Here is a 41283-nt window from a genome sequence, read left to right as displayed (position 1 = left end):
TCTTGCTCTCTGAAACAAAAAAAGGAAAATGACGAACAGCAAACTCATATACATCGAAGACGATCAGATCTTAGGGAATTTGATTACACAAGCCTTGGTCGACTATGGATTTGAAATCGATTTCAGGACAACATTAAACGGGCTTCAAGAGAGTTTGGCTTCCATGCTGCCGGATTTACTGATATTGGATATTGAGGTAAACAATCAAAGTTGCCTCGACATTCTTCCCGCTATCCGCTCACAATATCCGCAACTACCGATCATCATAGCTTCCTCACATACGAACGGAGCCAAGATCATCCGCAGTTATGACGCCGGAGCCAACCATTACATTAAAAAGCCGTATGACGTTACGGAATTGGTATTTCAGATTCAAAACCTATTGCAACAGTCCGAAAAACAGCTGCCTGCGATATGGAAAATCGGCACTTATCAGGTAGACACACGCAAACAACTGCTCGAAGAAATATGGGGAAACGATTCGAGTGAAGAAAGCCTGAACAATATTATCTCGCAACTCCGCAAAAATTCCGGTCAAACGAACACATTCATATCAGTACACACCCGGTATTGGATACCAATTGGATTTCTGACAGGCCCAATTAAACTCGCTCCGAATATAGATACTACTAATTCCCCAAATTTGCAACGTAGTTTACCGAATGCTTACGAATGATCACTCATAGAGATTTTACAGGATGCACTCAATCTCCTACAGAACAATACACAAAATTAAAACGCCCACCTGGAGCCACATCGCCATTTACATAGAAATCCATAATATTACCTTCATCTTGCATATTGTCACTCCACTTAAATTCCAAATTAACTGACGAAGAAAGCCCAAGTACGGATTTAGGAATAGCCATTTCAAGCACATTCCCATTAACAATAAATTGTCCTTTTCCAACCTGTTTCCATTTCCATTTCCCTTGCTCGCTTTTCTCTACCACAACCTGCTTCCCTTTTGGAGATGTATGATTGATAATAAAGTCATAACCATTCCAGCCTGTGGATTTATCACGATCGGTATCAATCAACAGAACCATCCAATTAGGGTTCTGTGGTGAAGTTAAGTCGGACGCGGTCTCTACATAAAAATAGATTTTCTCATCATCATGTGTAACCTTAGCTCCTACTATATCGTTACGCCCACTGTTATTTGTATAATAAGTATTGTATCGACCTGCACAATTACGAGATAGTGTATTACCCCGATAAGAAGTATAATAAGGCTTCACATCATCCCAACTACCCAGCCTTCCCAAGTGGATTGTTTTAGGCTCTGAGGCTATTTCTGGCTTATCCATCCCCTTAAATCTACGAACATTATCCACTAATTGCAAATAATAAACGTCACCCTTGTCGCCCCATCCTTTATTGGGCTCAATATCTCGGCTGCAGTTCCAATTGTATTGGTCAACAAAAGAGAAAGGATCACCAGTCCAATTATCTTTAGGTAACCACATACCAGCAATATATTCATTCCATCCAGTCACGAATATCAATTCAGGATCCATACCTATAGCACGATCCCATTGCTCTTGAAAATTCCATCCGTACAGATAGCCTTCCACTCGTGGATCAAAACCTTTTTGAACTGTAAAGTTACGCCCATACGCATTGGGTAAATTGAATGCACTACAGTGTCCCTTACTCACAGGATTAGCATTTTGAGCAACACCTACCGTTACCTGTTCATATCCTCCATTAGCTAAAGGGACATAACCATGTTGTGGATACATCTCTAACCACCCCCATTGATCGTTACGCTTAGGACCATCAACATAGTCAGGTTGACCTGGACGGAATGTAAAGAATTGTGCAATTTCACGATCCACCGGATCATTTGTCAGATTATCAGGATAGGCCATAATACACGGTTTTCCTTTCCAAACAAACCACAAATCCTGATAACGTCCAGGTTTATAGACATCCCTGTAAAGTTGGCGTAACGAAACTAACGAATGCGGCAGTGGACCAAAAGGCAACATAAATCCAATCTTTGGGACCTTAACCCCATCTTTACTCGCTTGACTCCAAGTTTTCATCAAAGCCTCATAAGAATCTTGCCAAGTTAAACTTCCATTTGTACAATCAAAAAAGACAACATCAATCCCTGCATCAGCCAACATCTCAGCATGTTTTCGTAACACCCAGGTATCGGTCGTACGATAATACCCAAATAAAGGTTCTTCCCAATAGAAAAAACCAGGTTTTTTATTACCCCAAGCTGGATGATCATATGAAGCCATAGCCTCTGGATATTTACGTACAATTTCCGATATGTTTTTAACAGTGTAGGTTGTATCATCCACTCCTTGGTGCCAAGTCCAGTAAAACATAGCTACATACTTATCTTTCTTTTTTTCCCCAACATCTTGATATTCGCACACCTTACGTCCTAACGCATCTGTTGCTGACCATGTATCACTATTAACTTTTATCAACTGAGCAAAAGCCGTTATATTCCCTACAATCAATAAATATATAAGCCAATAATATTTCATATTCATTCTTTATTTTTTCCAAATACAACGATAATTAAATCTGCGATTAGGTGCAGTATCTCCGTCTGTACATAAAGAAATTGGATCTTTCAACTCTTTCGGATTATCTGCCCATTTGAAATCAAAAACAAAAGCATCCTCTAGTAACCCCAAGTCTTTTCGACTCACAGCTAGCTCTAAGCAATTTCCTTTTGCTTTATAAGCAAGTACATTTTTCTTAACCCATTCGTTCTTCGTATTATCATACCACTTAATTTGTGTTGACGTATTATCCACTACCGATTGATTAATCAAATAATCATAACCATACCATCCCGTAGAATAGTTATTATCCGCGTCAATTAGTAGTAACATCCAGTTCGGATCAGTTGAAGATGTTATCGGATTTGCGGTTTGAACATAGAAATAAACATTCTCCTTATCTACTGCAACTTTAGACAAAACAATATCATTTCTCCCTGAATTGTTTATATAATGATTTCCTCCATATCCTTTATAATCACGATGCGTAATATCACCTTTCGTATCACGATATTCAATCTTTATCTTCTTCCACTTATCAAATTGACCATCAATAGACATCTTCTGATATCCACGATTTTCCGGAATAGGGCGAACCCCTTTGTAACGACGAATATTTTGTGCCATTTGCATATAGTAATTATCTGTATATCCTCCTTTCATCGGTTGAATGGTTCGATTAAACTCGGCATTATACTGATCTACAAAATAAAAAGGATTCTTACGGCCCAAAAAATCAGTGGGACCAGGAGATTCAGATCCTGGGGCCTTGCCCGATTTATATTTTCCTGCAGACCACTCATTCCAATCATTCAAATAGAGAAATTGCGGATCCTCTTTTAAAGCCTCATCCCAGCGATCCTGGAAATAAATACCATAGGCTGTCGGATCATCAACAACCTTTCCCAACCAAGGTACATAGGTTGGCTCCGGCATATCTCGATCATTCAACTTTGGCTCCTTTTTATCACGCGTCCACGATTTTCCAACAATCGAGATCGGATGTTGTGCAGGTGTCACTGCCGCTTGTTCCTTTTCTCCTTTATAAGTAGCAATCAACGATGATGGATCCATATTACAAACACGTTCATCACACAAATCATAACCAAAGCTCCAATTTCCTTCTGTTCCAACAAAACGTTCTCCACCCCATTCATAATATCCCCACCACATGTTCCGCAGTGTAAAAAAAGTTTTTACCTCCTTAGTATAATCACTATAAAACTCACTAGTATAATCAGGATCTTTATAATGAGGATGAGAGGCATCAGTCAAAGCCTTAGGATCATAATGAGGATTTGGATTCTTCACACCACCTCCATTCGCATCAAGAGTTGGTTTTGCGTTATAAAGTAATAACGGTTTATCATCCCAATAAAACCACAGATCTTTGTATTTATTTTCCTTATATACTTTATCATACAAATCCTGAACAACCGTAATTACCGGTCCATTGAATGCCCAAAAACAGAATTTCGGCACTTTATTTCCTTCTGCTTTCATTTTTAACATCGTAGTAAACAATGTTTCCCATTCTGCCCAATATCGAACAGCATTGGTCACATCCATAACCAAAACGTCAACTCCAGCATCTGCCAACATAGACATATCTTTGCGAATGACATATTCATCCCTGCTTAAAAAATACCCCAGTTCTGGTTCACCCCAATGATAAGAACCTTCTGTCCATAACGGATGATTAGCATCTAAACGAGCTTCCGGAGCTTCTTCCAATATCTTCATCACATCTGCTCGATAAGGAGCTTTCAACGTTGCCAAATTATCAGAATGCCAAGTGATATAGAAAATACCTACCGTTCTTTTCTTATCATCCTTGACCGGCCCCACCTTTTCAATACCAGGCATCGTTCGCCCCAAAGCATCCGTTGCTACCCACGTATCAGAATAGAGATCCCAATTAGAATCTGTCTCTTGTTGAACAGATTCATTAGTATGGAGTACACCTACACATCCCGATAAAGCAAATCCTCCCACTATGCTTAACAATAGATTCTTCATGATTTCGTAATTATAAGTTTAACAATAAAAATAATATCCATTTTATTTTATCACAATGGTATACTCTCCAGATAAAAAACAATAGAGATTACTCTTTTCTCTTTTTTCAACTAATGGAAATGTTTCCTTACTAAAATCTATACCATTAATTTCAACTTGTCGCCCATTCGGTAAAGCGACTAATCCCGATGTATTCGCAGGAAGTTCTATTTTCCAAATAAACTGATCATTTTTCCAAAACCAATCACTAACAGTCTTACCATATCCCGAATATACGGAAGCAGAAGCCCATTCCAAATAAGAGGCCATTGTAGGCTCTAATCGAACGACTTTAAATCCTGCCCCCGATTCGTCAACTCGAATACCTGCTATATCTTCATAAAACCACGTATCATACCCTCCCTGCATAGGATGGTTCAATGAAGAACGATTCTGCAGACAAAATTCTTTACTCTGTTTATTTATTGGGAGAACCTCCCACAATGTTGTTGCTTCAGCATCAGTCCACATATATGCAAAACTATTTTCACCAGTTTTTGTAAATAGCTCCCACGCTTTTTTTCCATTTCCATAACGAGATAAAGCTTCTCCTATACGTCCTAAACCAAAAATACCTATATGAAGAAAATTATCATATTTCTCCTCCATATTCTTTGCTATCGCTTTAGAAACGGCCCCTTCATCCCCCTTTGGAACCAAGCCAAAATCAAGAGCCATTGCATCTGCCGTCTGGCTGCCAAATGTTTTGTTTTTCATATCATAAAATTCAGCGACAAAAGCAGTATATATACTTTTCTTTAGAGAGTTAAAATAATATACATCCTCTGTTTTTTTTAAAAGATTTGCGACTTTTTCCATAATAGAAACATCAAAATAATGGAAAGCGGTGGAACTAAGTGCTATTGAACAATCAATAGTTTCATTTCCTCCTGGAGGACACCAGTCTCCCAATCCATAAGGAACAATATGTTTTCTCGGAAGTGTATCGTTCATTGACAGTTGTTCCACATGTTCGACCCATTGTTTCATTTCATCATAATAAATTCGTAAAGGTTCATCATCTCCATAAAACAGATAGGTAAACCAAGGTAATTGCACCACAGCTGTTCCCCAATCAGGTGAAGCAACCCCGCAGAGACGCTTTCCTGGAGATATCATATAAGGAATACCTGATTTCTTTTCTGCAAAATAAAAAGCCGTATTATACAATTTCTGATACAAAGTTTTCTTTTCATAATTTGATGAAGTTGAATGAACATCCTGTAGATACTTATTCCAGAAATTATTTAAATCAAAATTATAACTTTCAAAAGGTGCTACTGTATGCGCATCTCCCAACCATCCACACCGTTCTCTATGGGGACAATCTGTTGGTAATCCATGCGTATTACTCAACATCGTCCGAATTGCCAGTTCATGCAATGTGTTAATCTGCTTATTTGAACACTCGAATTCACCTCTTTGTTGTACGTTAGAATGCACAACAATTGTTTTAACACAATCCAAATTTGGTTCTGACTTCAAGCCTGAGAGCTCTAAATAACGATAACCATGATAAGAAAAACGAGGGTTCCAAGTTTCTACACCATCCCCGGCACAAATATATTCATCGGTCTGTATAACTCCCGTTGCAAAAACACCTGTCGTGCTAAAATCAATAGACCCATCTTCATTCAAAATTTCTCCCATCCTCATTTTTAAATGAGTACCTTTCGGTAGGTTCACTTCTATTCGAGGTACACCTGCAACATTAACACCAAAATCAAAAACCCAATTACCTGCTGGATCTTTCCACTTCTTTATTGCCCTTAGTTCTTTTATCAGACGAATAGGCTCAACAAGTTGAGGACGCAATTCACATGGGATTGTCCCTGTCGCTACCACTACTTGTTTCCACTTATCTGCCATAAATCCAACATTCGACCAACCCAATTTCTCCTTTGTAGCATCATAAACCTCACCTGCATAAATATTACTCTTCAATAACGCGCTCGGAGCCCACTGCCAAGATTCGTCAGAAACGACCCTTTCAATGGTCCCGTCCGTATAAACTAATTCCAATTGAAGCCGGAAAAGAGGATTTCCATATTTCATCACATTTTCACCCCAAACTTGACCTTGACCATACCATCCTTCTCCTAACAGTACACCCAAACAATTATAGCCACGTATCAGCTGAGATGTGATATCAAAACTTGAGTATAAGGCATATTTGTCATAGTTCGTTTGAGCAGGATCTAAAACTCGGCTTTGATCTACCAAAGCCCCATTCAAATAGAGATCTCCGCAACCTAATCCACAAAAATAAACAATAGCACTTTCAACTTCTCGTCCATCGTCTTCTACTTTGAACTCTTTTCGAAAGTAAGGCATCGAACTATTCTCTTTCCACTCAGAAGTAATCCACAAACCCTTCCACTCTTCAGAACGAATACCTAATACAAATGAGGCAGGTTTACTCCATGCTGTTACTTTACTATTAGCATCCCAAATACGCACACGCCACCAATATTTGAAACTCTTTTCCAACTCTGAAATAATGGGACGAATAAATTGTTGCTGTTCCGATTCAACCCTACCAGAAGACCAAATACAATCCCCTGTTTCTAATGCCTTTAAAGAGGATGCAATCTCTATCTCCCATGCAGATTGAATAAACCCATGTTCTTCTGAAACTATTTGCCAGCTAAAGATTGGTTCGTCAATTCCTATTGGATCAACCAATCCACGACATTTTAGCCCTACAACTTGAGCTGCAGTGTCATCTTCTCTACCCAAACAGCCCCCCCACAAAAAAACTCCTATTAGCAAATAAAGTACATATATTGAAATTTTCTTTTGCATAACAAACAATATTGTACAATTAAAGACTACTATAATAAAGACATAACAAATAAGGGTGTTACAAAAACAAAACAGGAATTGTATACACCCTCATCGTTATTCTATAAAAAGATTACTTAAACCGAATATTTCTGATATTTATTGTAACATTAGGCTCTGTTCCAAAATCACAACGCATGTAGTCACCAGGATTACCCCAATTTACAGTGCCCATACCAGCTGCATAATCATACTCAAAAGTTTTCCACTCCTCAGAAGCAGGCAAATTAACAGTAGATGAATTAGCTTCTGCTGGACCAGAAGAAGTCGTACACCAAAATATTTGCAACTTAATTTCCTTATTAGATTTATATCTAAAAACCATTGTTGAACCTGCTTTACTTGCAACCAATCCATTAGAATTAATATATGGATCTCCTCCGTTCGTTACAATCGTATATTCATACAAATTATCCGGATTAGAGGATGTGATTGTCATCTGATTCATACTCGGTTGGAATGTTACGTATTCCACTTCTGGATAAACAATATCATCTGGATTTATTGTCGGAGTCACCATAAAAACTTTCTCTTCTGATTTACCACCATCATGATGATTTTCAGCAGAAACCGTCAACTTCGTTTCTTTCAACAAGCCAGTTACAAAATAAACTCCTGTTCTGGTAGCATCAATAGTAACAATCTGTTTTTTCTCATTTTTATCCACATAAGAAACAATCAGATTAACCCCAACAGAAGTCTCATTAGTCCATGATAACTTAGCACCTTCATCTGCCGGTTCTGCCGTAACAGTATTAACTACATAATCCTTTGCCGCTTCAATTCCAAGTGGAGATCCTTTGATAATAACAGGAGATGAAGACGAACCAGAATACCCAAAAGAAGTTAATATAAATTCATGTTCATTTACATCCGTAAATCCTCCAACAATAACTGACACTTTATTACTATCGTCAACACTATACTTACTTACTTTTTTATTTACCTTTTCTCCTTCTGAATTCATATAGGTGATTAATGTATAATAATAATCAGAATTTTCCGGATTAGTCCAATTCAAAGTTACAGAACCTATAAATGGTATACACTCAACATTACTAACAGGGTCTATACCTCCCATTACTTCTTCATTATCATCACACCCATTTATAATGAGAAACGGAACAAAGATTAAAAATAAAATATATTTTTTCATTTTACCGTATTTTTAATTATTAAACCATATTACCATCCCGGATTTTGCCAATCAGCACCCGTATGTTTTAACATCTTGGCCACTTCACTTTGTTTGATTGGATAGAGCAAATATTTATCCGTATTTGTTCCTCGAGAAGCAAGTTTAATCCGATTATAAGTGAAAGAGCCGTCAGCTTCTTTCACTATTTTCATCCCTGTTACAAAATCATCCGTTTCAGTTAAGATCTTCCAGCGCCGTACATCAAAGAAACGATGTTCTTCAAACGCCAACTCAACACGGCGTTCATTTCTATAACGCTTTTCAAAAATTTCTTTTGACATACCAGCAGATAATTCCGGCATACCTACACGTACTCTAATCTTATTAATAGCGTCCCTGGCAGACAAAGACTCTGCACCGACTTTTGATACAACAGGAATATCTGGCCCAACAGCCTGATAAGCTGCTTCTGCAAAGTTTAAATAGAGTTCTGCCAAACGATAAATACGCATCAAACCGTCAGCATCCTGACCAATACCTGATTTGTAATTATTAAACTTACGCATATAATATCCTGTTCGTGTAAAACGAATATCTGTTACATTATCTGAAATACCACAATTACCTCCAACAAATGTTTCAACCTTATCACCATTAGGATTATCCAAATAACGAATGGATCCATTATAATAAATGGAGGCATAAAAACGAGGATCTCGGTTCTTATATGGTTCTTTAGGATCATAAGAAGATTCTTTATTAATGATTGGATGCAAATGATCAGAATCAGAATATCCTAAAATAGGCTGAGTTCCATCTATCATTTCATAACTATCTACTAATTCCTGAGAAGGACCAGCCCCCGCTTTTTCCATACCAGGAGTAATAGGTGTTCCTGCAAACTTCCACACATTAGTACGCCACGTTGTTGTTTCAAAAATTGTCTCCTTGTCCCAAGAACGACTGGGATCTGAACGCGTAATAAAATAATAAGCATAGGCGTTCTGTGCAACAGTGGAATCTGGAGCTTGATCATATAAAGCAAACCCATGCTGTAAACACATATCTAAAGCCTCTTTCGTTATTTCAGTCACTTTTTCCCAGGTATATTTACTCGTTCCATTATTATTCCATAATGGACTTGCTGCATATAATGCTGTTTGTGACTTAATAGCACAAGCTACAGCTCTTGTCAATTTACCTCTTTCATTATCACTAATATTCCAACGGAATCCAATAGACTTTCCTTCTGATTCTTCCGTACTCAATGCTGCATCACATTCTGAGATAATAAAATCAGCACACTCCTCAAAACTAGCACGCTTATCTTTAGAAAAATCATGATTAGTCTCATAAGGTGTATCAATCAAAGGAACACCTCCATAACGTTTTATCAATTGCAAATAATAAAATGCACGTGCTACACGCACCTGAGCAATCCAGCCATTTTTCTCAATTTCATCAAATTCATAAGTAGCTATTTCCGGATCTCTAATGCATTCCAAGAATGTATTACAACGCCTAATACCTTGAAAATAATGAGACCAAGGATCTATATAACTAGCTGTTAATGGGTTATATTCTGCTGTCGTATAACCTTTATACCATTTTGATACAGGACCATCTTGATTATCACTTGCATCATGTGCTTCATCACAAAATGAAGCTAATGGAGTATTGGTACTTTCATACGTAAATCCAACTTGAGGAATAAATCCTAAACAATTTGTGTAATAGGCAGACGTACGCTCATATCGATTAAAAATCTCATTCAATGAAACACGTCCATCCGAAGGTATATCTAAATCAGCACAAGAGGAACAACAAAAACCAAAAACAGCAAATTTCAATATATTAATTAGATTCTTCATAATATCACAATTTAAAATGTTAAGCTTACCCCAATATTATAGACTCTATAGGGTTGGAAAGTACCCATATTACCAACTTCCGGATCAATGAATTTAGAACGCATATTATCAATTGTAAACAAATTTTGTCCACTCAAAGAAAAACGGATCCTCTCAGTAAATACCTTACGACAAATATTCACAGGCAATGTATAAGCAATCTCTGCATTTTTCAAACGCAAATACGAGGCATCCATAATAAAGAAACTATTCGGCTGATGATTAGTTGACTTTCTCAAAGATAATGCAGGATACTTAATCTCCTCACCATTATTCCAACGTTCAGGAGTCCAAGCCTGTAAATGTAAATCCGTAAATACACCTTGATATTCTGACTCATATGCACCTACACCTGAAATACATCTAGAGAATTTACCAGTTCCTTGGAATAGAAAATTCACTTCAAAGCCTTTATACTTGAAACCTCCCGAGAAATTATAAAAATGCTGAGGAATAGTGGTATTCAATATCGGAGCTTTATCTTTTTCATCTATAATTTTATCATTATTCAAATCCTTATAGATAAAATCACCCACTCGTGGTGTTCCAAAAGCGTAAGACAAACTACTTTGTTCTAGTTCTTCCTCGAAGTTAAACATACCATTTCCATTACTGTAATCAATCAAATACCCCCACTGTTGATTTACACTATATCCCTCAGTACGATACGGATAAGCATATTCATCAGAAAATGGTGATTCATTCACATTTAGTACTTTATTCTTATTATAACTAAATGAGCCTGCCAAATAAAATGACCAGTCTTTATTTAATTGCTTATTATACATAACTTGTACCTCAAAACCTTTATTTTCCATCTTTCCAGAATTAGTCTTTGGATAATTGGATAATGCAGTGCCTTGATATTCAGGAACCAGACCAGCACTACTTACTAGCATATTATCACACAAAGACTTGTACCAGTCAAAAGAAACTGTTAATTCATTGAAAAGGCCTAAATCAACACCATAATTCTGTTTCTTCATCTTTTCAGCGACTAAATCAGGATTTCCTTTTAACCCCTCATTACCATTAATATCTATATAGTCTAGATACAGGAATCGCTCTCCCCCTAATTGATCATTGGCTGTTAAACCGTAAGAAGCTCTTAACTTTAAATTACTCAACCAGGATAAATTACTCATAAAAGGTTCACTTGAAACAACCCATGCAGCAGAAATAGCAGGTGTAGCCACATAGCGATTATCTGGATGGAATTGTTCAGATCCTGAATATCCCAAATCAGCTTTTACAAAATAACGTTTTTTATAACCGTATGTAGCAGATAAACCCAAATTTTCGCGTTTATAAGGTAAGATTTGAGATCCTGATGCATTTTCTTTTTCCTGTTGTAAATAGAAAATATATCCCAATGCATCAATACTATGATCTCCAAACTGACGACTGTAGTTCACATTTGCAAACAGATTTAAGTTATAATAAAAACTGGAACTCTTTCCATATGCAAGTGGAGTATTACTATCTGATCCTAACAAAGAAAAATCCAACTTGGAGAAATCTTTTGAACGAACATAGCGCTCAAAATTTTGTGTTGTAGTCGTTTGATTCACTGAATTAGTTTGATAAGCCATCACTCCGCTCAGAGAAAGTCCTTTCGTCAAGAAACTTAAGTCTAAGACCAAACCTGCTTGTGCATTAATATTTGCAACTAAAGCTTGAATATAGCCCGAACGATTCAACATTCCATATACAGGTGTTTTTTCATTATCATGTGTAATCACCTGATTTCCATTAAGAATACCTTCTCCAAATGGAGTAACCGGTCCATACATCGTGGGTGGCAGATTAAAAATATGATTATAAATAGTTTCATTTCCATATCCTGTCGTTTTTTCTGTTTTAATATTACCTGATAAACGCATAAATCCACTTAAATAATCATTAATCTTCACATCAATATTTGAACGGAAATTAAACCAATTATTCTTAGGAGTTGGATCGTATTTTGCATTTGGCTCATTAGCCGTTTTAAACGGTAACTGCTGATGCATGTAATTGACATTAGAAAAATAACGAACTCGTTCATTACCACCCTTAACATTTACACCAACTCTAGACATAAATGTTAAAGGACGAATAAACATATCATACCAATTATTATTGGGATATAGAGCATCATTGCCAATTTGAAATTTATCCAAATCATCTGCAGAGAACTGAGAATTATACCCTAATCCATCATTAAAACCAGCTTGATTTCTCATTCGAGCATAATCATAGGAATTAATAAACGACGGGGTTTTCGTCATTTGTTGGAAAGATTGGTCAAAATTTACATCAACAGTAGTCTTTCCAATATGCCCCCGCTTCGTCTTAATAGAAATAACACCATTTGCACCCTGAATACCATATAAGGCCGTAGTTGCTGCATCCTTAAGAACCGTAATTGATTCAATTTCTTTCGGAGTAATATAAGTATAATTGGTATTTGGACAAATGATTCCATCCACAATAATCAATGGTTCACGTCCATTAATAGTAGATAATCCCCGTATCAACATAGTTACTCCTGTAGAAGAAGAACTCAGCGCACCTCGTGACAATTCTGAATTGGTCTCGATAGTAGTCAAACCAGCAAACCGACCTGCAAATGTTTTGGTCAAATTAGCCTCTGGTGATTTATCCAAGTCTAATCCTGTCACTTGAGAAACTGCACCTGTTACAGATCTTTTGGGTAAAGATATATATCCCAAATCCACTAATTCATCTGCTTTAGAAGCATCAAAAGTTAACTGAATAGATTTTAATTCTGTTTTATTATCCACAGAAACTATTTTATCTGAATAACCAATATAAGAAACTGTAATATATTGACTACCGTCCTTTAAGTTAAATTCATAAGTTCCATCAACTTTTGTCAAATACTCACATTTTCCTTTTTCAGATTTCAAAAGAGCTCCTGATATGGGTTTTCCAAACTCATCTACAACCATACCTTTCAATTGTATAGAAGAATCTACATTTTGCGCTGAACTCAATAAACCTGGTGAGATCAAGCTAGCACAAACAGCTAACATGGATATTTTATATTTTATGTAGCTCATAATTGTATGCTTTATTAATTAGACTAAATATTACCATCCTGGATTCTGCCATGTTTCACCAGTTGTTGATTCCAAACGAGAAACTTCATCCAAAGGTAAAGGCAACAATAAATCTCTGTTCTGATATCCACCACGTGGATTTGATGAAATATTATAACGCTGATAATTGAAAGAACCATCATTCAGTTTCGTTATTCTCATTCCAGTAAACCACTGACACGTTTCGTTCAAATTACCATCAGGTTTTTGCCAACGACGCAAATCAAAATAACGAACTTCCTCCCAAGCTAGCTCTACACGACGTTCATTATGAACGCGCAAGATCATCTCTTCCTTAGAAAGCCCAATAGGAAGAGCCGGCATTTTCACACGAGCTCTGACTTCATCTACAGCAGCTTTGGCTTCTGCCAAATGTCCAGACTCTGCTGCAGCTTCTGCGTAATTCAAAAGAATTTCTCCAAATCGGAAAAACTTCCAATTTGAATTATTGATTGGATTAGTATTTGAGGCTTGAGGAGTAACCAACTTCCGGTGATAATACCCCGTACGGCTTGATGCTCGATTAGATGGATCAAGACTAATGCTATGACGTCCTCCTTCAAAAGTCTCGACTGTAAATACTTGACCATTATTCCATATCAGAGAATCACCATTGCAAAGAACGGTTGCCATTAAACGAGGATCCCGATTTTTATACGGATTACGGGGATCATACATTTTATTATTGAGATTATAATTCGGCTGTAAATGTTTTTCATCCAAATATGGTTTAGCCAAATCCAATATAGGTTGACCATCCACCGTTTCAAAAGCATCAACCAACTCTTGCGTCGGACATGTTCCACATTTGAATGTTCCGTCCATATTACTACCAATATAGCCAACATGCCACACAAAAACGCTTCCTGCACGATGCTGCCAAATTGTTTCTTTATCACGAGGTTCAGCTGAATAATCAGCATTCTGACAAGCTAACTGATGAAATGCAGCTGCGTCATACGTTCCAAAAGTAGACGGGTTTGTACATTTAGTAAAAAGTTCATACCCATTTTTCTTCAACTCATCAACAGCCTGTTTATTCACTTGATATGCTTCTTCCCAATGATCTTCCCCTTCATTAAATAAAGGACTGGCTGCAAACAACATCATTTTTGATTTAATAGCCCAAGCGAGAGCTTTTGTTGCACGCATAGCCTCATCATCAGTTGTAATTCGCCAAGGTAATTCATTACATGAAATAGCAGCCTCACAGTCTGATGCTATAAATTTTACCACATCATAAACCTTTTCACGACGCAATGTCGAAAAATCAGCATCAAATTCTATAGTTTTATCTACAATAGGCAGTTTTCCAAACCATTTGATTAATTCGGAATAAAAATAGGCACGCAAAACATGTGCTTCGGCTTTAAAACGTGCTCGTTCAGTTTCACTATGTACTGCTGCATTATCAATATTCTCCAAAAACTGATTACACAAACGTATTTGTTGCCAATACCTACTCCAATAAGCATTATTGGAAGAACCATGACCATCATGCATATCACGTATCGGATGACCAGAAGCTGAAGCATTTCCACTATATGCACCTTGAATAGCTGTTCCTTGTACTTCCTCTGAAGACCATCCATCATCACTACAAGCAGTAATTAAGGGATCAAAGAAATAGTAAACATATCCTTTCTGAGGTATACTGTTATAACAAGCATTCAATAATGCCCCCACTTTGTCTGGATCAGCATACACTTCCTCCATACTAAGTGTCCCGTCAGGAGCTACATCCAAAACATCCGAGCATGAGGTAAATGAGCCTAACGCTACAACTGAAGATATAAATAAATATGATAGTTTCATACAGTTATTCTTTTAATAATTAGAATGTAACATTAATTCCAAAGTTCACCATTTTAGTAATTGGATAGTTGAGATCAGAGCCCTGCTCTGGGTCAATCACATCTGTTTTCATAGCTTTCCATGTCAACAAGTTATTACCATTAACATAAATACGGGTACTATTAATACCTACCTTCTTCAAAAGACCTTTAGGCAATGTATACCCTAATTCTATGTTTTTTAAACGCAAAAAAGAACGATCCATAATAAAGAAGTCATTCGGTTTTTGACTAGTTCCTGGAGCTGACCCCAATGCAGGATACAGAATTTCTTCCCCGTTGGCAAAGCGTTCTGGTGTCCAAGCTTGCAAATGATAATCACTAAAAAAACCGACATTAGCAAATTCCGTTGCACCCCAACCTGCATACAAACGAGAAGCCTTTGCTATACCCGAGAATAAAAATGAAAAATCAAAATTTTTCCAATTCACGGAACCTGAAAATCCATATGTAATACGAGGAATATCACTATATTTAATAGGAGCTGAGTCTTTTTCATCAATTATTCCATCTTCATTCAAATCCACATACAAGAAATCCCCCATGCGAGGGGTTCCTCCTACCTGATAAGTTGCTAACGCTTTATCTAACTCCTCTTGAGTATTAATATATCCATTGCCATTACTATAGTCTATTCGATATCCAAAGTTCTGACCAATACTATATCCCGTACTTCTATAACGATAAACATAATCAGCTGGTTTCTGTGCCTCGTCCATGAAACGCTGTGTATTCTTATTATAAGCAAAATTACCCTTCACTGTAAAAGACCAATCCTTATCAATTCGCTTATTATAAGTTGCTTCAAATTCAAAGCCATGGTTATCAATACGTCCCATGTTTACTTTAGGCAAATTACCTAAAGCTACACCTTGAATTTCGGGAACTGTACCACGAGATATCAATACATCTTCTCTTTTTCCCTAAAATAATCAACAGTTAACGATAATTCTCTGAATAACTGAACATCAATTCCGTAATTCTGTTTGTATGCTATTTCCCATCCCAAATTAGGATTACCCAGCTTACCTTGATTGATTGCTTGTCCACGACCTAGTGAAGGAATAACCCCTCCTCCAGTTGATATATTACTTATATACAAAAAACGAGTAGCTCCTAATTTATCATTACCAACTTTTCCATAAGATGCACGTAACTTTAAATTAGTAATGAAATCATTGTCCTTCAGAAATGCTTCGTTGCTGGCCACCCATCCAGCAGAAAAAGCAGGAAAGAAACCAAATCGTTTTCCCTTGGCAAACTGCTCGGATCCATTATACCCAACATTAACTTCAGCCAAATAACGTGAATCATAACTGTATGTAGCACGAGCTGATATTCCTAACATATTGTAAGGGAGATCTGCTGCATATTGTTGCCAATTATCACGTTGAATTAACGCCATACCTGTTACATCATGTAAACCAAATTGCCTAGCATAATTCAACGAATACTGCATATTTAAATAGTAATTGGTTTGTTGGCTTTTAGTAAGAGAAATTGCATCATTCGTATTCATACGGACTTTTGATACATAAGACTTTTCCTCAGAAGTTCTTGCAACAGTTACTCCATATGTATCATATTCACGAAAACCTTGCAAGGTAGTCATAGCTTTTGTGTCAAAAGAGATCATCAATTTTGTACTTAACCCTTTTGTTATAAAGTCCAGTCCCCAATCTGCAATAATAGAAGAATTTAAATTTGTTCTAGTTGCTTGCTGATAGCCTCTTCTACTTAATTCTCCATATGTATTTCGGTCTATACCTGCTTGATTTATAACTTGACCGGCAGGAACATTCGTCCCATCTGCCAATGTTTGTCCTGCAACCGTTAATGGACCTGGATCTGTTGGAGGTGTTGCCCAAATATAAGCTCGCATATTCGTAACCAACTCATCAACACTATTGTTAAACAACTTTGCTGTTTGAGGAGTATTCACCTTTTCCAAATAAGACGCAATATTCAATGAAAGCTTAAAATTAGACGCAACCTTATAATCCAAGTTCGTCCGGAAATTATATCTATTTGATTTATAACTTGGATCATATCCTAAATCCTTTTCAGACTCCGTTCGAAACTGTCCCCCTTGCCCCATATAGGCAACATTCATAAAGTAACTTAACTTCTTAGTTCCTCCACTTAAGTTCACATTCACACGTGTCTGAGGAGCCCACTTCTTGAAAAATTCATTATAAACATCCCTGTCAGGATAATAAACACGATCTTTTCCCGATCTATACATCTCAATCATATAATCGGTAAAAGGAAGATCACTTTCTGCATATCCATCATTTCTGAAGGCTTGATTTCTTAATTCAGCGAACTCCCAAGAATGAATACGATCGGCTTCAGCAGTAAATCGTTGTAAACTATAATCAGCAGAAATACTTAACTCTGATTTACCTTCTTCTCCACGTCGAGTCGTAATCATTATTACACCATTGGCACCACGTACACCAAAAACGGCTGTTGCTGAAGCGTCCTTCAAAATAGAAACAGATGCAATCTCGTTAGGATCCATTGTTGATATATTATCACGCGGTACACCATCTATTAATATTAAAGGATTCGACCCATTTACCGTACCAGCTCCACGCAAATATAAAGTAACATCATCACCACCAGGACGTCCCGAAGTCTGCATAGCTGTCAAACCGGGCATACGTCCAGCCAACGCTGTTGATAAATTTGCAGCTGAACTCTGTTTTAATTCTTTTGTTTGAATGGCAGCAACAGCACCCGTTACTGATACTTTCTTCTGTGATCCATAACCTACAACTACAACTTCTTCTAGGGTCTTAGAGTCTTCTTCCATAACTATGGATATATTCTTCTTATTTCCGACTTTGACTGTCTGCGTAACATATCCAATATAAGAAACATGCAATACAGATTGAGGAGTTACTTTAATAGAAAATTTGCCATCAATGTCTGTAATCGTACCATTTGTGGCATTTTCCATAATATTTACACCAACTAAAGGGAAACCTTGGATATCTAATACAACTCCCGTTAGCTGTACAGTTTGCTGATGTACTCTAGTCTTTTCCTGTATAGTGAAAGTATCACTAGAATAAATATGCATAGGAGCCATCAACAATAAGGAAATCATGACTAATGATTTTCCTCCTACAGTTTTAAATCTGACTATTTTCATAAATATTAGCTTCGTTAAATAGAACAAGCTTAAGGACAAAGTTATTATACTTTCAAATGAATAAAAATAGACTCCAGTTATACCCTTAAAAAGGGTATAACCTTCTAAGGAACTTACAACCATTTATTTCTCACATAAATAAATTGAATCACAAATTTCAATAATTGCCTCAAATTAATACCATTAACATCTCTAAATTAGACATTATTATTAAGTAGAATAGGAGATCTACATAGTATCAATAATTCAACAACAAATCTAAAGAATCCCACTCTCAATTTTAATCGACTGAACAAATTGATCAAATCGATTATAATTGGGTTCTTACTGGTTACATTTGTTCTTTTCTTCATGATATATGATATTAATTCGATATTGACAAAGTAACCTATTATCCATTTATAACTTATTTTAAATTTGATTTTTTATGTTTCAAAATTGACAACACTTTAGTAATTTTATACTCAAACATAAGCATTCGGTAAACTACGTTGTAAATTTGGAGAATTAGTTCCGAATCAGTGCTATTCGTAGTCGATTCGAAATTAATAGTATCTATATTCGGAACAAGCCCAATTGAATTTTACCCAATTACGAGAGAGAAACTCTGTCATATCCTTTTCGTCTCTTTCGTAATATGGGACTTTTCTTAAAAAGATAAGTGTTCTGTAGCCAGTTTTCAAACTCAAGAATCATCGGAAAAGCTTCGCTGATACGTTTTTCCTTGCGTTCTTCTGCCGTGAGTCCGGTTTCATCGGCATCAGAATTTACTAATATAATGTATCGCCTGTGTGGCCAGAACCCTGTTCTCCTCCAAGGCATCCACGCATCTTCTTCTGATGTGTGCCTAGCAGCCGACCAGGGTGATTCCTTTAATCTGCTCAAACTTCCATATCGGATTTTCTTATCACTTTGTGACGGACGGTTTTCAGGATATATGCTTTTGCCGAAACGCGTTCCAAATGGGAACTTTCTTCCTTCCCGATTTCAATGAAATCATTCTTTAGCCTGCTTCTGCGTCAGTTGTCACTTCTGGATAAAGATTGATAACTTCTACTAGCAAAGAGGATATACCAAGGGAGTTGTGGACCAACTTCTCCTTAACTTTTATGTTTTTGGTGATTTCTTCCTCGTTCTTGCGAACTTCTTCCTCTATCCGGAATATTTCCATGGAAGACATTTCTTCCTTTAAGAACAAAAGAAGCTGATTAGGACCAAGTGGAAAACTCTTTTCATTTATCCGACCTAAGACCTTCTTTCTAAGCCAATACAAGGATTGCTCCAAAGAAGCAACCCTGTTAATGAGCATCGCTTTATCATGGCGAAGTATCTCAATCTCTTCCAATAAGGCTTTTCTGTTCTTCCATAAGCATCTGTATCTCTTTATTTCACATTGTAAATATACAAAATACAATGATATACAGAAGCTTTCAGGCTAAAAAGTCAGTACTATTTTCGAAGTTTTTGAAGGCTCTCAAGTCACGGACTTCATGAAACTTTTGCGCATAGCGGTTGGGCAGTTATACAACAGATAGCGCATACTGTCATTAAGGCTGAACATAGCTGCATGCTTGGATGATTGAAAACTGTTCCTTTTCGTTTATCTCATCGCAGATACGTATGACACATCCGGCTAGTGTGCGTATTTCTATCTCCTTCAACCCCACTGGTGAGTCCGTAGTGATGCTTCCGACCGCTTGTACTGGCAAATAAGGAAACCAGAACAAACGAACCACCGTGTGGAAGTTCGAAAAACTCATCCCGGGCCGTTTTACCTGATGATTGTTCTGCGGCATAACGAGACTTGCTGTCATAAAATAGCCATGAAGGAATGTTTAGTTACTTCAGTCTAGACTTAATAAGTCATTTTATGCTCTTTGCTGTAGTTCATTATCTCTGCTACTTCTTCTCATGTCATCATAAATCTTATTTTTGGCACAAAAATAATGACGGAAGTTTGATGAAAAAATACGTGATCCACCGAATGCTTACGGACAATCCAGTTCCTATACATTAAAATATATACAGATCCGACCCGTCTAGAACGTTGCTTACGAAATCTATTGGAAAATGCACTGAAATACTCGGACGACGATGTTAAAATCACGGTCGTTTTATCTGAACATGACAATCATCTTTCTATCGCCATCCAGGACACCGGTTGGGGAATACCGCAAAAAGCACAGAAAAAACTGGGTAAACAGTTCTATCGTGTTCAAATCGAGGGGAAAAAAGTTCATCCCGACCATGGTCTGGGACTTTGCAGTGTGAAACAGTTAGTAAAAGAAATGGACGGATCGGTTACGTTCCGGAGTACGGAAGGATTCGGTTCCATTTTTATTATAACTTTACCTTGAAAGCTCCAGCACCACTATTTTTCGGGTAGATACAAAAAACCTTATCTGAGTTTTTTCTATTTCAAATAAGATTCCGGGGATCATCAGCATGAAGGTTGACTTCATCGTCATGATGACCGTCTTTATAGCGACAAAGTCCTTTTTATCAGAAAAATACGAAAATTTACAGCAATCCATAAAGAATGTAAAACATTATTGAATAAACAATATTATACAATAAGTATATCCCGATTCTGAACTTTTGTTACGGAATGCCCAATTCACAAGTGCCTCTTTTTCCTATAAAAGGCATTTACAATTGAGCATTCCGAACATTCATCAAAAATCAATCTATTCCATAAGCATTGATTTCAGCCAACGACGAATTACTTGCACGATAACTATCAGTAATTTTTATCTTAAAATAGCGTCCCTTTGTCGGTGTGACGCTGAAGATTTGCTCTTCGAGTACCTTCTGCGCTTCAAATGCACCGACTGCTGTCCAGTTGAGCTTATCTGAACTGACAAAAAATTCACCACCCTTCACATCCCGGTAGCTATCATGCTGCCTTTCAGTCAAGCTGATGTTGGTCAAAGTTGTTTCCTTCTTCATATCCACAACGATTTCATGCGGAAGTGGAATCGATCCGCCACTCCATTGTGAATGCCAGAAAGTCGATAATTGCCCATCCAGCAAACATGTCGCCACACCGTTTCCGACACCTTCTCCGGTCCGTTCTTCCGTATTGGCTTGTATACTCCAGCCCGCACGATCCAACTTGATTCCGACAACCCGAACTACCAACGGGTAGACGGCGTTTTCAGCAATATTGAACAGCGAAACATTATCCAAACGAATAGGTAACATATATTCTCCCGGAGTCAATCCGTTGCCGTTGAGCGTCACCGCCAAATCGGTCGTGCTCGTCCCCGTAGGCAAGGTGACAACATCTTCGAATGAATAGTTCCCTTCCGGAAACAGCTTATAAGCTGTGCCGTTCTCTGCGTTATAAGCTGTAACATATCCGGGATCTACGACAAACTGACATTCTACATCCCAATTGTTGTCCGTATCCAAACCGAAACCGACTTCAACTGACTCCGTGTTGAATCCATATGTGTAAGACAATGGCTGAATGTCGGTATCCGTGAACCCCATAGCCGGGGTCAACACATCTGTTATCCGGATAAACAATTCACTTTTATCGGCATTGACCGAGTCCTTCTCGCTCGTCAGGTAAAGCGGAAGCACATAAGTCGCTTCCGGATTCGCCTCCATCGCCGCACCGATCAAATCTGTCGACAACGAAAGCGTAACGACTTTACTACGTTCCTCCGACGCAAAATCCAATCGATCGGTGTCCATCGAATAAGAACCTGAAGGGATTATCCGATAGTCCGTGCCATAAAGTACATCGACTTCCTCTTGCGAGTGAACGGCTATTTCCCCGCTTGCCGTCAATGACGGATCACTACCCCCCTTATAAACGGAGAAAGCATAAGTATTAAGCTCTCCCGTATTGTAAAGAGTGAGCTCCTGCGTACCGGATTTATTAATATAAAGCACTTTGTGATATTCTTCCGGCACTAAGTTTTCCAATTCATATTTCGACTCGTCACAAGCTGTCAACAAAAGAACAGCCAGACATGCAATTCCTATATAATTCACTTTCATACAATTCGTTTTTTAGATTAATAACCAGGAGCTTGCACCAACTGAGGATCACTGTACAATTCACTATTCTTGATCGGAACCAAATACTGTCTGACGTTCCATTGGATCGGCTGGTCGATTGGCACGATTTGATTGAACTCCTCAAATGAAGGATTGACAGTCATTCCATTCAGCCCTTTAAATTCGGAGGGCTGCATTACTTGGTCGGCAATACGCCAGCGACGGACGTCATAATATCGGTGACCTTCGGCATGCAGTTCGATTGCCCGTTCATTACGGACCCATTCCATCAGTGACATGGTCGAAAGATCAGCTGTAGTCAACTTACGTACACCGGCCCGTTCCCGAATAACATTCAGATTCTCTAACGCTTCATCTGTACGATCTAATGCTGCATAACATTCAGCCAAATTCAAATACAATTCCGCCATACGAATCAGAATGATCCGGAACTTGTCACCTGAAGTGGATCCGGAAGACAGATATACCCCGTTCGGCACGATGAATTTCTTATTCAAGAAACCGGTACCTGTTGCATTACGCGTATTAGAAAGTGAATAACCATTCGTATTGGAATTCTTCAAGTTCAGCCATAATGGGTTATTGTTGTTGATTAACGGCATATACTCACAACCGTCATAGGCAATCCACGCATAGTAACGCGGTTCACGACCAACATTAAACTTGACAATATCATTCTTAATTTCCTCGCTATCCAATTGATCTTTCGACAACTCCGGACTGGAAGCTCCCTCATAGTAACGTGTCAGCCACTCGCTTTGCAAATAGAAATCCGGATCTTTAGCAGGAGGAAGACCGTTTTCCGTATAGAAACGGTTTACAGCCGCCCAAGTAGGTGCAGTCCCATGATAGCCTCCGGCCCACGAACCGTCACTCTTTTTGACAAGTCGGTTCGGAAGCCGCGATTTCGAACGACCGCAACCAACATCATTCGCATCATTACCATCACCATACTGAGGATTGATAGCCCAAATAATTTCCTTATTACTAAACCCTTCATGCGCCGTAATCATATACTGGAGCATTCGAACTTGCTTTTTGAACAATTCATTTTCCTCCGTATCCTCTTCTTTCCCCGGAATGAATGGAAGCGGTACTTTATCAATAGCAGCCTTTGCTTCAGAAGCTTCAAGATCGAACAATTTATATCCGGCAGCTTCAGCAGCTGTTAACGCCTCCTTACAAGCCGTCAGAGCACGTTCCCACTTGGCAGGATCATATTTATTGCTAACCAACTCCATTCCATAGCCCGGTGTCTCATAATTTGTGTTCCGCCAGTTCGGATAAACAAATGAACCGTTCCAAAGAGGAGAAGCAGCATAGAGCAGCACACGAGCTTTCAAACTTTTGCAGATAGTGGCATCTGCACGGCTTAAATTTTCAGTTGTCTGTGTTGCCGGTAAAACTTCGGCTGCCGCATCTAATTTTCCGACAATCCAATCTACACAATAATCAAAATGCGAACGCCCCGGAATTTCGGACGGAAGGATGTTTTGATCTACCTTTGTTTCGATGATAGGACAAGGCCCATAGTTTTGCAATACTTTGAAATGATAATATGCTTCGAGAAACCAGCATTCGGCACGATATTGTGCCTTCTCCTCCTCTGTCACACCTGCCGGGTTCAAACGATCCAACTGTTCCAAAAAGTAGTGGACATATCCGATGTAGTTATATAAATTCTCCCAGTCACCGATATCATCGGCCGCCGAAACAGTTCCGTACAACATTTTCTGCATATTCCAGTCCCAGTCTTTCGGCTCGACATATTCATCGGTGGCCAACGAAGCATCTCCATCACCTTCTCGCCAGAAGGTATATCGCGAAGTACCTGAGTAAGCGGTAAAAAGGAAACCTAAAGTTGCTGCCTCGTCCTTCATTGTGTCATCAAAATCCGGCTGTGCCGGTGGTATGACATCCAAATAGCTGCAAGAAGGGAATGCCAGCAGACCGGCCGACAAGGCTATCTTGATATATTGTCTGATATTTTTTGTTAGTTTCATCTCGTTATTCTATTAGTTAATTAAACATTAGAAAGTAAATTGCACCCCCAGGTTAAAAGTCCGCTGCAACGGATAAGCGTTCCAAGCCAATTCCGGATCCCACAACTTGAAGGGACTGAATACGGCCAAGTTATCACCGCTGAAATAAACGCGGCACATCGGGAAGGTATAACCCAATTCCAACGTTTTGAAACGAAGGAAATTGCCGTTACGCATCCAATAAGAACTCGGTTGGATATTACCCGCGATGTCAGCATTTGAAGTTCCTAAACGCGGGTAGAGTGCATTCGGATTAGGATTGTCGACCGACCAATGGCTCTCGGCAATCCACGACATCAAATTGCGTGGTAAAGATTCCGACGGACCACCATCGCCACCGGAAGCCAAAAATGGAGCAAAGCCGGAGTTGATCATAATTTTACGTTTGGCCGAACCATTGAAGAAGACTCCGAAGTCGAATTTCTTCCAACGAACGTTCAACCCTAACCCATATTGGATACGCGGCATATCCCCGTAAGGCGAAAGCATTACCTTATCCTCGGATGTGATCGCACCATCACCATCGATATCGCGATATTTAATATCACCAGGCATCGGCTTCGAACCTAACTGTGTTTGATCAGGCCAATTATTTATCTCTTCTTGACTGCTGAAAAGCCCTTCTGCCACATAACCGGTCAATCGATTCAACGGTTTGTTAGTTTCCGTTTGCCATACATAGGGATAATTCGGTTCGTCAGAAAACTTGTATTCGTTTCGATTATAGGTGAAGTTACCACGGAAGTCGACTTGCCAGTCTTTTCCAAATTGTTTTTTCCAATTGACACTGACTTCGAAACCGGTATTCAACACTTCGCCGATATTGCTCCAAGGCGTACTGCCCCAATAACCGAGTAGCTTTCCGAAGCTGGCACGTTTCATCAAGATACGGTCGCGGTAGTCACGGAAATAATCGAATGTAATGTTCACTTGGTTAAAAAGCGAAGCGTCAAGTCCGATATCCAACTTTTTCACATGTTCCCATCCTGCATTTTGTACGGCAAGAATATTGAAACCATGCCCCTGACGATTTAACCATTGCCCGGGAAGTCCCGAATGCCAAGAGGCACCGCTCCCAATAGCTACTTGATTTTGGTAAAGAAAATGTTGTGCACCACTGTTGAACTGGTCACTACCAACCAAACCGTATGATCCCCTAATCTTGAAATAATCCACATAATCGGCGATCGGCTCCCAAAACTGCTCCCCGCTTAATACCCAACCGAGAGATGCGGCCGGGAAGAACTCAAAACGATCCTCCTTTGCCAACCGTTCGGAACCATTGTAACCGAAATTGAACTCTACCAAGTAGCGGTTGTCATAATCATAAGTGGCTCGTCCTGAATAACCCTGGTTACGATTGGGCAAGACTCCATTACGATACTCTCTCATCATATACATGAACATGGCAGTCATATTATGCTTGCCAAACGAACGTTTCCAATCCAAACGGGCATCCAAATAGAATGTTTGATCGGCCTCTTTAGTGATGTCAGACTGGCTGATATAATCCGTACCAGTTTGCAAAAGTCGCAAAGCATAGGTATCATTTTCGGGATCGTAACTATCGGGCTGTACCTGATAGTAATAAGGAGATAGCGAACGGGTATAATAAGAGTTTGACCAATTTTTAAAGTTCACTAAAACCTTTGCGCTTAAACCTTTTGTGACAAATCCCAAGTCTTGCGAGATATCCAAAGAGGTATTCAGCGTATTGAAGTTGTCTTCCCTGAACGATCCCATCATGTATTGGTAAGGGTTTTCTCCGTAAGCCCCTGCTTTAATTTCGGCATTACCATAATAAATATGATCTTCTTCGCCAGGGAAATAAGCGGGGAAAGAGACAGGATTGGCATACATCACCTTTTTGTAGATATCAGTAGTCTTATTATTCGGTCCCTTTTGGCTACCGATTTGCGCCATCATACGAAGATTGACAGTCGTCGTATTCGTCAACTTATAACTGATGTTATTTTGAAAATTGTACTCCCAATGGTTAATGTTCGGATTGAAAGCTGAATTGTCCGCAGCATTGAGCAAACCTGTATCATGGTTTGCCTGCAAACTCATATAATAAGTAACACGCGACGCACCACCCGATACGTTCACATTAGCACGTTGATTATAATTTCCACTACGGAAAATCATGTCATACCAATCTACATTCGGATAGACATACGGATTGATACCACTTTCTGTCGCCGCAATGATCTCATCCGAATAACGTGGTGTAATTACTGTCGCGCTACGCGCCTGCTGCGCCTCGTTATAGGTGCGCATGAATGTCGGTCCATCAGCAAACTCCGGTGTATTCATCGGCTGGAAATAAGAAGCCTCGACCGACACGTTGACCGTTGCTTTTGTATTTTCCTTCCCATGTTTGGTTGTAACAAGCATGACGCCATTCGCACCACGGTTACCATAGATTGCCGTCGCCGAAGCATCCTTCAAAACCGAAAAACTTTCGATACTTTCTGCCGGAATACGGTTCAAGTCCCCAGACGATATTTCCACGCCATCCAACAAAATCAATGGAGTTGCCACACCACCAAACGTATTGATGCCACGGATATAGAACGCAGAAGTAGAACCCGGCTCACCACTGCTGTTCGTAGAAATGACACCAGCCAGTTTACCAGCCAGTGAGCTGGTCAATGAAGATGTCGGAGCTTTCAGCTGTATACCTTCTGTAGCTGTAATCGCGCCGGTAATAGATACTTTCTTCTGAGTACCGGCACCAACAACAACGACTTCGTCCAAAACTTCATTATTCCCCTCCATCTTAACGTTCAAGACGCCTAAATCACCCACTTCGATCGTTTGTGTCTTATAACCGATATAAGAGATTTCGATTTCATCTTTACCTGTTACTTCAATGGAAAACTTTCCGTCAAGATCAGTCACTGTACCTTGAGTAGTACCTTTAATGATAACATTTACACCGATCAGTGTTTCACCGGTAGAGGCATCCGTAACAGTACCGACTAACGTACGTTTAACAGGCGACTTACTTTGTTGGATTTCAGGGACGGGCAATCTATCTCCCGCATCAGCAACGGCATCCGGAGGACAAGCCCCCAACAAACCAGTACAAAGCAATAAAGCAATTGCAGGTCTCCGCTTTTTTCTAATTGAGATTAAATTCATAAGTTAACATTTTTATTTTATAATAAAAAATAGCCTAAAGATCCTAAAACACAAAGACTTATAATTTTACACGATTATACATTCTTTATATTTACATTAAGTTCTGCAAGAACTGCGGTGATTTGGAGTGATTATTTAATATATAAGTTGTAGAATCTTGGTTATATCTGTATGATACAAAGAATCTAATATACTTTTTATCGAATTGATTAAATTATTGTGTGTTTTTTTATAGAAAGTTGTGGATATTTGCCTATATTTGAGCCGCAGTTCTTGCAGGACTATGATAAAACCTACACCATATTGGCACCAAAACTTTTGAAAAACCTAAGGCAACCACATCATCGTTCGTTGCAAACGAACAGTTCCCCATCATTGTTCATGGAAATCAATATATTCCCCCTTAATTTCTTCATAAAAGAAATGATCATATTTTTCAGCCATAGTACTAAGCAAGAAGGAGTTTTTCATCCAATTCCTATTTATAGAATTGCGTAACGGGACATCGGGATAAGATGAATGAAAAAATACTTCATCTTGATTGCTTTTTATCATGGAATAAAAGGTAGAACAAACTCTAACAGGTATTAGATAATAAAAAGTCATTCATGTATCACAAAACAGCTTGTTTCTTCTTTCTTCAACTTCCCTCCTTCCACTCAGCAGAAAGAGCCTGTAAAAAAACTTCATCATTGACAGGGTTTAAAAGGTAAGGAAAAGAGATGGCATACCCGATCCATCATCATACCATACAAAAGGATTTTACCTAATTTTTGATTTTTCAAATAAACCTTTTTGTATGATAGCAGTCATATAAATCGTTTTGTAAAATGTAAAAGACAGATTTGGAAGATGATGACAAAAAAGATGAGCTTACTTTTAACCGGTATGCTTTTGTGTTTGGCTCCGGATATAAAAGGTAATGAAACGGACGGAAGGATTAAAGGTATTGTAATGGACGGCGAATTAGGGGGACCACTCGAATTTGTAACCGTCCAGGTTAAAGCAAAAGGTTCGGACAAAATATTGCAGGGAGCCGTTACCGGAAGTGACGGAAATTACAGTATCGGAGGACTGAAGAAGGGGGAATATATAGTTACTTATTCCTATATCGGCTACGCGGAAATTTCTAAAAATATAACAATCAGCAACAATTCTCAAACTCTTAATCTTGGAGAACTCACCCTGGAAGAAGATGCCAACCAATTGGGAGAAGTAGAAATCGTAGCAAAAAAGCCCCAAATGAGATTCGAGCTCGATAGAAAAGTTTTCGACGCAACACAAGATATCGCATCCGAAGGGGGATCGGCCAGTGATTTGCTTGCCAATATCCCATCCGTGGAAGTCGATAACGAAGGATCTGTTTCATTGCGTGGAAATTCCAGCGTAACAGTCTGGATCAACGGAAAAGCATCGGGACTGACAGCAGACAACCAGGCGGACATACTGGAAATGATGCCGGCAGAAGATATCAAACAAGTGGAAGTCATTACCAATCCCTCTGCCAAATACAGCCCGGAGGGAACAGCCGGGATTATCAACATTATTTTAAAGGATGACCGGAAACCCGGTTACTACGGCAGCGTAAAAGCCGGAGCCGATACGGACGGAGGTTATCAGGCAAGTGGAAACATCAACTACAGCAGTAGCAAAGTAGACGCGTACGCCAATCTGAGCTATCGGAACCGGGAAATGAAAGGCGGTGGAATCACAAGTCGTGAAAATACAGCCAACAATAGTTTTCTCGACCAGACCAACAACTCCAAACGACAACACAACAACTGGTTCGGACGTATCGGGGCAACCTGGCACATTACCAAAAGCGACGACCTAGCATTCAACATGACCGGCATGACCGGAGGGGGCGACAACAACGAATCGATCCATTACATTTCGACAGACAAGCAAAAGAATACGGTTTACACCAGCGACCGTACAACAGACGGAAACTCGGACATGAAAATGTATAACCTGGAATTGAATTACTTACACAAATTCTCGGAAAACAGCAATATAGACTTAACCGTCAGCAATAACCAATGGAGAAACGACGGACTAAGCATTTACGAACAATCAACCCGATATACGGACACTGACTTAACCGACAAACAGGAATATCAAACTCAGGAAAACAACATCAAAAACAAAAGCTGGGAAGTTCAGGCCGACTACACAAACAAAATATCCGACGCGAGCCGGATCGAGGCAGGTTATAAAGGGACATTCCAAAGAGAATCCAGCCCTGTGGATACCTATACCGGAACAACCGCTACCGACATCGAACAGGACCAGGCACTTTACAACCGCTTTCTATATAACCAGGATGTGCATGCCTTGTACATGACGTATGGAGGCAAGTGGAACAATCTGAGCTACCAAGCCGGCCTACGTGGAGAATATTGGCGTGTGGATACCCGCTCGCTGGACTTCGACCAGGAATTTAACGGCAAGCCGTCGGAAACTTTCGAGAAAGACTATTTCAAGTTGTTTCCAAGTGCCTTTATCTCCTATGCCCTCCCTAAAAACAATGAAATACAAGTAAACTATACCCGTCGCCTGCGTCGTCCTTGGGGTGGACAGCTAAATTCATTCCGCAATATTTCCGATGCCTCCAACATTTCTTTCGGTAACCCGGAACTGACACCTGAATATTCCCATTCTTTCGAATTGAATTATATCAAGACCTGGGAATCCGGCCATACCCTATCATTATCCGGCTACTATCGCTCGACAGATGACGTGATCCAGCGCATTCGTTTCTTGAACACGGCAGACAATGTAATGTACACGACCAGTGAAAACGTAGCCCGCCAGCAAAACAGCGGTCTGGAAATCGTTGGAAAAAACAATTTATTCAGCATCCTTAGCCTGACAACGGCCGTAAACCTCTACTACTCCAAATTAGACGGTTTCAGCTATCTGCCCGAAGGAGCGGAAGCTCCTGTCATTGGAGAGGAGGATGAAAGCTTCAACTGGAACGTACGCATGATTGCCAATGTCAGTCTTCCTTGGGGTGTTTCCCTACAGGGCACAGGCAACTATAATTCCAAGCGCTTGATGGCACAAGGATACCGCGAACCGAACTACTCAGTCGATCTTGGATTGCGCAAATCTTTCTTAAAAGACAAGTTGACGTTAAGTATCAATGCACGCGACTTGCTGGACTCCCGCAGATTCCGCACCATTACATCCGGAGACGGTTTCTGGCAGGATTCCGAGAACTGGCGTGGTGGCAGAAGAGTTGGTTTTACCCTGACCTACAACTTCGGCAATATGAACAAGAAAAAAGACAAAAGCAGGAGCGAGGAACCGGACATGTATGAAATGGACTAAATAAAAAAGAAGGGATAAACCTTTGCCGCACTTATCCCTTCTTACCTACATCCTCTTATCTTTCAAAACAGGCATCGAAGGCATGTGCCGACGGCAGGAAATCCACCTGTTTGACAAAAGCGCAAGACTCGCGTGCTCCATGTTCACGATCCATGCCGCTATCTTCCCACTCCACCGAGAGCGGACCTTGATAGCCGATATCGTTCAAAGCACGGATAATTTCTTCAAACCGGATCTTTCCACGTCCTAAGCTACGGAAATTCCAGAAGCGGCGGGCATCGCCAAAAGTTGAATGGCCGCCGAACACGCCGATCTGTTTCGGAGTATCGCTCCAATACACATCTTTCATGTGGACATGGAAAATACGATCCGGGAACTGGTTAATGAAGTCTACATAATCCACTCCCTGATACCCCAAATGGCTCGGATCGTAATTAAAACCGAAAGCCGGATGATAATCGATCGCTTCAAGAGCCTTACGGGCAGAATAAGTATCGAACGCGATCTCGGTCGGATGTACTTCGAGAGCGAAACGGACACCTAACTTTTGATATTCGTCTAAAATCGGAATAAAACGTCGGGCAAAATCAGCATACCCTTCATTCACCATCTCGTCGGTAACGGGAGGAAAGGAGTAGAGCCATTGCCAGATCGAACTTCCCGTAAAACCGACTACGGTGTCGACTCCCAGCATTCTAGCGGCATGGGCTGCCTGAATCATATTTTCGACCGCCCGCAGGTGCACTCCATCAGGATCGCCATCGCCCCAGATATAATCAGGCAATACGGATTTATGCCGTTGATCGATATTATCACATATCGCCTGGCCGACCAGATGATTCGAAATACAAAACAGTTGCAAACCGTACTTATCGAGTGTCACCTTGATATTCCGATAATATTCCGGATCTGTCTGCCGAACATCCAAATGAGATGGTAATCCCAATTCAACACCGTCAAAACCAAATGATTTTGCTTTTTCACAAATAACATCCAGCGGTAAGTCTCCCCACTGCAATGTACATAATGTTACAGGACGTGCCATGTTTTTCGTTCTTTTTAAGGTTAATACATTGTGTCTGTTCGACAAATATAAAATATCTTTTTAAATTCATCTACAAATATTTTTCATTTCTGATTATTTATCTTTCCTTTGTAACATTATAAACAACTAAAAAACTTAACTATGAGAAAGAAAGTGTTTTTTGCACTTGGCTGCGTACTCTACTTGACAGGTTGCGACAGTTCTTCACTCGAAAAAGTCATCCCGCAAACAAAGTTTTTCCCCATTCAATTCAGCATTCAGATGGAAAAAGAGATAGTGTCTTTTCCCACCCGCAGCATACCGAATAACGTGATTCCGGAACCGACGGTTTCGAAAGCTGGAGAGAGCGACGCCGAATTGAACGAAATATGTTCCACCATCGAATATGTGGTATTCAAAAACGAAGATACTCCTGCATTAATCAAGCACAAGCAGTTCACTTACGATCCCACCGATCTGGATGCGGATTTCAGTTGCATATATGATAGTTTGCCACAAGGCGACTACAAATTCTACTTTTTAGCCCACAATTCAAAAAACGCTGTATTATCCGGTTCAACTTTTTCTTTCGACAGCATCTCGGATACATTCTACGAAATGATATCCCTAAACATCGATGTTGCAGAAATCACCAACAAAGATGTCTCTCTTCAACGTATCGTCAGCCGTATTGAGTTCATGGCGACCGATTCGGTTTCCGACATACTGAAACAGTTCGATATGGAGATCGACGGAATATCCAATCAGCTGGACATCGCCACCGGTCAGGGGATAAAAACCCCGGATAAGCAAATCCTCTCCTATACATTCAAGAATAATGAGATCGGAGAAGTAAACAAAGTACATTCTTTTTATACTTTCATACCTCCCACCGACAATAAAATAGCCGTCCGCCTTTCGGCCATCGCCAAAAACGACGAACCGATCCGGGAACGGCAAATCGACAATATCATTCCGGAAAAAAACAAAATCATCCGTTATAAAGGCCGCCTCTACAGCCGTTCCGAATCCGACGACACATTCCAGATCAGCATCTACAACAATGGGAAATGGGAAGAGACAACCGATATTGAATTGCCTGATTACGAATAAAATTTGTATAAACACGTGCTTTCCATCAACAATACGGCCGCACAAACATTCCTCTATATCGTTTTAATTCATATCTTTGTCATTGAATGATTAATATTTGGAATCATGATTAAGAAGAATATACTCGGTTTATTATTTCTGCTGTCCGCACTCTGTCTGTTCAACAGTTGTGAGGATGATCCGTATTATGATGATTACGGCTGGGCGACCGATGCATTATGCAATAATACCTGGGTTGATTTTTATACCAATAACAAAGGGTACGAATGCGAACAACGGCTCGACTTCTATAACGATCATACGGGAGAAGATTTTACAATTATCTATTATCCCAACGGTATGACTGACGAATTGAAAACAAGTTTTTATTGGGACTGGAAAGACGAATATTTCGATTCTTTCTATGTCGAATATGCAAACGGGACTGATTATTACGAGGATGTTCGAATAGGTAACGAATATTTAAAGTGTTTCCTAAACGGAGACCGGGTGACCTTCGAGGCATTCCACTGGTAATAAAAAAGGCAATCGTAACGATTGCCTTTTTTATTGTAGCTCCGCCGAGAATCGAACTCGGATCTAAAGTTTAGGAAACTTCTATTCTATCCGTTGAACTACAGAGCCATTTTTATAATAAGTGCGGCAAAAGTATAACCTTTTCCGCAAACTGGCAAGTATTTAAAGGAGCAATATGCTAATCGAACAGACTTTGCATGACGGATAAGGACTTTATTTCGGGAAAATCCGGCAAATGCAGGCGATAATATTCAAGAATACGGTTTATGACACTCACACGATCCTGCCGGGAAAAAGAATACAACGACATATTCTCGAAGCTGATCTTCAGCAACCGGGCCAAAACCACACTCTCCTGCCGGTTCAGATAATGGCGATGCATCGGTATACGATCGACAAACACGCCATTCAGCATATCGAAGCAAGAACCTGCCACATATGATTCGACGTTCGGATATATCCCCAGATAATGCAAGAGTCGCAGCAAAAAGACCAGATGAAAATTCGCCACCCCCTTATCCGAAAGCTCTAACAATTGTATCGACTCGAACAAATACTCGAAAAGGCGCGAATCCGGCTCCGTCTCCTTCACCACGCGGAAAAGGATCTCGGAAAGGAAAAGCGCAAGTATATTTTTCACCGGATTACAAAACACGTCCGTCAACGGATAGCAGAGTTTCGTTTCACGGATACGATGCAAATCCCGCTTATTCAGATGCTCAACCTCCATCTCCACTACCGAAAGAGGCATGAACAACGCTTTCGAGACAGAAGATTTCTTTCCACGGGAACGGGCAACCAGATAAGAAGCACGTCCAAAAGCCTCCGTGTACATATATATAATGGAGTACTTATCATTATATGGAATGGAATGCAGGACAATCCCACGCGTTTTACACAACATATCACTGAAATTTGGAAAACAAAGTTACAACATTTTCCTTCTCAGCCTTGTTTTATTGAATAACAAACTACTAAATTATAAAGAACATATAAACATGCAAGAACTCACGCTCACAACCCCATCACTGCTATTTTCAGCAGTTTCACTTATCCTATTGGCCTATACAAACCGTTTTATTTCGTATGCGAGCCTCGTACGCACATTGAAAGAAAAGCATCAACAGACACACGACCCGAAAGACATCGCCCAGATAGCCAATCTTAGGAAACGGTTATACCTGACACGCTCCATGCAGATATTAGGTCTGCTAAGCCTACTCTTTTGCGTGGTCTCGATGTTCTTCATCTATATCTCATGGCAAATCATAGCCGCCTGGATATTTGGAATAGGATTGCTTCTATTGGCAGCTTCGCTATGCGTATGTATCTGGGAAATAAATATTTCCGTCAATGCTTTAGAGATACACCTACAGGATATGAGTTCCAAATAGATGTTAAATACGACTAACCCAAAACTTTTTTCTTTCAAATATTTTGTCAATTTAAAGAGAACATCTATCTTTGCACTCGCAATCGGGAAATCAACAATCCCAGAGAGCTAAAAGTAAAAACTTTGACATGATGGCCCGTTCGTCTATCGGTTAGGACGCAAGATTTTCATTCTTGAAAGGGGGGTTCGATTCCCCCACGGGCTACAATAAACAGGATTAAAGAATAAATAAAGAGAATAGCTAAGAAATGGCAAATCACAAGTCATCAATTAAGAGAATCAGACAGACCAACGCAAAGCGTCTGCATAATAGATATTATGCTAAGACTGCAAGAAATGCAATGAGAGTTTTGCGTGCTACTGAAGATAAGAACGAAGCTCAGGTTCTGTTCCCGAAGGTGTGCTCTATGTTGGATAAGCTTGCTAAAAAACACATTATTCACAAGAATAAGGCAGGCAACTTGAAATCCAAATTAGCGAAGCACGTCAACGCACTTGCAAAATAAGGTATTATACTTTATATAGTATAAAGCCGGACTGGTTAGCCCGGCTTTTTTAAACCTGATGGCCCGTTCGTCTATCGGTTAGGACGCAAGATTTTCATTCTTGAAAGGGGGGTTCGATTCCCCCACGGGCTACCTTTTTTAAAGAGACAAAGTTTGACTTTGTCTCTTTTTTTGTTATACACCTCCGTTTGACTATTTTCACACTCCCTATACCTTCTAAGTTAATTATTTTCACTATATTTGTTAGCTTTTTTAGACAGACAGATAATTACAGATTTTAAACGATAAAGACTCATGAGTGAAGAAATTAAGAATACTTCCACAGAGTACTCTGCGGATAGTATTCAGGTACTTGAAGGGTTAGAGGCAGTGCGTAAGAGACCGTCCATGTATATTGGCGATACCAGCGAGAAAGGTCTCCACCATTTAGTATACGAAGTTGTTGACAACTCTATTGACGAAGCACTGGCCGGATTTTGTACCCAAGTTGACGTAGTGATAAACGAAGATAACTCCATCTCTGTTACAGACGATGGTCGTGGTATTCCGGTAGATATTCATGAGAAAGAAGGCGTGTCAGCGCTTGAAGTCGTATTGACCGTGCTCCATGCAGGAGGTAAATTCGACAAAGGCTCTTACAAGGTTTCAGGAGGTTTGCACGGCGTAGGTGTATCCTGTGTAAACGCACTTTCCACTTACCTGAGAGCAGAAGTCCGCCGCGATGGAAAAGTCCACATGCAGGAATTCTCCTGTGGTAAGCCACTTCATTCTATCGAAGTGATCGGCGAGACAGATGTGACCGGTACAACCATCATGTTCAAACCGGACGGAAGCATCTTCTCCGTGACCGAGTATAAGTACGAGATTTTAGCTGCACGTCTGCGCGAGCTGGCATTCCTGAATGCAGGCATCACACTTAGCCTGACAGATAAACGCGTCGTAAAGGAAGACGGCAGCTATAAATCTGAAATATTCCGTTCGGAAGAAGGGTTGAAAGAATTCGTTCGCTACATCGACCGCTCCAAAGAGCAACTGATCCCGGATGTGATCCACATCGTTACGGAAAAGCAGGGTATTCCGGTTGAAGTCGCCATGACTTACAACACTTCATTCAACGAAAGCGTATTTTCGTATGTAAACGATATCAACACCATAGAAGGAGGTACTCACCTGGCCGGTTTCCGCCGCGGTTTGACCCGCACACTAAAAAAATATGCCGACGACTCCAAGCTGCTTGAAAAAGCAAAGGTTGAAATCTCCGGCGACGACTTCCGCGAAGGGCTGACAGCGGTCATCTCTATTAAAGTGGCAGAGCCACAGTTCGAAGGGCAGACCAAGACGAAGTTGGGAAACAACGAAGTAACCGGTGCCGTAGACCAGGCTATCGGCGAAGCATTGGGCTACTACCTGGAAGAACATCCTAAGGAAGCCAAGATAATCGTCGACAAAGTGATCCTTGCAGCCCAAGCACGCCAGGCAGCCCGCAAAGCTCGCGAACTGGTACAGCGCAAATCACCGATGACAGGCGGCGGTCTTCCCGGTAAACTGGCCGACTGTTCTTCAAAGGACGCCGCACTTTGCGAGCTGTTCCTCGTCGAAGGAGACTCTGCAGGCGGTACAGCCAAGCAGGGACGCGACCGTAACTTCCAGGCCATCCTGCCGCTCCGCGGTAAGATCCTGAACGTCGAAAAGGCGATGGACCACAAGGTATTCGAAAGCGAAGAAATCCAGAATATCTTCCGCGCAATGGGTGTCACCATCGGTACCGAAGAAGATCCGAAAGAATTAAACCTGAGCAAACTGCGCTACCACAAAGTGATTATCATGACCGATGCCGATGTGGACGGAAGCCACATTGCCACCCTGATTCTTACTTTCTTCTTCCGCCGTATGCGTGCGCTGATCGAAAACGGATATGTCTATCTGGCCACTCCTCCTCTCTACCTGTGCAAGAAAGGCAAAGTGGAAGAATATTGCTGGACTGACCAACAACGTCAAGCATTCATCGACAAATATGGCGGCGGTAACGAAAACCAGATCCACACACAGCGATACAAAGGTTTGGGAGAAATGAACGACCACCAGTTGTGGGATACGACCATGAACCCGGAAAACCGTACGCTGAAACAGATCACGATCGACAGTGCTGCCGAAGCTGACCAGATATTCGCCATGCTGATGGGTGAAGATGTCGGCCCGCGCCGCGAATTCATCGAAGAAAATGCAACGTACGCAAACATCGATGCGTAAAGATTTATGATTTATAATTTATGATTTATGCACCGATAATAAATCATAAATTATAAATCATAATTCAGAAATTATAAATCATAAATCATAAATACATGAAGCTCCGTCGTCCGAATTTAGAGGCCATCTACAGGGAAGTAGATCATTATATTCCCAAAAAAGAAAATCTTCAACCTCCCCGTATAGGAATATCCGCCAATCGGAAAGACGGACTTTCCTGCATAGCAGAAACCTATGTACAGGCGGTACTGAAAGCTGGAGGTGCTCCGGTTCTGATCCCGGTCATTACGGATATCGAAGCGTTGACGGCAATAGTGAACGGGTTGGACGGGCTGGTCATGAGCGGTGGTGGCGATATCAACCCGCTTTACATGCAGGAAGAACCAATTCCCGCCTTGCAGGATGTAGATACCTACCGGGATGAATACGACCTGATACTGCTCCGCTTGGCGACCAACCGCCAGTTGCCGGTCATGGGAATATGCCGTGGCCACCAGATACTAAACGTCGCATTTGGCGGCAGCATATACCAGGATATCCATACCCAACACAATCAAAAGCTACTGAAACACAGCCAGACGCTTCCCCGCGAACAGGTTTCCCATTCCATCACACTGAACGAAGGCCCCTCTAAGCTCCGCACCATGCTGGACGATAAAAAAGAACTTTTGGTCAACTCTTTTCATCACCAGGCAATCAAAGAGCCGGCTCCCGAATTTATCACTACGGCGACAGCTCCCGACGGGATCAACGAAGCGATGGAACATCCGGAAAAAGAAATATTCAGTGTCCAGTGGCACCCCGAAGCGATGGCTGCCAATGACGATGAACAGATGTTGAAACTTTTCAGGCATCATGTCGAATCGTCCCGCCTGTTCAAAAAAGCCAAATACATCCACCACAGGAACGTGACGCTCGACTCCCATACCGACACTCCGATGATCTTTCCGGGTGAATTCAACATCGGGTTGAAAGAAGGCGGTAAGGTAAACCTCCCTTTCATGGAAGAGGGGCTGATTGACGCGACGATCATGGTAGCCTATATTCCGCAGGGACCGAGAGACGACGCTTCACTACTGAAAGCGACGGACTTCGCCATGAACCGCCTGCAGGAAATACACCGGCAAATGGAGTTGAACCGTACACGCATGTGCATCGCCTACACGCCACAGGAAGTCCACGTACTGAAAGCCGCCGGAAAGAAAGCGATCATGTTAGGCGTGGAAAACGGATATGCGATAGGCAAGGACATCGAGAATATCACCCGTTTCCGGAAAATGGGAGTTTCCTATATCACTCTCTGCCACAACGGGAGCAACGACATATGCGACTCAGCAAGAGGAGACGCGGAATGGAACGGCCTCAGTCCTTTCGGGAAAGAAGTCGTCCGCAAAATGAATGAGACAGGGGTATTGGTCGATATCTCGCATGCCGCCGAAAGTACCTTTTATGACGCACTTGAAACAAGCACCTACCCGATCATCGCCTCCCATTCTTCTGCCCGCGCGCTTTGCAACCATCCGCGCAACCTGACGGACGAACAACTGAAGGCGCTCGCCGAACAGGGAGGTGTCGCACAGATATGCCTCTACAAAGGATTCATCAACGAAGATGCCGAAAAAGCGTCTCTGAGCGATGCGATCCGTCATATCGACCACATCGTGGACCTGATCGGGATCAACCATGTGGGGATAGGTTCCGACTTTGACGGTGACGGCGAACTGATCGGCTGCCGGGCAAGCAATGAACTGATAAACATCACAATGCGTCTTCTAAAAGAAGGATATACAGAAAATGATATTGCTAAAATATGGGGAGGTAATCTGTTGCGCGTGATGAACAAAGCGCAATCCGCTCCCGATAACTCCTTATAAACGACAAGATATGACTAAACTGATTTTATTATTATTCTCCATGACCCTGTTCGCATGCGGTCAGAAAGGAACCAGCGAGACAACAGTTCCCGTAACGGAAGTGAAGAAAGCTCCAGCAACAACCGTCCCATTGTTTGATGCGGACAGTGCTTATGCTTATGTCGAAAAACAAGTATCATTCGGTTATCGCGTCCCGAACACGCCAGCTCATAAGGCTTGTGGCGACTACCTAGCATCCGAGCTGAAACGTTTCGGAGCACAAGTATACGAACAGGAAGCTACACTTACAGCTTACGACGGAACCCCATTGGAATCACGTAACATCATCGGTTCCTTCAATCCCGATAAAGACAAACGCATCCTGCTTTTCGCCCATTGGGACACGCGTCCTTATTCAGACCACGATCCCGACCCTGCCAACCATAAGAAACCGTTGGATGGGGCTGATGACGGTGCAAGCGGTGTAGGCGCCTTGTTGGAAATCGCCCGACAAATGGGAATGAAGGCTCCCGAAACAGGGGTAGACATCATCTTCTTTGATGCCGAAGACTACGGGACCCCCGAATTTGCTAAAGACAGGTACAACGACACGAGCGACACCTGGTGCCTCGGCAGTCGCTTCTGGGGGAAGAACCCGCACAAACCGGGCTACAAAGCCGAATTCGGTATTCTACTCGACATGGTCGGCGCCAAAGATGCGGTCTTCTATAAAGAATATATTTCGATGAAATATGCCGCCCGTTATGTGGATGAAGTATGGGAAGCGGCCCGTAACTTAGGATACGGCAAATATTTCATCAACGCAAACGGCGGAGGCGTGACAGACGACCATGAAGCAGTCATCGAAGAAACCGGTATTCCTTGCCTGGATATCATCAACTATGATCCGAACTCGGACAAAGGTTTCCGTGACCATTGGCATACGCAGAACGACAACATGAGCAATATAGACAAAAACGTACTGAAAGCCGTCGGCCAGACAGTACTCGAAGTTGTATATAACAGATAAAAGATAGAAAAGAAATGACAATCAATGAACTTCAAAACAACGTCATCGAAGAGTTTGCAGACTTCGACGACTGGATGGACAAGTATGCGTTACTGATAGACTTGGGTAACTCGCTTCCCCCTTTGGAGGAAAAGTATAAAACGGAAAGCAACCTGATCGAAGGTTGCCAGAGCCGTGTTTGGCTGCAGGCGGATTACGTAGATGGCAAGATCCTGTTCAAAGGCGAGAGCGATGCGGTAATCGTCAAAGGGATCGTCTCTTTGCTGATCAGCATCCTGTCCGACCACACCCCGCAAGAAATACTGGATGCCGATCTTTACTTCATTGAAAAGATCGGCTTGAAAGAGCACCTCAGCCCTACCCGCTCGAACGGCCTGGTGGCAATGGTCAAGCAGATGCGCATGTACGCGCTGGCATTCCGTACTAAGGAACAGCAAGGGTGATCT

General features: G+C 40.8%; 27 protein-coding genes and 3 tRNA genes. 13 read left to right on the top strand and 17 right to left on the bottom strand.

All coding sequences use genetic code 11. From position 1 onward, the window contains the following. The first annotated feature begins 28 nt into the window (after positions 1 to 28). Positions 29 to 676: a response regulator transcription factor gene (locus BHV83_RS04080; protein ID WP_022321951.1), complete on the top strand. Its 648-nt coding sequence runs from the start codon at positions 29 to 31 to the stop codon at positions 674 to 676. 28 nt (positions 677 to 704) lie between these two features. Here the strand turns inward: BHV83_RS04080 and BHV83_RS04075 are convergent, their stop codons facing one another. The 11 genes from BHV83_RS04075 to BHV83_RS04025 form a co-directional block, all read right to left on the bottom strand. Continuing rightward, the gene (locus tag BHV83_RS04075) at positions 705 to 2510 is read right to left on the bottom strand and encodes a hypothetical protein (RefSeq protein WP_022321952.1); all 1806 of its coding nucleotides are present in this window, start codon (positions 2508 to 2510) and stop codon (positions 705 to 707) included. 9 nt (positions 2511 to 2519) lie between these two features. Continuing rightward, complete coding sequence (locus BHV83_RS04070) at positions 2520 to 4550, bottom strand: hypothetical protein (protein WP_022321953.1); 2031 nt, start codon at positions 4548 to 4550, stop codon at positions 2520 to 2522. A 42-nt stretch (positions 4551 to 4592) separates the two neighbouring features. After that, positions 4593 to 7394, bottom strand: a complete 2802-nt coding sequence (locus BHV83_RS04065) for an alpha-L-rhamnosidase (protein WP_286756407.1) — start codon at positions 7392 to 7394, stop codon at positions 4593 to 4595. 112 nt (positions 7395 to 7506) lie between these two features. After that, the gene (locus tag BHV83_RS04060; protein WP_022321955.1) at positions 7507 to 8589 is read right to left on the bottom strand and encodes a DUF4959 domain-containing protein; all 1083 of its coding nucleotides are present in this window, start codon (positions 8587 to 8589) and stop codon (positions 7507 to 7509) included. A 29-nt stretch (positions 8590 to 8618) separates the two neighbouring features. After that, entirely contained in the window at positions 8619 to 10442 is a 1824-nt protein-coding gene (locus BHV83_RS04055; protein ID WP_022321956.1) for a RagB/SusD family nutrient uptake outer membrane protein, read from the bottom strand. A gap of 11 nt (positions 10443 to 10453) precedes the next feature. After that, positions 10454 to 13546, bottom strand: coding sequence for a SusC/RagA family TonB-linked outer membrane protein (locus BHV83_RS04050; protein WP_022321957.1), 3093 nt, complete (start codon positions 13544 to 13546; stop codon positions 10454 to 10456). 30 nt (positions 13547 to 13576) lie between these two features. After that, a complete protein-coding gene (locus BHV83_RS04045) occupies positions 13577 to 15400 on the bottom strand; it encodes a RagB/SusD family nutrient uptake outer membrane protein (protein ID WP_046452465.1) in 1824 nt (607 codons plus the stop codon). Positions 15401 to 15419: 19 nt separating this feature from the next. After that, complete coding sequence (locus BHV83_RS04040) at positions 15420 to 16343, bottom strand: SusC/RagA family TonB-linked outer membrane protein (protein ID WP_286756406.1); 924 nt, start codon at positions 16341 to 16343, stop codon at positions 15420 to 15422. Then, the gene (locus tag BHV83_RS04035) at positions 16340 to 18598 is read right to left on the bottom strand and encodes a SusC/RagA family TonB-linked outer membrane protein (RefSeq protein WP_286756404.1); all 2259 of its coding nucleotides are present in this window, start codon (positions 18596 to 18598) and stop codon (positions 16340 to 16342) included. The genes BHV83_RS04040 and BHV83_RS04035 overlap by 4 nt, the downstream gene beginning before the upstream one ends. 1003 nt (positions 18599 to 19601) lie before the next feature. After that, on the bottom strand, positions 19602 to 19943 hold the full coding sequence (locus tag BHV83_RS04030; RefSeq protein ID WP_046452468.1) for a hypothetical protein: 342 nt from the start codon (positions 19941 to 19943) through the stop codon (positions 19602 to 19604). A gap of 202 nt (positions 19944 to 20145) precedes the next feature. Beyond that, positions 20146 to 20358: a hypothetical protein gene (locus BHV83_RS04025; protein WP_022321963.1), complete on the bottom strand. Its 213-nt coding sequence runs from the start codon at positions 20356 to 20358 to the stop codon at positions 20146 to 20148. A 237-nt stretch (positions 20359 to 20595) separates the two neighbouring features. Here BHV83_RS04025 and BHV83_RS04020 point away from each other — a divergent pair, with 237 nt between their 5' ends. Then, positions 20596 to 20955 carry a sensor histidine kinase gene (locus tag BHV83_RS04020; RefSeq protein ID WP_122116061.1) on the top strand — a complete coding sequence of 120 codons (360 nt, stop codon included), beginning with the start codon at positions 20596 to 20598 and terminating at the stop codon, positions 20953 to 20955. Between the two features lie 325 nt (positions 20956 to 21280). Here BHV83_RS04020 and BHV83_RS04015 read toward each other — a convergent pair whose 3' ends face one another. Genes BHV83_RS04015 through BHV83_RS04005 form a run of 3 tightly spaced genes read right to left on the bottom strand, consistent with a single transcriptional unit; the run spans position 21281 to position 27819 of the window. Beyond that, positions 21281 to 22609 (bottom strand): BT_3987 domain-containing protein, encoded by a 1329-nt coding sequence (locus BHV83_RS04015; RefSeq protein WP_022321966.1) that lies wholly within the window; start codon positions 22607 to 22609, stop codon positions 21281 to 21283. A 17-nt stretch (positions 22610 to 22626) separates the two neighbouring features. Next, positions 22627 to 24633: a RagB/SusD family nutrient uptake outer membrane protein gene (locus BHV83_RS04010; protein WP_022321967.1), complete on the bottom strand. Its 2007-nt coding sequence runs from the start codon at positions 24631 to 24633 to the stop codon at positions 22627 to 22629. A gap of 27 nt (positions 24634 to 24660) precedes the next feature. Next, positions 24661 to 27819 (bottom strand): SusC/RagA family TonB-linked outer membrane protein, encoded by a 3159-nt coding sequence (locus BHV83_RS04005; RefSeq protein ID WP_022321968.1) that lies wholly within the window; start codon positions 27817 to 27819, stop codon positions 24661 to 24663. An 852-nt stretch (positions 27820 to 28671) separates the two neighbouring features. Between BHV83_RS04005 and BHV83_RS04000 the strand changes: the two genes are divergently transcribed. Beyond that, positions 28672 to 31152, top strand: a complete 2481-nt coding sequence (locus BHV83_RS04000; protein ID WP_122206036.1) for a TonB-dependent receptor — start codon at positions 28672 to 28674, stop codon at positions 31150 to 31152. A 55-nt stretch (positions 31153 to 31207) separates the two neighbouring features. Here BHV83_RS04000 and BHV83_RS03995 read toward each other — a convergent pair whose 3' ends face one another. After that, a complete protein-coding gene (locus BHV83_RS03995) occupies positions 31208 to 32197 on the bottom strand; it encodes a sugar phosphate isomerase/epimerase family protein (protein ID WP_005637515.1) in 990 nt (329 codons plus the stop codon). 141 nt (positions 32198 to 32338) lie between these two features. Here BHV83_RS03995 and BHV83_RS03990 point away from each other — a divergent pair, with 141 nt between their 5' ends. Further along, a complete protein-coding gene (locus BHV83_RS03990; protein WP_122206035.1) occupies positions 32339 to 33289 on the top strand; it encodes a hypothetical protein in 951 nt (316 codons plus the stop codon). A 105-nt stretch (positions 33290 to 33394) separates the two neighbouring features. Beyond that, positions 33395 to 33805 (top strand): hypothetical protein, encoded by a 411-nt coding sequence (locus BHV83_RS03985; protein WP_005637519.1) that lies wholly within the window; start codon positions 33395 to 33397, stop codon positions 33803 to 33805. A gap of 36 nt (positions 33806 to 33841) precedes the next feature. Here the strand turns inward: BHV83_RS03985 and BHV83_RS03980 are convergent. Continuing rightward, positions 33842 to 33913, bottom strand: a tRNA-Arg gene (locus BHV83_RS03980). A 70-nt stretch (positions 33914 to 33983) separates the two neighbouring features. Then, positions 33984 to 34709, bottom strand: coding sequence for a DNA repair protein RecO (gene recO / locus BHV83_RS03975; RefSeq protein ID WP_022321970.1), 726 nt, complete (start codon positions 34707 to 34709; stop codon positions 33984 to 33986). A gap of 94 nt (positions 34710 to 34803) precedes the next feature. On the opposite strand from recO, the gene BHV83_RS03970 reads away from it, so the two are divergent. The 8 genes from BHV83_RS03970 (at position 34804) to BHV83_RS03935 (ending at position 41280) form a co-directional block, all read left to right on the top strand. Further along, complete coding sequence (locus tag BHV83_RS03970; RefSeq protein WP_005646993.1) at positions 34804 to 35199, top strand: DUF2721 domain-containing protein; 396 nt, start codon at positions 34804 to 34806, stop codon at positions 35197 to 35199. A gap of 132 nt (positions 35200 to 35331) precedes the next feature. After that, positions 35332 to 35403 (top strand) — tRNA-Glu (locus BHV83_RS03965). A 43-nt stretch (positions 35404 to 35446) separates the two neighbouring features. Further along, on the top strand, positions 35447 to 35704 hold the full coding sequence (gene rpsT / locus BHV83_RS03960) for a 30S ribosomal protein S20 (protein ID WP_005637528.1): 258 nt from the start codon (positions 35447 to 35449) through the stop codon (positions 35702 to 35704). 60 nt (positions 35705 to 35764) lie between these two features. Continuing rightward, a tRNA-Glu gene (locus BHV83_RS03955) sits at positions 35765 to 35836 on the top strand. A gap of 162 nt (positions 35837 to 35998) precedes the next feature. Then, entirely contained in the window at positions 35999 to 37954 is a 1956-nt protein-coding gene (gyrB, locus tag BHV83_RS03950) for a DNA topoisomerase (ATP-hydrolyzing) subunit B (RefSeq protein WP_005637531.1), read from the top strand. A gap of 95 nt (positions 37955 to 38049) precedes the next feature. Beyond that, complete coding sequence (locus tag BHV83_RS03945) at positions 38050 to 39828, top strand: gamma-glutamyl-gamma-aminobutyrate hydrolase family protein (RefSeq protein WP_122206034.1); 1779 nt, start codon at positions 38050 to 38052, stop codon at positions 39826 to 39828. 10 nt (positions 39829 to 39838) lie between these two features. Continuing rightward, positions 39839 to 40837, top strand: a complete 999-nt coding sequence (locus BHV83_RS03940) for a M28 family peptidase (protein ID WP_122122474.1) — start codon at positions 39839 to 39841, stop codon at positions 40835 to 40837. Positions 40838 to 40851: 14 nt separating this feature from the next. After that, complete coding sequence (locus BHV83_RS03935) at positions 40852 to 41280, top strand: SufE family protein (RefSeq protein WP_005637535.1); 429 nt, start codon at positions 40852 to 40854, stop codon at positions 41278 to 41280. Positions 41281 to 41283: the final 3 nt, after the last annotated feature.

The organism is Parabacteroides sp. merdae-related_45_40 (genome assembly GCF_001915675.1).
This window is presented reverse-complemented; position numbering and strand designations above follow the sequence as displayed.

What these genes read in the sequence shown, in the direction of transcription:
- BHV83_RS04080 (WP_022321951.1), top strand. Translation starts at nt 29, where the DNA reads ATGACGAACAGCAAACTCATATACATCGAAGACGATCAGATCTTAGGG.
- BHV83_RS04075 (WP_022321952.1), bottom strand. Translation starts at nt 2,510, where the DNA reads ATGAAATATTATTGGCTTATATATTTATTGATTGTAGGGAATATAACG.
- BHV83_RS04070 (WP_022321953.1), bottom strand. Translation starts at nt 4,550, where the DNA reads ATGAAGAATCTATTGTTAAGCATAGTGGGAGGATTTGCTTTATCGGGA.
- BHV83_RS04065 (WP_286756407.1), bottom strand. Translation starts at nt 7,394, where the DNA reads ATGCAAAAGAAAATTTCAATATATGTACTTTATTTGCTAATAGGAGTT.
- BHV83_RS04060 (WP_022321955.1), bottom strand. Translation starts at nt 8,589, where the DNA reads ATGAAAAAATATATTTTATTTTTAATCTTTGTTCCGTTTCTCATTATA.
- BHV83_RS04055 (WP_022321956.1), bottom strand. Translation starts at nt 10,442, where the DNA reads ATGAAGAATCTAATTAATATATTGAAATTTGCTGTTTTTGGTTTTTGT.
- BHV83_RS04050 (WP_022321957.1), bottom strand. Translation starts at nt 13,546, where the DNA reads ATGAGCTACATAAAATATAAAATATCCATGTTAGCTGTTTGTGCTAGC.
- BHV83_RS04045 (WP_046452465.1), bottom strand. Translation starts at nt 15,400, where the DNA reads ATGAAACTATCATATTTATTTATATCTTCAGTTGTAGCGTTAGGCTCA.
- BHV83_RS04035 (WP_286756404.1), bottom strand. Translation starts at nt 18,598, where the DNA reads ATGAAAATAGTCAGATTTAAAACTGTAGGAGGAAAATCATTAGTCATG.
- BHV83_RS04025 (WP_022321963.1), bottom strand. Translation starts at nt 20,358, where the DNA reads ATGAGTTTTTCGAACTTCCACACGGTGGTTCGTTTGTTCTGGTTTCCT.
- BHV83_RS04015 (WP_022321966.1), bottom strand. Translation starts at nt 22,609, where the DNA reads ATGAAAGTGAATTATATAGGAATTGCATGTCTGGCTGTTCTTTTGTTG.
- BHV83_RS04010 (WP_022321967.1), bottom strand. Translation starts at nt 24,633, where the DNA reads ATGAAACTAACAAAAAATATCAGACAATATATCAAGATAGCCTTGTCG.
- BHV83_RS04005 (WP_022321968.1), bottom strand. Translation starts at nt 27,819, where the DNA reads ATGAATTTAATCTCAATTAGAAAAAAGCGGAGACCTGCAATTGCTTTA.
- BHV83_RS04000 (WP_122206036.1), top strand. Translation starts at nt 28,672, where the DNA reads ATGATGACAAAAAAGATGAGCTTACTTTTAACCGGTATGCTTTTGTGT.
- BHV83_RS03995 (WP_005637515.1), bottom strand. Translation starts at nt 32,197, where the DNA reads ATGGCACGTCCTGTAACATTATGTACATTGCAGTGGGGAGACTTACCG.
- BHV83_RS03990 (WP_122206035.1), top strand. Translation starts at nt 32,339, where the DNA reads ATGAGAAAGAAAGTGTTTTTTGCACTTGGCTGCGTACTCTACTTGACA.
- BHV83_RS03985 (WP_005637519.1), top strand. Translation starts at nt 33,395, where the DNA reads ATGATTAAGAAGAATATACTCGGTTTATTATTTCTGCTGTCCGCACTC.
- recO (WP_022321970.1), bottom strand. Translation starts at nt 34,709, where the DNA reads ATGTTGTGTAAAACGCGTGGGATTGTCCTGCATTCCATTCCATATAAT.
- BHV83_RS03970 (WP_005646993.1), top strand. Translation starts at nt 34,804, where the DNA reads ATGCAAGAACTCACGCTCACAACCCCATCACTGCTATTTTCAGCAGTT.
- rpsT (WP_005637528.1), top strand. Translation starts at nt 35,447, where the DNA reads ATGGCAAATCACAAGTCATCAATTAAGAGAATCAGACAGACCAACGCA.
- gyrB (WP_005637531.1), top strand. Translation starts at nt 35,999, where the DNA reads ATGAGTGAAGAAATTAAGAATACTTCCACAGAGTACTCTGCGGATAGT.
- BHV83_RS03945 (WP_122206034.1), top strand. Translation starts at nt 38,050, where the DNA reads ATGAAGCTCCGTCGTCCGAATTTAGAGGCCATCTACAGGGAAGTAGAT.
- BHV83_RS03940 (WP_122122474.1), top strand. Translation starts at nt 39,839, where the DNA reads ATGACTAAACTGATTTTATTATTATTCTCCATGACCCTGTTCGCATGC.
- BHV83_RS03935 (WP_005637535.1), top strand. Translation starts at nt 40,852, where the DNA reads ATGACAATCAATGAACTTCAAAACAACGTCATCGAAGAGTTTGCAGAC.